This is a genomic window from Paenibacillus sp. MY03 (assembly GCF_002165585.1).
GTDB classification, from domain to species: domain Bacteria; phylum Bacillota; class Bacilli; order Paenibacillales; family Paenibacillaceae; genus Pristimantibacillus; species Pristimantibacillus agaridevorans.
The window spans coordinates 1-57,671 of the sequence record NZ_MXQD01000035.1; the positions used below are offsets into that span (position 1 = coordinate 1).

A 57,671-nucleotide genomic window follows, 5' to 3' on the forward strand; every position below is an offset into this window, starting at 1 on the left:
GGGGCTGGTAGTCCCAGCCCTTTACTCTACAGATTTTAGAAACCTTCAGAAATCGAAGAATAGCGACTTGTTTGTCCGTTAGATCGGACGGGAGACCGTATGCTTTAGGAGCTGCCATTCGCCCGTAAGGGTGAATGGCAGCCCAACTACGCGCCGAGCTCGGCGAGCTAATCGCGGAGATTGCGTCGCGAGACGCCGCTCTTCCGGGCCGCTGCGCTTACCCGGCGGCGAACCTCTTCGACGACCTTGTTGTTGAATACGCTCGGAATGATATATAGCCGGTTAAGCTCGTCTTCGCCGATGACGGAGGCAATCGCTTCCGCTGCAGCAAGCTTCATCTCTTCGTTGATGACCGTCGAGCGGCTGTCCAGCGCTCCGCGGAAGATGCCGGGAAAGCAAAGCACGTTGTTGATCTGGTTTGGATAATCCGATCTGCCCGTCGCGAATACGCCAACGATATCTTCGACTAGCTCCGGTCTGATCTCGGGCTCCGGATTGGCCATAGCAAAGACGATAGGCTCCGGCGCCATGCTCAAAATATGCTCCCTGCTCAAAAGCTTGCCTGCGGAGACGCCGATAAACACATCCGCTCCCTCAAGCGCTTCTGCGAGACCGCCTTTGCAGCGTTCGGCATTGGTGTTTTCCGCGTACCATTGCCATGTCGCGTTGTCATATTGCTCGTCCGCATTCAAAATGCCAGCCCGGTCAACCCCGACGACATGACGGGCGCCGCCGGCCAGGAGCATCTTTGTGCAGGCGGTGCCCGCCGCGCCGATGCCGCAGACAACGATCCTTGCTTCGGACAACGAGCGGCCTGTCAGCTTGAGCGCATTCAGCAGTCCCGCGTACAAGACAACGGCGGTGCCGTGCTGATCGTCGTGAAAGACCGGAATATCCAGCTCATCGCGCAGCCTCTGTTCAATCTCAAAGCAGCGCGGAGCGGAGATATCCTCCAGATTAATGCCGCCAAAAGCCGGGGCAAGCGCCTTGACCGCGGCGATGACAGCTTCCGTATCCTGCGTGTCAAGGCAGATGGGAAAGGCATCCACATCGGCGAACTGCTTGAACAGCATCGCCTTGCCTTCCATGACCGGCATAGCCGCGTAGGGACCGATATTGCCCAGCCCCAGAACGGCGCTCCCGTCGGAGACGACGGCTACCGTATTGCGCTTTATCGTTAGCGTATGCGCCTTGGCAGGCTCCTGCCGGATCGCTTCGCACACGCGGGCAACATCCGGCGTATAGACGCGGGACAGATCGTCGCGGTTCTGAATCGGCGTCTTGGGCTGTATCGTTATTTTGCCGCCCAGATGAAGCAGGAACGTACGGTCGGAGACATGGAGCAAGCGTACTCCTTTTACATGCTGAAGAGCCTCCGTCAGCCGTTCGGATGCGCCTTGCTCCGTTATTTTTACGGTGAGGTCGCGCACGCTTTTGTTCCTGTCGGTATGTATGACGTCGATTGCGACGATGTCGCCGTTGACTTGCTCGATCGCGGTAGCGGCTTTGCCGAACTGCGCGACGTCCGTATCGATTTCCAGTCTTAGTATAATGGTTTTCCCGTCAGTCATTGGCGTGTGCATGTTCCATCAACTCCTCGTCGAATTGGTCTCTTGCATCTTAATCTGCCCTTGCTTATGGAAAAATAATGCCGTTACTGCATCTGTTGCAGAACGGCATTGGGACATTTTATAGCATCGTATTGTTCATCGCGCTTCTCGATCAGAAGCTTGCGGAAGCGGCTGGATTGCTCGCGGTCGTGGATCAGCTTGAACCATCTGTCGACGGTATCGTTGGAGTCCAGCATTTCGCCGAATCCGTTATTAATGAAATATTCGCAGTTTTCCTCTTCCTGTCCCGGGATCGGCTCGTAGAACAGCATCGGCAGCGCCTTGCTCATTCCTTCGGTGCATGTCATGCCTCCCGGCTTGGTGACCAGCAGATCGGCTGCGTCCATCAGCTTGCTCACTTCGCGGGTGAAGCCCGTAATCCGGATGTTGGGATGCTGGAACATAGGGTCCGCAAGCATTTTCTCCTTCATCTTCTCGTTGGAGCCGACGCAGAAAATAAGCTGTGTCGTTTCGCGCCACTTGGTCATATAGGAGAGGGCGTTGTCTTCGTAAAGAATTCCCCAGCCTCCGCCCATGATCAGTACGGTCGGCATGTCGCGCAGGTCGAATTCGCGTCTGACCTCCGCTCGGTCATGCTGCTTCCAAAAGCTCGGGTGCACGGGTATTCCCGTTACGTTGACACGCTCCGGCTCGACCCCTTTCTCGATCAACCTTTGCTTCACTTGGGAAGTGGATACGAGGTACTGGTTCACTTCCCTGTTGACCCAGGAGCCGTGGGCATCGTAATCCGTAATGAGCGTATATAGCGGCATGTCGAGCCCTAAGCGCTTAAGTCTAGCTACGACAGTGTTCGGCACGGGATGGGTGCATATAATCAAGTCGGGCTTCAACTGTGCGATGACTTGCGAGGTCTGCGTATAAAACATGCGATGCAGAGCAAGCTGAGCGAAGCGGTTCGTCGGCTTCTTGTAATTGCTGCGATACATGAGCCCAACCATCTTGGGCTGGCTGCTTACCGTCTTGCGATAGGCGGAAACGATCCATGGCCCTATGACGGGATTTAAAAATTTCCCTAATTCGATTACCCTGGCGGAGATGCTAGGGCATAGCTGTTTTAGCCCAACAGCGAGCGCGTATGCTGCTTGCGTATGGCCTGACCCAAAGCCTTCCGAAAGCAGAAGCACTCTCTTCTTGCGCATATCCTCACCCACTTTTCTATTTCCATATTACTTCTGGTGTCAGGTTAATACAAGCATGTATATAAAGCTTGTTTAAAAATACAAGTTATTTTACCATACAAGGTGAAAGGAGTGGGGAGAACATGATGATGAACAAAGAAGCAAAGGAATATCGGATTGGAGATATCATAAAGGCGGAGGTTAGATCCGGGCGTTACGCGGCCGAGCTGTTGGAGTTGGACGGACCGCGAGCGCTGGTTAAGGTACTGGCGGTATTGGAGCATCCCGATCAGGGAGATCTGCACCAGCCGTTTAATCCCGACGTCGCCATGTTTCACGAGCGCCGCGCTCTAAGTTATACGGAGAAAACAAAGGTCCTGCTTCGCGATCTCGAGCCGTTCTCCGGCGAGGTGCCGGATTATACCGAATCGTTGAAAGCGGCGGTAGCGCAGTCGATCCAAAGCCTTGACCGTCTTAATCGCTGGACGGCCAAGGCGCTGGAATCGATCCGGCAGCTCGAAAAGGATTACAAGCTTTAATGATTGTTCAAAAGTCCGCTTCCCATTACGAAGTATGCCAAGTAGAGTATTCGACGTCGAATATTGAATTCAACCGAACCTTCCGGTGCTCACGTAGCTTCCACTACGCTCCGCTCCTCAGTTTCTAGTTTCATTCAATCTTCTTGGTACTGAAAAGCGAACTTTTGAACTTTTATTTTCAATTATTAATAAATGCGATTTTCTGTTCGTGGCGGTATTCGACCTGGAAGCCGAGTCCTTCGGACAGCGCGGCGAGCGGGAGATACGTTTTCTTCTCGCCCGGGAATTGCTGCAGATAGGCGGGTTCGGCATTTAGCGGAACGGTTTCCCCGTTTACGCGGATTGTCGCGGCGCCGACCGTAATATCGACTGTGCGTCCATCCAGCGATACGGTTGCGGTCGCTGTAGCGGCGTCCCACTTGAGCTCGGCTCCCATGGCGTCCGTAATGTCGCGGACCGCAAGATAGGTCCGTCCTTTTTGGATAACCGGAGCGTATTTCGAGACGATTTCCTCGCCGTTTACGACGACCGATATCGGGACGCCGGCAGCGCGGGGGAGCACCGTCTTGTATTCGCCCCACAGCTGCTCGGAATAAGCCTTGCCGAGCGCGGCATAACCAGCCGCTTTGGGATGGATGTCGCCATCGCTAATTGACGTCAGTGTAAGAATGCTTTTTTCGATCACTGCCGCGGCATCGCTTATTTTAATGGAAAGCCCCTTGTTCCCGTGAGCTTTGACCACTTCGCCTAACCGCGCGTTCAGAGTGGATTGTCCGTCCTTCAGGAACAAAGCTGCGGACTTTGCCACCTTGGGGTAAGTCGTTTCTCCATTCGGCAGCTTAAGAACGGGGAGGGGCAAATATTGGTTCGCGATAACGACCTCTGCTTTCGGCTGCAGCTCGCCGATCATGCCGAGGATGTCATCCAGTAGTGTCGTGTAATTATTGATGAGCGCATCCAGCTTGTCCTGCAACGCGGTTTTGTCTCCTGCCGAAAGCGCATCGACGTTCGTCGTTAAGCCAAGCTCGTTAACAAAACCAAGAAAATCGTTCCCGCCAATCGAGATCAGCACCGTCTCGGCATCCCGAATATCCCCGGCAAGCGTGTCGGTCATTTCGGCTAACATCTGTTTGACCCTAGGGTCCTTGTCGCTCAAACCCGCCTGCACATCCGCTTCCGTTACTTTCTCTCCCGCGATAGCGGCTTCCAGCCAATTGGCCAATCCCTCCGTCCTCAGACCCAAAACGCCGTAATTGACATACTCGGCCCGCAAGCCTTGAAACAGCGCCTGTTCGAAAACATGCTCGGCAAAGCCGTAAGGCACGGACTGCTCCGTGAAGCCCGCCTGGTATCCTGCGGCGATGGAATCCCCGAGCACGACGATGTCGTACGAAGCTGCGCTTCCTGCCGATGCCGGAGCGGCGAACGCCGAACCCGCCTGCACCAGCAAGGCTGCCGATGCCGCGCCAAGCGCGGTCATTTTGAGCTTGTTCCTGAATTTACTATACAATCTGTCCACGTCCTTTTGATAAAATGGAATTCGACGAAAGCCGTCCTGACTGAGCTTGTTCAAAAGGTCTGAAAACCTGACTTTTTTTGAACTTGCACTAACTGATAACTTCTTTGTACTAATAGAATTATTAAATTGCTTCCCATTTGCCCTGATGTTAAAATCATAGAATAATCGCTTAGTAACGGTATATGGCAACCGGATGGAAAGGAGCAGGCGGTTGAGCCTCGTCCCCTACCATTCTATGATAATCCAAGCCAAAAATGAAGCTAATAAGTGATCGAACCGCGTTTTTTCTCTCCATTATACGCTTATCCAAAAATCTTCTGATAGAGAGGTTGCAGACTACAATGAAAGAAAGTACTTTGGGATTGCCGCCTAAGCAAGGATTATATGACCCGCAATTCGAGAAAGACGCATGCGGAATGGGCTTCGTAGCCAGCATCAAAGGGGTCAAATCGCATAGGGTCATTCGCCAGGCGCTGCATCTGCTCGAGAACATGGAGCATCGCGGAGGTCAGGGAAGCGAACCGAACACGGGGGACGGAGCGGGCATCCTGCTTCAAATCCCGCATGCATTCTTCTCCGCCGAGCTTGAGAAGCAGGGCGTCGCGCTTCCTGCGGAAGGCGAATATGCCGTCGGCATGATCTTTATGCCGCATGACGAGACGGAACGCGCCGCTATCGAGAGAGAAGTGGAAGGCATTATCGCCGAGGAAGGCCAGACGTTGATCGGATGGCGCACGGTTCCTACAAATGACGAAAAGCTGGGCGAATCCGCGCTGGCCGTCAAGCCGTTTGTCCGTCAACTGTTCATCGGCAAAAATGCTTCTCTCTCCGAGACGCTTGCTTTCGAGCGCAAGCTCTACGTGATCCGTAAGCGGGCTGAGCTCGCGATCCGTTATGCGGGCAAGGACGGGGGCAACATGTTCTATTTCTCCAGCCTCTCTTCCAAGAAGATCGTATACAAAGGGATGTTGACAACGGAGCAGGTCCGTTCGTTCTACAAAGAATTAAATGACGAATCGGTTGTTTCCGCCATGGCTTTAGTGCATTCCCGTTTTAGTACGAATACATTTCCGAGCTGGGAGCGGGCGCATCCGTTCCATTACCTCATCCACAACGGCGAGATCAATACGCTTCGCGGCAACGTCAACTGGATGCATGCCCGCCAAACGCTGTTCGCGAGCGAGCTGTTCGGCGACGATCTGGAGAAGATCAAACCAATCATCAACCCGGACGGATCCGACACGGCCATGTTCGACAATACGCTGGAATTTCTGCATCTGTCCGGCCGCTCGCTGCCGCATGTCGCGATGATGATGGTGCCGGAGCCTTGGTCCGGCAACGACAGCATGGACCCTGACCGCAAGGCGTTCTACGAATACCACAGCACGCTTATGGAGCCCTGGGACGGGCCGGCGGCGATGGGTTTCACGGATGGCACGCAAATCGGCGCCGTACTCGACCGCAACGGTCTTCGTCCTGCGCGTTATTACGTAACGAAGGACGACCATATCATTTTGGGCTCCGAAGCCGGAGTCGTCGAAATTCCGGCGGAGGATATCCTTTACAAGGATCGCTTGCGCCCGGGCCGGATGCTGCTTGTCGACACGGAGCAAGGCCGAATTATTTCCGACGAAGAAGTCAAGGCATCCATCGTGGCGGAGCATCCCTATCGCGAATGGCTGGATGAGCATCTTGTGGGCTTGGACGATCTGCCGGAAGCGCCCGAGGTTCCGGAACCGAGCCATGATACGGTCCAGCAACGTCAACAGGCATTCGGCTATACGTTCGAGGATATTCGCAAAGTGCTGGAGCCGATGGCGGGCAGCGGCCAGGAGCCGATCGCTTCCATGGGTTATGACGCTCCGCTGGCTGTACTGTCGGAACGTCCGCAGCGCCTGTATAACTACTTCAAGCAGCTGTTCGCGCAAGTCACGAACCCGCCGATCGACGCCATCCGCGAAGAGATCATCACTTCGACGAGCACGACGATCGGACCGGAGCGCAACCTGCTGAATCCGGAGCCGGAGAGCTGCCGTCATATCAAGCTGGACACTCCGATTTTGTCCAACGAGCAATTCGCCAAGCTGCGCCATGTGCGCCGCCCTGGCTTCAAGTCGATCACGCTTCCGATCTTCTTTACCGCCAGCGAGGGAGAAGTGGGCCTTCGTTCCGCGATGAATACGTTGTGCGAAGCGGCGGATCGCGTCATCGACAAAGGCCATAATGTCCTTATTTTGTCCGACCGCGGCGTCGACAAGGAGAATGCGGCTATCCCGGCGCTGCTTGCCGTATCGGGGTTGCATCATCACTTGATCCGCCAAGGCACCCGTACGAAGGTTGCGATTTTGCTGGAATCCGGCGAGCCTCGCGAAGTGCATCACTTCGCTCTGCTGCTGGGCTACGGCGTTAATGTCGTGAACCCGTATCTGGCGTTCGAATCGCTGGACGATATGATCCGTCAAGGCATGTTGAGAAGCGTATCGCATGAGAAAGCGGTAAAGAACTTCATTAAAGCCGCGACCAAAGGCGTTGTTAAAGTATTGTCCAAGATGGGCATCTCGACGATCCAGTCGTACCGCGGCGCCCAGATCTTCGAAGCGCTTGGCCTGCGCGAGGACGTCATTAACGAGTACTTCACCTGGACGCCTTCCCGCATCGGAGGCATCGGCCTCGATGTCATCGCGGAAGAGACGCTCAAACATCATAACCGCGCGTTCGCGGAACAGGAAGGCTCCGAGAAGGAACTGGATTCCGGCGGCGACTATCAATGGCGCAAGGACGGCGAGGATCATCTCTTTACGCCTCAGACGATCCACACGCTGCAGATGGCATCCCGCGCGAACGACTACAAGCTCTACAAGAAGTTCTCGGCGCTTGTCCAAGGCGAGAACAAAAAACATCTGACGCTTCGCTCGCTTCTGGAATTCAGGAAGGACGGCAAGCCCGTGCCGCTTGAGGAAGTCGAATCCGTAGAGTCCATCGTTAAACGGTTCAAGACGGGCGCGATGTCGTTCGGTTCCATCAGCAAAGAAGCGCACGAGAGTCTCGCCATCGCGATGAACCGTCTGGGCGGCAAGTCCAATACGGGCGAAGGCGGCGAAGATCCCGCACGTTTCGTAAAGGACGCCAACGGCGATTCCCGTCGCAGCGCCATCAAGCAGGTCGCTTCCGGTCGTTTCGGCGTAACGAGCAACTATCTGGTTAACGCGGACGAGATTCAGATCAAGATGGCGCAAGGCGCGAAGCCTGGCGAAGGCGGGCAGCTGCCCGGCCTTAAGGTATATCCTTGGGTAGCCGAGGTTCGCGGCTCTACGCCAGGCGTAGGCCTCATCTCGCCACCGCCGCATCACGATATCTACTCCATCGAGGATCTCGCCGAGCTGATCCACGACCTTAAGAACGCGAATCCGCGTGCCCGCATCAACGTCAAGCTCGTATCCGAAGTCGGAGTCGGTACGATTGCGGCAGGAGTTGCCAAGGGCCGCGCGGACGTAATCATGGTCAGCGGTTATGATGGAGGCACGGGCGCTTCGCCAATGGGTTCCATCCGGCATGCTGGTCTTCCGTGGGAACTTGGCCTCGCCGAGACGCATCAGACGCTTATGCTGAACAAGCTGCGCGACCGCGTCGTCATCGAGACCGACGGCAAGATGATGAACGGGCGCGACGTTGCGATTGCCGTGCTGTTGGGCGCCGAGGAATACGGCTTCTCCACAGCTCCGCTTATCGTATTGGGCTGCATCATGATGCGCGTCTGTCAACTGGATACTTGTCCGGTAGGCGTGGCGACACAAAATCCGGAGCTTCGCGCGAAGTTCATGGGCGATCCGTCCCATGTCGTCAATTATCTGCGTTTCATCGCGGAGGAACTGCGCGAGATCATGGCCGAGCTTGGCTTCCGCACCATCCAGGAGATGGTCGGCCGCGTAGACCGCCTGGAGACGAAGCAACTGCTTGAACACTACAAGGCGAAGGGTCTTGACTTGTCGGGCATCCTGTACGAAGCGGATATCCCGGAAGGGGCGTTCCGTTACAATGTTCAGGAACAGAACCACGGTCTCGAGCTGTCGCTTGATATGCAGAAGCTCGTTCCGAACGCTGCGCCGGCGCTGGAGAACGGCGAGCTTGTACGCGGCACGTTCCCGATTCTTAATACGAACCGTGTCGTTGGTACGATTTTGGGCTCCGAGGTCACAAGGCGTTACGGAGCGAAGGGATTGCCGGAAGATACGATCTGGTACCACTTCGTTGGTACGGCCGGACAGAGCTTCGGCGCATTCGTTCCGAAAGGCATTACGCTTTCGGTTGAAGGCGACACGAACGACTACTTTGGCAAAGGTCTCTCTGGAGGGAAGATCATTGTGGCTCCATCGCCGAAAGCGACATTTGCGGCAGAAGATAACGTCGTAACGGGCAATACCGCATTGTATGGCTCGACGGGTGGTCAAGCGTATATCCGCGGCATTGCAGGCGAACGCTTCGCGGTACGGAACAGCGGAGCTGACGTTGTTGTCGAAGGCGTGGGCGACCACGGCTGCGAATATATGACGGGCGGTCGAGTCGTCATTTTAGGCGGCACGGGCCGCAACTTCGGCGCCGGCATGTCTGGCGGCGTAGCCTATGTGTATGACGACAAAAGCGAATTTTTTAGCAACTGCAACGTTGAGATGGTGCTGCTGGAGCGTGTGGAGGAAAATCAGGATGTCGCGGAACTTCGCGGCTTGATCGAGAACCATGTACGCTACACTAGCAGCGCAATCGGCGAGAAGGTGCTGGGAGATTGGGAAGCTTCCCTCGAGAAGTTCGTTAAGGTTATTCCGAAAGACTACAAACGTATGCTTCAGCAAATTCAAAAAGCCGAAGATTCCGGTCTTCAAGGCGGAGAAGCTCTCATGGCAGCCTTCGAAGCGAACAAACGAGAGCTTGCTCGTACCGGCGGCAAATAAGAGAATGGAGCTCGCGGCGGGTATTTACCTGACCGCGAGTTTTTTTGTACCCGCTTGGATAAAGGGGGGCGCTACCAAACGTTTTCTGCTTCGTATATACTGGAATGGTTGGAACAAGCTAACTATTGAAACAAGATTGCGATGAAGAGGAGGACGAATAACGGTGATGGAAACCATTGTCCAGATGCGGGGCGTAACGAAGCGCATTGGAACACGTACGATTATCGACAACTTGACGCTGGACCTGCCGCGCGGCGAAGTATTCGGCTTCCTGGGGCCGAACGGCGCAGGTAAAACAACAACGATCCGCATGATGGTGGGGCTAATGTCGCTTACGTCTGGCGAAATTCTGATCGACGGCAAAAGCATCGAGAAGGAATTCGAGGGAGCCATTAAACATGTAGGAGCGATCGTAGAAAACCCGGAGATGTACAAATATTTGACGGGGTATCAGAACCTGGTCCATTATGCCAGGATGATGCCGGGCGTAACGGAGCACCGGGTCAGGGAAGTAGTGGCGCTGGTTGGCCTCGAAGCTCGCATTCACGACAAGGTGAAGACGTATTCGCTTGGCATGCGGCAGCGTTTGGGCGTTGCGCAAGCGATGCTGCACAGGCCTAAGCTGCTAATATTGGATGAACCGACGAACGGTCTTGATCCTGCCGGCATAAGAGAGCTTCGCGATTATTTGCGCAAGCTAGCCAAGGACGAAGGCATCGCCGTGTTTGTATCGAGCCACTTGCTGTCCGAGATGGAGCTCATGTGCGACCGGGTCGCCATTATTCAAAACGGCAGGCTGATCGATGTACGTTCGCTTCAGGATGGGGAGCAAGCGCTTAGCGCGCGCCGCGTATTGTTCCAGGTAGACCGGCCGGCTGAAGCCGTTCAGGCGCTTCAGACAGCGGGACAGAGTGCCGAATTGGCGGAGAAGGCTCAAGAAGCGGATTCCGGTGTCGTCATCATCTATGGAGACAGGGACGGCATTGCTACCGCTAACGCCGCATTGGTTCAAGCGGGTATTCGGGTCTACGGCATTCGAGAGGACGTGAAGTCGCTCGAGGATCAATTCTTGGAAGTGACTGGAGGCGAAAAAATTGGGTGATTTCGGCGGATTGATTCGCAATGAAAACATGAAAATTTATTTGCGCGTACGAACCTACGTTATGTTCGGCATCCTGATCGGCTTAACGATCATTATATCCGCCCTGTGGTTGGCCTTCGGCGAGCGGTCGTCAACATCGATGTGGGAAGTCGCGTTCATGGAGTCCTCCATTCTGTTCTTCCTGGTCACGATCTTTACGGTTGTAGTTGCAGCGGGGGCAGTGGCCGAGGAATTTACATCCGGCACCATCAAACTTCTGCTTATCAGGCCATGGTCGCGCTCCAAAATATTGTTATCGAAATACATAGCGGTCATGTTGTTCGCGGTCACGCTTGCTATCGTGTTATTCGGCAGCACATTGCTTGTCAATTGGGTCATGTTCGGTATTGGCAACGATTCGGCGAATGCCGGTGGAGGCATTCTGCCGATGGGAAGCGATGACTCGCCATTCGTGTACTTGCTGAAGTATTACGGACTTACGTTAATTACTTCGATCGTGACGGTGACGTTGTCCTTTATGTTGTCGACCATATTCCGCAGCAGCGGTCTTGCCATCGGCATGGCATTGTTCCTTCTGCTCGTCGTCAATAACTTTATGCAATTGTTGGCGTTGCTGGACTATAAGTGGGTCGACTACATCCTCTTTATCCACTTGAATCTTACGCAATATTTGGGTGATTTCTCTATGAGGGAAGGGATGACGTTAGGATTCTCCCTTGCGGTACTAGCCGTGTACTATATCATTTTTATCGCGTTGACCTGGTACGTGTTTAACAAGCGGGACGTGGCCGCGTAAAAAACATTAATCCGGGAACCAATGAAAAAGCCGTCCTCAACGAGTTCGCTTCATCGAACCCGCCGAGAGACGGCTTTTAGTATCCCGCTATGAATTAGCCCGCTTGGCGGGACTTGGCGTGCGATTCGCTGTTTTTGGGCTCATCTTTTTTGGCATTGGCTGCTTCGGAGGATTCTGACGCGCCCGAGCGTGGTTTGGATTCGGCTGGCTGCTCCATTCGGCACTGTCCGCTCAGTTGGCCGCCCTCCTGAATAATTAACGCATGTGCCGCAACGCTTCCGCTCAGTTGGCCGGTGCCCGTAATGATCAGGCGGCCTTTGGTCACGATATCGCCGTAGAGCTTTCCCGCAAGCGTAATATCTCTAGCTTCAATATTGGAGCGAACGATTCCGCACTCCCCGATGATGATATCGCCCTTGCATTCGATATCACCACGATATTCGCCCTCGATTCTGAGATTGGCTTCGCTGATCAACTTGCCTTCGACGATCGTTCCTTGTCCGATTAACGTATCCGTAGCGACGACACGCTTGTTCTCCTTAAACATAAGTATTACCTCCTCGGCATTCGTCATTGATGGAAGCTGCCTGAATCCGCTGCTCACGGTTACGTACGGGAGGCTAGGTACTTGAGCGGATTCACTGGCTCGCTTCGCTGCATAATCTGAAAATGCAGGTGAGGCCCCGTACTTCTGCCGCTTGAGCCAAGCTGTCCGATTTTCTCCCCTCGCACGACTGTATCGCCCTCACGCGCGTCAATGGCCAGAAGATGCATATAAGCGGTCTGGAGATGACCCAGATGATCGATGATAATGTAGTTGCCGTATTGCGAGTCGTATCCCGTCTCCGATACGGTCCCTTCCGCAGCGCTAAAGACGGTATCGCCGGATTTGCCGTCAATGTCGATCCCGGCATGGAAAGTCGCATGGCCGGTAAACGGATCGCGGCGGTATCCGAAGCCGGACGTCAATTGCTTGGAACGGGTGGGCCAGGAAGATGGATAGGCATCTACTGTCATGCGTCTATTCTGAGCCTGCTTCAAAGTATGCGCCATGGACTCTTCCATGGCGTCGACCATGCGGCTTAGAGCTTTGAGGTCGATGGAGGTGTTCTTGGCAAGGTGAACGATTCCGTCTAAATTTCCTATGACGGGATATCTGATGGGCGATCGCGCAACTTTGTCTGAAAGTGAAGAATAAGCGGAAAACGAAGGGAGGAATGAGGCGGCATCCTTCCCCGACGCGCTTGTTTTACTGCTGCCAGAGGCTGTAGGAGAAGCTGTGTTCGGCACAGAGCCGCCGTATTTCTCCATGAAAAGCTTCAGCTTCTCTTCGAGCTCGCCCAGCTCTTGCATCTTTATTTTCATATCTTCTGTTTGTCGCGACAATTTCAAAATCTCTTGCTGCAAGGTGACGATCGCTTCATCCTTCCCGGCGATGACGGCATCCATTCCGGCAATCGTTTGAGTGAATGCGGCAGACTGATCAGATAGCTCGGACTCCAATTGTCTCAGCTCGTACGCCGCCTTCAACTGCAAGCCCGCGACCGTACCTGCCACGGCAAGGGCTGCGGCCATTGGCGCTGCTACGACTGATCGTTTGGATACCTTGAACTGTCTTACCGTCTTGTCCGGGCCGCGCATCACAACAAAAGACCATGCTGGCTTCCGCGTTCTTGTCACTGGTTTACTCCTTCCGGCCGTCGTAATCATTTTGCAGAACGTTCTATGACTATTTATTCCCGGAAGCTATAAAACATGCCTGCAAAGTTATCCTCTCTCACATAAATCTCGCTTCCGGAGGCACACTAAACGTTACGGCAGAGCGAGAGAAAGAGGGGAGCCGCGTGTATGTTTGGCTTATGCTGGCCATTGCAGCACTCATCATCTACATTGCCCAGATCGGCGCGATAACATGGCTGGAACATCGAAGACAGAGTCATCTTGCGGCATGGATTTTTTTATGTTTGGTTTGTCCATACTTAGGTTTTGCAGCTTATTGGCTGCTTGGCCGAAGGTTGAAGAGAGTCAAACCCTTAACGGCATTGAAGTCGGAGTGTCACGCTGCTTCTAAAATTGGAAAAAGCGCCGGCATGAATCGATTTCATTCGTTTATGGAGCAGCATCTTCCTTATCCGGCGACAAATCGCAATCGGGCTACAGTGCTTCAGGATGGCGAAACGACATTTCAAACCATACTTAATGCAATAGAGCATGCCTGCAGCTCCATCCATCTGGATTATTACACGGTCAGGTGTGACGGGATCGGCAGCAGATTTCTGGAAGCTTTAACGAGCAAGGCACGAGAAGGCGTTGATGTGAAGTTGTTGTATGACGGAATCGGGAGTCTGCATCTCTCTGAACATTTTCTGCAGAAACTCCATAGTTCCGGCGCACAGTCGGCTTGTTTCTCTCCGCCCCGCGAGTTTTTGCTGAAGAAACGGTTGAATTTTCGCAATCACCGCAAAATCGTAGTTATCGACAATTCCGTCGGCTTTATGGGCGGCATTAATATCGGCGATGAATATTTGGGTTTGGATCCCCGGCTTGGGTTTTGGCGAGACACGCATCTCAAGCTTGAGGGAGAATGCGTCCGTCAATTGCAGACCATATTTCAAGAGAATTGGTTAAGGGCGACGGGGGAAAACATAAGGGTGGATGCAGGAAGCACGTCAAGGGATGAAGTTCCTGCTCCGGAGGCCGAATGGAATGACAGGATCGTATTGGTGCCTGGCAAGCCCGGTATTCACGATGCCGTTATTTCGGAAGCTCTGTTTGCGGCGATGTCGGAAGCAAAGGAAACGATTTACGCGGTTACGCCATATTTCATTCCGGATCCGTCCATTGCAGCAAGCTTGAGAATCGCCGCTAGAAGCGGAGTAGACGTCAAAATGATTATTCCCGGAATCAGCGATTCCAAGCTCGTATTGCTGGCTACGCTCTCGTACGTCCAGGACATGCTTGATGCCGGTGTTCGGGTGTACAGATACGGCAAAGGCTTTATTCATGCCAAAGTTTTGATTATTGACGGGCGGCTCGCGTCCATCGGCTCAGCGAACCTGGATATGCGCAGCTTGTACACCAATTACGAGCTGCTGGCTTTAATCGAAGGGGCGGATCCCGTAGGTCGATTGACGAAAGATTTCATGACTGATCTGAGTGACAGCGTTGCTGTCGATGCTGGAGAGTTCTCGCGTCGGCCAGCCAAACAGAAAACGGCGGAATCGCTGCTGCATCTGTTGTCGCCGCTTCTGTGAGTAGTGAGTATGATTGTTGCCGCGGTATGAATTTCGTGCCGTTCGGGCATATTTCTGTCAAGGCGTCTCGCCACCATGTCACCATGTTAAGGAGGAAGCTGCGATGGATGAGGACAAGCAAATATCAGGTATCGATGGCGGAGCGGTCGAGCCGAATAATGAAGGACGCGAGGTCTACGATATGGACATTGACCGGATGGTAAATGAAGGGCTTGGCGGCGGAAACGTAACTATTCACAATGGCAAAATTGACGAATCGACGACCGATACGATGACATCGGAATGGGAAGGGGTTAATTAAAACGTGGATGCGACGCGCGCGAAACAAATATACCAATCGAAGGATACGATTGGCGTAAAGCTGGAAGGCGACTCCGTTTGGATCGAGAACGTGGATGAAGCAAACGGGATGGCGACGGTAACCGTTGGCAATAATCCGGTTAATACAGTGACCGTGTCGGTAGATCGACTGCAGGAAAGCAGGTAAAGCCGGGGAGAAGCCCGCTGCGGAGCAACGAGCTCCGCGGCGGGCTGCCTGTTTATCCCCCGTACGCTTCGCGGAATGCTTCGCACAGCTTTTCGCGATCGACTTCCCATAGTGCCGCTATTTCCTCGCTGACATTATTCGCCCACCAGTCCGCTTGAGCCTTGCGATTGTTTTTATGATCGACGATCCAAAGCAGGTTCTGCGCCACTTGACGAAAGTACAGCATCTCGGCTTTTTCCATCTTCTCCTTGGACACGTATAACTTCAATCGCTTTGCCGTGCGGTACAGCTCATTGCTGCATGACCTGCGAATTTTGCGCGCGGACGGCAAGCCGGCTGCGTGCTTTTGCTCGTGGGGTTTCATATGGAACCGACTCCTCTCCCTCCAAAATATGCGGGCATTCGTCCAGTGGTCACCGCTATGACGCGGACCGCCCTGCCCGTATTCCTCCCTTTTTAACCGAACATATCCGAATGGACAGGACCATAGGATAGGGTTAGAGTGGAAGGCTTCTCTTGCGATATGATAGAATAACAGAGGCGGCTTCCCGGTTAGAAGAGGAGGAACCGCGATATTCGAAGTGGAGGGTGAAGATGGAAAGCTGGATAACCGATTTTATGGAGCAATACGGGTATATGGGCATATTGCTCATGATAGCGGTCGAGAACCTGTTCCCGCCGATTCCGTCGGAAATCATTTTGACCTTTGGCGGATTTATGACGACGTACACGAATCTAACGCCAATAGGCGTCATCCTCTTTGCGACGCTGGGTTCGCTGATCGGGGCCATTATTTTGTATTTAATCGGAAGGCTGCTTGGCGTTGAACGGCTGGAGCGAATTATCGACCGCTGGGGACGCGTGCTGCGCGTAAAGAAAGAAGATGTGCGCAAAGCCGATGCCTGGTTCGACAAGTATGGCTATTGGGCCGTGCTGCTGTGCAGGATGGTGCCTCTTATTCGAAGCCTGATCTCATTGCCGGCCGGCATGTCTGGTATGAAACTGGTTCCATTTCTGTTCTTTACGACGGTCGGCACGTTGATCTGGAACACGATTCTTGTCTCAGTCGGTACGGCGGTTGGAGGAAACTGGCATGAAATCGTAGAATTTATGGACGTATATTCCTATATCGTGTATGCGATTATTGCGCTGGCGGTGCTTGTTGTTCTCTTCCTTTACATTCGCAGGGCCAGGAAATTTTAGTAATAGTATGCGTTCAAAAAGTTCGGTTTTCAGCACCGAGAATATGGAATGAAAGTAGAAACTGAGGAGCGGAGCGTAGTGGAAGCTACGTGAGCACCGGAAGTTTCGCTTGCGTTCCATATTCGATGTCGAGTACGCTTCTTGGCATACTTCGTGATCAAAAGCGGATTTTTTGAACAACCTCTAAATGAAGGAGCGGATTACATATGAGTAAAAGTGTGGCAGACAAGCTGGGCAAGGGGATTAGCCCACAGCAATTCGTGGATGGGATGACCAAAAACAAGGAGACGTTTATTGGCTGGATGGAGCAGTTCAGCTGGCCCTCCGACGAGGACCGGGAGCTGTTCGAATCCATGAACAACCGCGACGATCTGCGTTGTCTCATTCTGATGGCCGACTGGTGCGGGGATGTTGTTCGCAACGTGCCGGCCGTATTCGGCGCGCTGGAAGTAACGGGCATCCCGACCGAAGTGCTCATCATGGAAGAAAATCTGGATACGATGGATCAATTCCTGACTATGGGCGGGCGCTCCATTCCTATCGTGATCTTTGCGGACACTGGCGGCGCCGTACTTGGGCAATGGGGTCCAAGGCCAACTCGGATTCAGGAGCCGATGGTGGCGTTTAAACGCGACAACACGGATCGGGAAGCTGCCGACTACCAGGACAATCTGGCGATTGCAAGAGCGGAGATCATGAAACGTTACGGTGATGGGCCTGGCTACCAGGCGGAAGTCATCAAGGAGCTTCGCGAGCTTCTGGAGAGCTTCTAGAGCGATGGGAACCGAGTTTAAAGTCGAGACGTTTTCGCTTGGACCCATCCAGACGAATTGTTATCTGATAACGGTAACCGAGGGCGAGCAGGAAAGAGGCATCATTGTCGATCCCGGCATGAATCCCAAGCGGCTGCTTGATCGCATTGCAAATACGAACATCGAAGCGATTCTGCTGACGCATGCCCACTTCGATCATATGGGCGGGGTTGATGAGGTTCGCAAAGCCGCCGGATGTCCGGTTTACATCCATGATCTCGAAGCAGATTGGTTGACGGACCCGCGCAAGAACGGATCGATGCGTTGGCAGGACGTTACGCCGCCATTATCGACGGATCCGGCCGAATTTGCGCTGGATGAAGGACAGACGTTAGCGATGATCGGCCACAAGTTTCAAGTGATGCATACGCCGGGTCATTCGCCAGGCAGCGTAAGCTTCTTATGCGGAAACCATCTGTTCTCCGGAGATGTGCTGTTTAAGCTGTCGGTTGGCCGTACGGACCTGCCCGGCGGGCGTGAGGCCGATCTGTACGATTCCATACGGACGAAGCTGTACAAGCTTAATCCGGAAGTCATTGTTTATCCAGGGCATGGCGGGCGTACGACGATCGGGTTCGAGAAGGCGAATAATCCTTATACAGGGTAACGATAACAAGGACGGTGCGTGCGATAGTGGCAGAATGGTCGAAAGGTACATCAGGAGTGGATGTAGAAGAAGCTGGAGCAAAAATCAAGCTTACGGACGAGCAAAAGGAAGCAGAGAACGGGAGAATTATAGCAGCGATATCCGCGGCGGCTGCTTTGCCGGTCAGCAAGGTGAAAGCGGCGGTAAGTCTTCTGGACGAAGGCAACACGATTCCGTTTATCGCGCGTTACAGGAAAGAGATGACGGGCGAGCTGGACGAGAACGAGCTGCGAACGATCGAAGAGAAGCTGCAGTACATGCGGAATCTGGAGGAGCGCAAGCGTGAAGTTATTCGTCTCATCGACGAGCAAGGGAAGCTCACGGGCGCGCTTAAGTCGTCTATCGAGGCGGCTGCGAAGCTGCAGGAAGTGGAGGACTTATACCGACCTTACAGGCAGAAGCGCAAGACCAGAGCCAGCGTCGCGAAGGAACGCGGACTGGAGCCTCTGGCGGATTGGCTGTGGTCACAGCCGCGGCAAGGAGATCCGCTTACGGAAGCTGTGCGGTACGTGAACGCGGACAAAGGCGTATCTACGCCCGAAGAGGCGCTGCAAGGAGCCATGGACATCGTTGCGGAAAATATAGCCGACGATGCCTGGATCCGTTCCTGGATCCGCAAGTTTACCTTCGATCAATCGCTTCTTCGATCCGAGGTAAAGAAGGCCGATGAGGAGTCCGTTTACGAGATGTATTACGACTATCAAGAGCCGGTCAAAAAGCTGCCTCCGCATCGGGTGCTTGCCATTAATCGCGGCGAGCGGGAGGAAGTGCTTCGTATATCGCTGGATACGCCGGTGGACCGCATACATGAGCAGATGAAGCGCAAGCTGCTGCGCGGCGGCACGGCTCCCGCAATATCGGCGGTTCTCAATAGCGTGATCGAGGACGCCTACAAGCGTCTTATTGCACCGTCGATCGAACGCGAAGTCCGCGGCGAATTGACGGAGACGGCGGAGGAACACGCCATTACGATCTTCTCCGCGAATTTGAGAAATCTGCTGCTTCAGCCGCCAGTTCGCGGCCATATCGTTCTCGGAGTGGATCCGGCGTTCCGTACGGGCTGCAAACTTGCCGTTGTCGACGATACCGGCAAACTGCTGGAGGTAGCGGTGTCATATCCGACGCCGCCGAACAACAAGGTAGCGGAAGCGGAGAAGCTGATTAACGGACTCATCGATAAATATAAGGTGGAGCTTATTGTCATCGGCAATGGTACGGCTTCGCGCGAGACGGAACAGTTCATCGCCTCGTTGATCGGCAAACGGAAGGGCGGGGGCGGACCTGATCTGCGCTACATTATCGTGAGCGAGGCGGGGGCGAGCGTCTACTCGGCATCCAAGCTGGCAGCCGAAGAGTTCCCTTCTTTGGACGTCGCGGAACGCAGCGCCGTATCCATTGCGCGCAGACTGCAGGATCCGCTAGCGGAGCTGGTAAAGATCGAGCCCAAGGCGATCGGCGTTGGGCAATACCAGCACGACGTCAGCCAGAAGCGGCTCGACGAATCGCTTGGCGGCGTCGTAGAATCGGCGGTTAACCATGTCGGCGTCGATGTCAATACGGCGTCTGCGTCGCTGCTGTCGTACGTAGCCGGCGTCAATGGCACCATCGCCAAAAATATCGTGAAGTACCGCGAAGAGATCGGCCGTTTCTCGAAGCGGACGCAGCTTCAAAAGGTGCCGCGGCTTGGGGCGAAGTCCTACGAGCAGTGCATCGGCTTTTTGCGCATCCCTGACGCGTCTAATCCGCTGGATCAGACCCCGATCCATCCGGAGTCGTATGCCGTCGTGGACGGGCTGTTCGCCGAGCTTGGACTGGACTTGAAGCTCATTGGCAGCGAAGAGGTCAGAAATGCCCTTCAGAACGTCGACGTTGCTTCGCTGGCTGTTAAGCTCGGCGTAGGCGCTCCGACGCTGAGAGACATCGTGGAGAGCCTTCTGCGGCCCGGTCGCGATCCCCGGGAGGAGCTGCCGCCGCCGATCTTCCATACGGATGTGCTGCAGATCGAGGACTTGAGCGCGGGTATGGAGTTGCAGGGAACGGTCCGCAACGTTATCGATTTCGGCGCATTTGTGGACATTGGCATCAAGAACGATGGACTCGTCCATATTTCGCAGCTCAGCAACAAATTCGTAAAACATCCAATGGATGTCGTCTCGGTAGGCGATACCGTTACGGTGTGGGTGCTGAGTGTCGACCTCAAAAAGGGCAGAGTCAGCCTGACGATGAGAAAGCCGGATTAACCTTCCGCGTTGTGGCGGTGCAGGGAGCAACTCCCAGGCACCGCCATTTTCTTTGAATCTCATCAGCTCATAATAAATAATCAAGTAACCAAAAGTTAGTTGATTGACAATTGTTCGTCTGGTATTTATACTGTACATTATGTGATTACAGTTACGATAACGAGGAGGACAAAACATGACTCAATTGATCGATTCTCAAGTAAAAGTCCAGACGTCGATAACAGGACATAATAATATTCCGTTTTTCCAGGTGGTAGGGGAGCGCCGCTCCGTGCGCAAATATGACAACAGCGTTCGCATTGCGGACGAGGAGCTGCTGGAGATGCTGACGATCGCGGCGAAGGCGCCGTCCTCGGCGAACATGCAGCCTTGGCGGTTCATGGTCATCACGGACGAAGAGCTGAAAGCTAAGCTGGTTCCGATCGCGTTTAACCAAAGCCAGGTTGCCGAAGCTTCGGCCGTTATCATTGTCATGGCCGATCTGGAGATGTACACGCTGGCCGACGACATCTATGGAGCTTCCGTTAAGGCAGGTTATATGTCGGAAGAAGTGAAAACAAATATGGTCGCGAACTATACAAAGATGTATTCGTCGCTGCCTGCCGACCGTCTGCGCGAGTTGGTCGCGTTCGATACGGGGCTTGTTGCCATGCAGCTTATGCTGACAGCGCGCGCCAAAGGCTACGACACGGTGCCGATGGGCGGCTACAACCGCGACGGCGTAAAGGAACTGCTCGGCATATCGGATCGTTACCTGCCGACGCTGATGCTTCCGATCGGCAAAGCGGCGTCGCCGGGCCACCCGTCCACGCGTCTGCCGATCGAGAACATCGTGTACTTTAACGGCGGCAAGATGGACTAATCACTTTTTAACTGCTCCACGACGAATAAACCCGGCCGCCCAATAAGGGAGAGCCGGGTTTTCTCGAATTATGGACGACAGGCAGATTCATTGGATAACGGTACCGCTGCCATGTTCTTTATGTCCTTGTTTGGTTCGGTAGAAATACCAGCAATCGTTCAGCAGCTTGATCTGCCTGCGGTCCTTCTGTTGAAATGCGCGCATCAGTTGGTTGCACAGCCACTGTGGCATGCGCATCGCCCTCCTCCCGGTATCGCCTGTTGTTCTATAAACATATGGCAATAGGCGAATATCCGTGCAGGTCCAACCGATATCGAGTCAGGTTAGCCAAGCTGCTCTTCTTCGTACTCCTCGTACCATTGCTCCAACTGAGCTTGCAGCGCGCGTATTTCGGTCAGAAGCGAAATCAGCGGGTAGGACTTCTCCTGTACTCCGGCAAACTCCTTTTCCAGACTATTAAGATAGTCCAGTCCGGATACGATCTTGATGGAAGAATCATGCAGCTCCACATTATCGCATTCCGCTACCGCATAAGGCAGGACGGGCACCTGGTCGGCCGTCAGCTTGTCGATCTCCTTATGCAGGCGCAAATTCAGCGCGCTAAGCTGATAAGCATGCGAAGCCGGCATCTCGACAAAGCTGATGTTCTCTTCCTGTTTCATTAACACATATCTCATGATAGCCATAAGTTCCGTGATCTCCCCTCGGTCAGTTGCCGTTCGCACGGCGTTCCTACTTGACAGTGTAGCCTATAGCCGCGTTAAAATTCAAGTAGTCAAGGAGGTTGTATCATGGATAACAATACGTTGCAGCAATGGGTAGAGCGCGTCTCGCTGGAGAGCTTCGGCAGGCCGTTCCGGCACAAGGTGACGTTTAATGGACGGCTTAAGGCAACGGGAGGACGTTACTTCACCCATACCCATCATATTGAGATCAGTCCGCATCAACTTGCCGCGTACGGGGAGGAAGAGACGGAGCGCATCATCAAGCACGAGCTTTGTCATTACCATCTGCACCTGATGAAGCGTGGTTACCGGCATCGCGACCATGACTTCCGCACGCTGCTCGCCCATGTCGGCGGCTCCAGGTACTGTCAGGCTTTGCCGGAGCGGAAAAAGATAGGGCCGGCCGCGTTTAAGTACAAGCTGATCTGCGGCGGCTGCGGAATGGAATACATGCGCAAAAGAAAGCTGGATCCCGACCGTTACGCCTGCGGAAAATGCCGGGGAAAATTAAAATTGATAGCGCTTGACAAGTCCAGGACGCCATGATAAATTATTACTTGTCACTGTTAATTTTTGATGTTCCCTGATAGCTCAGTCGGTAGAGCACTCGACTGTTAATCGAGTTGTCACAGGTTCGAGTCCTGTTCGGGGAGCCAGTTCATGGAGAAGTACCCAAGTGGCTCAAGGGGACCCTCTGCTAAGGGGTTAGACTGCGTAAGTGGTGCGAGGGTTCGAATCCCTCCTTCTCCGCCACATTCTTTTTGCCGAAGGACTCATCGCATGGCATCGAGAGGCCGAGACGTAATCGGTCTTTTTATTTTGTTCAAGTCCTTGCGGATTGAGAAATTAAGAAATTAAATCTTGCAAATGAGCAGACAAGGTGATACAATAAATCTTGTCGCAAAAAAGCGAATGTATGCGGTAATGCAGCATGTGGCCCGTTGGTCAAGGGGTTAAGACACCTCCCTTTCACGGAGGTAACAGGGGTTCGAATCCCCTACGGGTCACCATCAACCTTTTACGAAGGCGCTCTTGCGTGGAGTCGTTTCCGTTCATGAGAGCCATTAGCTCAGTTGGTAGAGCACCTGACTTTTAATCAGGGTGTCGTAGGTTCGAGTCCTACATGGCTCACCAGTTTCTTCATCCCTCGGAGAACGCTGGCATGTCAGGGTCGGTTATCAATTATAATATGCGGTAGTGGTGGAATGGCAGACACGCTATCTTGAGGGGGTAGTGGGTGTATACCCGTGGAGGTTCGAGTCCTCTCTACCGCATCCAACAAGAAGTCCTTGCGAAGCAAGGACTTCTTTCTTTTTGTTTTTGATGCATAGGAAATTATGCGACTCCAGAACTTGTGAACAAAAGGTTGAAAAATCTAACAGACACCAGCTATGGAACGCGTCAATATGCTATAATCTCTACTATGAACATTCGTGTACTGAGCATACTAATATTAATAATCACGTTGACAGTGGGATCATTGTTGACGGTCTATAACTGGTTTCAAGACCCGGAAGCCATGCCGGTGGCCGAGAAAGGAGCACTAGACGCTTCTCATTGGGATTTTACCGAGAGAGGCGTTATTTTGCTGTGCGGAGAATGGGAGTTCTATCAAGGAATGCTGTTGACGCCTGCGGACTTTAACGAACGGCCGGAGGAGCTGGGCAAGCAGCGAAAATATATGGCGGTGCCCGGGGACTGGAAAGGCATCATGTCCAGCGGAGGCAGGGATGGCGCGGGATACGGCACGTACAGGCTGGTCGTTAAGATCGGCAGGGATGACGTGTTCAGCCTGCGCGGCAAAAAAATCAGGTTGTCCAATCATGTCTACTTCGGCGGCGACGACTCCGGAGGCAGCGGCCAGCCCTCCGATCAAGCAGCTACATACATGCCAAGCAATATGCCGGTCTTCGCGACGGCGGCTTCGAAATCGGGCTATATGGATATTCTGATCCAGGTCGCGAGCTACAATAATTTGCGTGGCGGACTTGTGCAGCCGCCGGAATTCGGTCTGACGGAAGATGTCATCGCGCGCAGGGACAACTCTCGTTTAGTCGATATTTTGCTCATATCCGCGATGCTGGTGTTCGGGCTTTATTATGCGGGAATGGCCAAGCGATGGCGCAAGGAACCGTATATTATGCATTTCAGCATTTTTTGCCTGGCGATCGGCTTGTTTACTTTGATCGATAACGAAATCGTTCTCGGCTCATTCTGGCCGGATTTCCCGTTCGCATGGCTGCAGAAGCTGCTCATCATGCTTCCTTTTATATCGTTCCTCTCGTTCTCCATGTACGCCTACCGGTATCTGGGGATTCGAGAATCCAGATGGTTCCGCGGACTCCGAATATTCGGCGTGAGTTACATCTGCCTGCAGGCGGTGTTGCCAAACTCCTTCGTCTCCATGCTGTTCTATATCAACATCGTGCTGCAGGCCATCATATTCTGCGTAGTGGCGGGCGAGCTGCTGCTTGGAAGGCGGGAGAACCGCAAAGGCTTGATCTATATCGTGCTAGGCGGATCCTACTTCGTTCTTGCCTGGATTATCGGGCAAATCAGATATCAATTCGCGCTGGACAATCCTTTCTCCATGCTCATAGCGCCGCTGCTGCTCGTATTTTCCCAGTCGTTTCTGATGAGCGACCGCTTCCAGCAGGCTTTCCAGAAGAGCGAAGGCCAAACGAAACGTCTCATGGCGCAAAATCGGCAAAAGGACGAGTTCCTGGCAAAAACGTCGCGCGAGCTGCATACGCCGCTAAATGGCATTATTCACCTGTCCCAATCGCTGCTGGAGGACAAAAAAAATCCGCTGCTCGATCCCCATAGGGAAAATATTCAGCTGCTGCATGCGGTCGGACGCCGATTATCAACGCTTGTAGACGATATGATGGATTTTAATCGGATCAAATACGGAGAGACCCATCTCAAGCTTGCGCCTGTCGACGTAGCAATGATGGTTCGTTTCGTGCTGAATTCACTGGCAATCGTCCCCATCAACGATCGGGTGGAAATCCGCGATGAGCTGCCCAATATGCTGCCATTCGTAATGGCTGACGAAAACAGGCTTCGCCAAATATTATATACGCTGATCGAAAATGGGCTCAAATATACGGCCGAGGGTTATGTCGTCATCAGGGCCGTCGCGCAAGAGGACGTTATCGTCATCTCGATCGAGGATACGGGCTCCGGCATGCCGAAAGCTTATATCGACCGCTTGTTCGGCACGAAGCTGTCGCAGGAGGAGCGGGAGCTGTACGAAACGGACGGCTTCGGACTTGGCATCCGCCTTGTCAAGCAGCTGGTCGAGCTGCATGGCAGCGAACTGCAGGCCATCTCCGCCCCCGGAGAGGGCACCGTATTCTCCTTTACGCTTAATGTCGCGGCTCCGGAGATGGAATTGCAGCAGCTCTACGAGTCGGAAAGCGCGGCTGCGGAAGAAGAGTTGTTTTTTATGCCGCTTGGCAAAGAGGAGTTGGAATCGCCGTTTACCATCCTTATCGTCGATGATGACGGCGCGAGCCTCAAAATGATGATCGACGTCGTCCAATCGCTCGGTTACGCGCATGTCGCGATGCGGAGCAGCGAGGAAGCCGTGAAATGGCTGAGCGGCTCCAAACGCTCGGATCTTGCCGTCGTTGATCTGCTCATGCCTGTCGTGTCGGGACTGGATCTGTGCTCCGCGATTCGGAGCAGATATAGTCTCGCCGAGCTCCCGGTGCTTATGATGACGTCGCTCGGACATCGGGAAGACATCATCGCGGCGCTTCGCGAAGGCGCCAACGATATTATTCATAAGCCGTTCGAGCCCTCCGTGCTGAAGGCGAGAATTCAATCCTTGCTCGCCATGAAGAAATCCTCGGAGCAAGCGGTGAAGCGTGAGATGGACTTCTTGCAAGCCCAGATTACGCCACATTTTCTGTACAATAGCATGAACGCTTTGGTAGGATTAAGTTATAAGGATACGGACAAGCTGCGCGAAACCATTCATCACTTAACGACCTATCTTCGAGCCAAATTTACATTCGTTTTCAAAAAGAAGCTGATCCCGCTGGAGCATGAGCTGGAGCTGGTAAGAGCTTATCTGGAGATCGAACAGCTGCGTTTCGGCAGCAGGCTGGAGGTTCAATACGAATTGCAGGGGCATAAAAATGTATGGCTTCCGCCCTTGTCGCTTCAACCCATTGTAGAGAATGCCGTAAGACATGGAATCGGGCCCAAGCCCGAAGGAGGAACGATTCGTATCAGCTCGGCGACTTCGGGCGAAGGCGTGCGGATAACGGTTGCGGATAATGGAGTCGGCATCGAAAAGGACGACTTGGAGCGGCTGCGGGCAGGCTCGCTCGGCGGCGTAGGCGTTGCCAGCGTAAATTACAGAATGAAAACAATCTTCGGTCAACCCATCGTGATGAGAAGCGAGCTGGGGATCGGTACGGAGATGGAGCTACTCATACCGGAGGGATTCGATGCTGAAAGCGATGCTGATTGATGACGAGCAGATCGCGATTGATGTTATGGAAATATTGCTTGAACAAGAGGGCGGCGTAACGGTCTCGGGCAAGTTTTTAAATGTGCTGGAGGCGCTCGAATACGTGCAGGATCAAGGGCCTGATATTATTTTTCTGGATATCGAGATGCCGGGGCTTAGCGGGTTGAGCGCCGCCTCCGCCATCGCCGAACGTTGCCCGACTGCCCAAATCATATTCGTTACGGCTCATCAGGAGTATGCGATAGACGCATTCGAGACGGGGGCGTTCGGATATTTGCTAAAGCCGGTGTCCGCCGTCCGATTGTCGCAGACGCTGGAGAGATTTAAGAAAAAATTTGGCTCTGAGAGCCAGTACCCGGATCATGCGGAGGAGTCCGGATCCGAAGAGGGAGGCACCGGGCTGGATGAAGCCGGGGGCTCTTCGCTTGTTCTTAAGGTGATGGGCAGCATGGAGCTGTACGGCCCGCTCGGACAGTTGATTACCTGGAGGACGCGCAAAACAAAGGAATTGTTTGCCTATCTATGGCATGCGGGCGGAGAACCGGTATACCGGCTTCGACTCATGGATGATTTGTGGCCGGAGGTGCCGGTGGAGCGCGCTCAAACGCTGCTTCATACGACGATCTATAATTTGCGAAGGATTCTCAAGCAAATCGGATTCGAGGATTGCGTCCGCTTCGGAGACGAAAGATATTGGCTTCTGACGGATGACCGGATCGGCAGCGATTACGCGGAGCTGATGGCGATATTCAACCGCATTCAATTCATTACGTTGGAGCAGGGAGAGAAAATTCTTTCGTTGTATCGAGGCGACTACCTGGATACGGAATATTACGGGTGGGCGATCGCAAGACGCCAGAAGATGCGGGATGAGGCTGCACATTGTCTAAGAGCACTTGCCGAGATGGCGGATGAGCCGCTTCGCGGACTGTTCCTGCGCAAGCTGGAGGAGCTGGAGCAGGTTCAAGAGTAAAAAACGCTGGAGCTGGCAGACAGTAGCTTTAGGATGGCCCTTTAAGCTTGCGCGACAACTGGAACTTGCGTGGTTTTGAGACGTAGAAGAAGAAAGTACGAACCATTTTCGACATTTTTGCTTGATACAAGAGGAATTAGCACCATCGATAACGAATACATTAGCTCTGAAGAGGGGGGACCGGAGATGGATTGGTGGTTAATCTGGTTAATCGCTGCGGGTGCTCTGATCGTGATTGAGATGTTGACATTAACGTTCTATCTGCTGTGGCTTGGCATCGGAACGCTTGCTGCCGCCGTAGTAGCTATCGCAGCTCCTGAGGCGATATTGCTGCAGGTTATTGTCGGAAGCGTAGTTGCATTGGTGTTAACCGTGTTCACGAAGCCGCTGACCCGGCGTTTTCACAACGGCAAGGGCTTTAAGGACGCGGTGGACGATTTAGTCGGCTTGCAGGGGACCGTTGTCGAGGATATCCATCCTGATGCGCCGGGCATCGTAAAGGTTGGCAGCGAGACATGGAGCGCGAAGTCGGAAGAAGAAATCGGCAAGGGCGAGACGGTTATCGTGGTCCATAGGGGAAGCGCTTTTCTGCAAGTAAACAAATGGGGAGGTTAGTGAATCATTATGGAATGGATAATAACCTTAATTGTAATCGTATTGGCCGTCGTATTTATTGCATTATCCGTTAAAATCATACCGCAGCAAAGAGTTGGCGTCGTGGAGCGTCTCGGTAAATTCAGCAGATTGCTTACGCCGGGCATCAATATTCTAATCCCGATCATCGACCACGTGCGCACGTATCACGATCTTCGCATTCAACAGGCGAACGTGCCGCCGCAGACCGTTATTACAAAAGATAACGTACAGGTTAAGATCGATACGATTATCTTCTACCAGGTAACCGGACCGGAACAAGCGACTTACGGCATCTCTGATTATGTTTATGGCGTAAGAAACATCAGCACGGCGACGATGCGTCAGATCATCGGCAAGATGGAGCTCGACGAGACTTTGTCCGGTCGGGAAAAAATTTCGACGGATATCCGCGTCGCGCTGGACGAAGCGACCGAGAAGTGGGGCGTGCGGATCGAACGCGTAGAAGTAATCGACATTCAGCCGCCTGCCGATATTCAGGATGCGATGGACAAACAGATGAAGGCGGAGCGCAGCAAGCGCGCCATGGTTTTGGAAGCCGAAGCGGCCAAGCAGGATATGATTTTGCGCGCGGAAGGCGACAAGCAAAGTAAAATTCTGAAGGCGGAGGGCGAGAAGGAAGCCCGCATCCGCCAAGCGGAAGGCCAACGTCAAGCGCAAGAGCTGGAAGCGATGGGCGAAGCGAAAGCGATTCAATCCATTGCCGAAGCCGAGAAAAGCCGGATCGAGATGATTCGTTCGGCAGGCCTGGACGAACAGGTCTTGACGTATCGATCACTTGAAGCGCTTGGCGAAATCGCCAAAGGCCCTGCTAACAAAGTATTCATCCCGACAAGAGCCGTCGAGACGCTGGGCAGCATCGGCGCAATCGGTGAGATGCTCAAGGAGACCAAGAAGCAATAATCAAGCTGTACCGACTGCAGCCGTTTCGATAGGCCGGAGCAATATACGGCTTGGAGAAGCGGCTTCTTGACGTTCGACAGAGAGTTGTATCGGTCAAACCTTAAAATAAGCTTAAAAAACTGTGACCATTCGAGGTTTGAGCCGTACTAGTTTGTATGACTTTAAGATACGAGGGGAGAAAAGTGAATGAACTTCATGAATCAGGAACCCGGCGGCGGTGCTGCTGGACCGACGCCGGTTCCCAATCCGAATCGAAAGCCGCCGGAGATAAAGCCGGGAACCGTAAGAAATATTGTAATCGGCATCGTGGCGGTTATCGTATTGTTTTATCTGGGATCAACATCTTTTTATACGGTGCAGGAGCAAGAGCGGGCTGCCGTGCTGACATTTGGCAAATATACGCACGAGACGGGGTCCGGACTGCACTTTAAGTGGCCGAGTCCGATCCAGGAGGTGCGCATTGTGCCGGCCGAGCTGACTCAGCGTATTACGATCGGCTACCGCGAGAAAGGCAACACGGTTACACCGGTCGAAGACGAAGCCATGATGATTACCGGAGACGAGAACATCGTGTCCGCCGACGCCGTAGTCACTTGGAAGATTCACAATATCCGCAATTATTTGCATAATATTAGCGATCCCGAGCAGTTCCTTCGCAATTCCGCAAGCGCATCGATCCGATCGGTCATCGGCTCGCAGAAGCTGGATTACGCGATCACCGACGGCAAAACGGCGATTCAGGATCTTGTACGCGAGAAGCTGATCGAATTACAAAATAAATACGAGACGGGCATCCAGATTATCGACTTGAAATTCCAGGATATCGAACCTCCCGGCGGCGAAGTGGAAGAGGCGTTCCGGGCCGTAACCAACGCCAGAGAGGAAAAAAACACGAAAATAAACGTTGCGATGAAATATGAGAATGAACGGATTCCGAAAGCTCGCGGCGAGGCGCAAGCGTTGATCGAGCAGGCGGAAGCGGAGAAAAAATCCCGCGTTCTTAACGCGGAAGGCGACGTGGCCAAATTCAACGCGATTTTCAGCGAATATGTTGGCAATCCTAGCGTTACGCAAAACCGTCTCATTTTGGAAACGCTGGAGAAAATATTGCCAAACGCGCAAATTTTCATTACAAACGGCGACGGCGACACGGTTAATTACTTGCCGCTGAACGAGCTGCTTCGCAAGGAGGCTACAGGGGATGAAAACTAAACATTGGAGTATAATCGCGGCGGTCATCCTGCTGCTTATCGTCGGAGCGGGCTCCATGTTTATCGTCAAAGAAGGCGAATACAAGGTGGTGCTCCGATTTGGCGAAGCGATCCGAACGGTGAAGTCTCCTGGACTTAACTTCAAGCTCCCGTTCATCGAGAATACGACCGTGCTGCCCAAATACCAGATGACAATGGAAAGCAGCCCGGGCCAAATATTGACGAAGGACAAAAAGCCGATTATCGTCGATAACTATACGATTTGGCGTATCGTGGATCCGGAGAAGTTTATCAAGACTGTTCATAATGTCAGCGGCGGAACGCAGCGCATCGACGAGGCGGTCTACAACTCCGTCAGACGGAAGCTGTCCGAAGTGAATTACGATGCCATCATTAGCGAGAACACCGAAAGAGGCAATATTAATGATGAAATCACAAACGATGTGATTACGACATTGCAGCGCGACGATTATGGCATCCAGATCGTTGACGTACGCATCAAACGGACGGATTTGCCCGAAGGAAACAAACAAAGCGTATATAACCGCATGATTTCGGACCGCGAATCCATGGCGGCCAGATACTTGTCGGAGGGCGACGAGGAGTCGCGCAAAATGACGTCCAAGGCGGATCGTACCGCGAACGAGCTATTGGCGCAGGCTGAGGCGGATGCCAAAAAAATCGTTGCGGAAGGCGAAAAAGAAGCAGCGGTTATCTACAACAAAGCGTATGGCAAGGATCCGCAATTCTACAATTTGTACAGAACGCTGGAGAGCTACATCGTGACCATGAAGAACCAGCCGGTTATTATGATGCCGATCGATTCGCCTTATGCGAAGATCCTGCTGGGACAATAAGAGCAACATTAGCGAAAAAAGTTAAATCCGTATAGTTCATCGTACAGTCCAACATAGATTCACCTCATACAGTAATAATGAGGTGAATCTATTGTCTGTTAAGAGATATGCTAGTCGTAGAATCAGGGGCAAACTTAAAGTATGCCGATATCTGGAGAACGATAGCGCGACCCGGCGCATGGTACCCGATACGGAATCGTATAGTCTTGCGAATATGCGCAAACTGGCCAAACGCTATAACTCCTTGTATATCAAGCCGGATGTAGGTTCGCTTGGAATCGGGATATCTAAGCTCTCGCGGCAGAACGGCGGTTACCTGCTAAAGGAAACGTCGAGCAAGTCGCAGAGGTCGGGAAGCTTAGGGACGCTGGAAGCCGCTTACCGCCATCTAAAGGCAAAAGGGCGCGGCAAGCTGATCGTCCAGCAGGCAATCAAGCTGGATAAAGTGGATGGCAAGCCGTACGATATACGTGCGATGGTGCAGCGGAAGCCGGGAGGCGCATGGACATGTACCGGCTTTATCGTGAAAGTGGGCGGCAAAGGCATGATCGTCACCAACTATTATCAAGGCGGCGCTGTCTGGAAGCTTCGGAAGCTTCACAGGAGGCTTGGGCTGAATGCGCAAGAGAGCAACTATCGGGAAGAGCAATTGCGCTCCGAGGCGATCACGATCGCAAAGACGTTAAGCGCGAGACAATCCGGCATGCGGGAGATGGGCATCGATTTCGCAAGAGATCGCGGCGGAAAGTTGTGGATACTGGAGGTCAACTCCAATCATCCGCAGTTCCACCCTTTTAAGGCGATCGACCGAAAGGCCTACGATCGAATAAAGGAATATGCCGCATCATACGGCAGATATGACGCCAAGTGAATATAAGCTGACAACCGCGGACCTGGAGGTTCGCGGTTTTTATATTGCCAGGAAAATAAGAGTTGATAAACTAACGTCATTAGTTTATCATTAAACTAATATCATTAGTTTTATTGGAGGGCAACCCTATGAGAATAACTAAAGGAAACGGATTCGTACAGCTGACTTACTTGCCTAACCTGTTCCCAGTGAATTGTTATCTGGTAGAGGAAGACGACGGATTTACACTAGTGGACGCAGCATTGCCGAACAATGCGAAGGCTATTCTTCATGCGGCGGATCAACTGGGTAAACCAATCAAACGTATTGTGCTCACTCATGCGCATGATGATCATGTCGGCGCGCTGGATGCGATCAAAGCGAGCGATGGAAACATCGACGTATATATATCAAAGAGGGATTCGCGTCTTCTGGCCGGAGACAGGTCGCTTGCGGCCGACGAACCTCAAACGCCAATCCGGGGCGGCGTTCCGAAGGCCGTAAAGACTAGACCCGATGTGCTGCTGCAAGACGGCGACAAGATCGGGTCTCTGCTTGCAATAGCAGCAGGTGGACATACGCCGGGCTCCATGGCCTTTCTCGACGAACGAACGGGATTGCTTATCGCGGGAGACGCATTCCATACACGAGGAGGGGTAACGGTCACAAGCCGCATGCGATGGTCCTTCCCGTTTCCCGCTTTGGCAACTTGGAATGCCGAGGCTAGTCTTGCTTCCGCCAAGCGGCTTGCGGATTGTAAGCCCGCCATTCTGGCGGCAGGACACGGCAATCTCATAGAACAGCCTGTGGATGCGATGCTCGCGGCAATTGCCGATGCCGAGCAAGCCTGGATACGGAAGGGGAAGGGAGCATAATATGACGCCGAGAAAAGGACTGCAGCTCGAGACGATCCTGAACACGGCTGCTGCCATAGCTGACACAAAAGGTTTGGAGCAGGTTACGCTGGCTTCGGTGGCGGCAGAACTGGGCGTTCGATCGCCTTCGCTCTACAATCATGTCAATGGATTGCCGGAGCTGAAGGAATTGCTTGCGACGAGAGGGCTGAAGTTGCTAAACGATAGGTTCGCCGCAGCGGAAAAGGGAGCACCGAAGGGGGAGCGTTTGCTCGCTTATGCAGATGCTTATCTTGCTTTCGCCGAAGAATGTCCGGGATTGTACGAATTGACGTTGAAGTCGCCTGCGGGAGGTACGGACTTGCAGCAGGAATTGGCGAGCAGCCTTGTCGCAAAAATGATCGAGGCGATGCAAACTTTGGGCATCCGCGGAGAAGAAGCGATTCATGCGGTTAGGGGGTTCCGCAGCCTTCTGCACGGCGCAAGTATCGGACAGAAGGGCGGATTCGGGATGCCGGTAGATGTAAAAGCCAGCATCCATTTCGTATTAAACAGCTATATAAGAGGTTTAGTAGTTGCAGTGGACGAGAGCAGCCGCACCGATTAGACCTGCATCCTGCCGGAGCTTGGCCGGTACGATGACGGTCTCTCTGCCGCTGGGATTTAAGGCATGGGCGGCAACGTATGAACGCACGGCGGAAAATAGAGGTTCGCCTACTTGAGAGACGCCTCCTCCGATAACGATCTTGGAAGGATCAAGCAGGTTGATTAGCGACACGCAGCCCATACCGATATAAGTGTATACTTTCTCGATCAACGGAGATATAACCGGATCGCCTTGCGCCGCGAGGTCAAAGGCTTCTTTGGAAGTAATCTCTTTGCCAAGCAGCTCGCTGGCTTGCTTCGCAATGGCGGTGCCGGAAGCCAGCAGCTCCCAAAAACCGGAAGCTTGGTCCTTGGCGATTGGTCCTTGCGGATGTACGATCAAAAATCCGGCATCCCCGGCATTGCCCGTCGAACCCGTAATCAGCTTCCCGTGCAAGTAGATGCCAGCCCCAATGCCCGTGCTGATCGTAATAAAGATGAAGTGGTCGGCGTCTTGAGCGGCGCCGACCCACTTCTCGGCGAGCGTTGCGGCGGTCGCGTCGTTCTCCATGCGGATGGGGAGGGGCAGCAGCTCGGCTAGCCGTTCGACGACGGGATAATCCCACCAGCTCTTTAGATTGGGCGGGCAGGTCAGACGGCCTGTCTTCGTATTAAGCGGTCCAGGGGCGCCGACTCCTATCCCTTTCAACTGATTAAGGGCTAAACCCTGTTCATTGGCAAGCTTATTTACGACGTCTGCCACCTGGCCCAGCATCTCTCCCGGCTCCAGGGAGAGATCGGTTTTCAGCGAACTTTTGGCGATAACTTCCCCGTTCTGGGCTATGAGCCCGATTGCGATCTTGGTGCCTCCGATGTCAATTCCTACGGCAATGTTGTTCATGTTCAATTCCCCCAACTAAGATTGCGAATACAAAAATTCGAAAAGTTCGAGCTCAAACTCTATAATCACCAGTCTATCATATCGGGAGGAACGGGGAAATCATTGGCGCGAAAAAGCGATGCCCGGACGTGCAAAGTTCTTCTGTACAAAGAATCGGTAGTGTAGTAAGATCGGGTCGAATGAGACATTATGAGTAGAGGATCCTTTGCCCGCGCAGAGGGTCCTCCGTCCGTTCCGACAACTATGCGAAGAAGGTATCGATCAGATATGGCACGGATCCAGAGGAAAGAGTATCAGACGATTAGGCTCGGCATGCCCATGACGGCAAGGGTGTGGCGAAATCTGCGCGTCGACGTGGGCGCAACCGTGTTATTCAGCATGTTCAACGTTGTCATGAATCAATTCTACATTGCATTTGCACTTCAACAGGGAGCGGATAAATTGCAGGTTGGACTGCTTGCGGCTGCCCCTGCCGTCGGACTCATTTTCTCTCCGTTATGGGCCAGTTGGATCGAAAAAGCGGATAATCCCAAGCCGTTCATCATTATTCCCAACGCCGTCGGGCGCATGCTGCTGCTATTGCCCGCATTCCTTCCCGAACCGGGCATATATGTAGCAGCGGCCATGATGTTCCAACTGTTGATGGGCATTCAGGCGCCGGCTTACGCATCGCTGGTGTCCCGGATGTACCCTAATGAAATTCGGGGACGGCTGATGGGTTATGTACGTGTTTCCATGGGAGTGCTGATGATTCCTCTTGCTTATTTGGTAGGCAGTTGGGCGGAAGCGCATGGACCAACCGGTCCGCTCATAGCCGCCTCTCTTATGGGCGTCCTGTCGATCGGATTGTTTAATACGCTTAAATTATCGAAAAAGCGCATTTCGATCGTTTCAGGCGGGGGGCAAGAGGGAGATGAGTTTGCGCAAAAAGCGGATAATCGGAGGAAACGGCCAAGCTTTGACTTCAAGGAGCAGTGGAAGCTTGTCAGGCACAACCGAACGCTAGGCGTCTTCCTGCTGGCAACCACGTTCGCCGGGTTCGGGAACATGTTCGCCATTCCGCTGTATCAGATCATTCAGGTGAACGTGCTGGAGCTGTCCAATATCCAGATCGGATATGCAAGGGTTGCCTATTATACGGCGCTGCTGCTTACATTCTTGATTGCGGGCATGATGATCGACAGATTTCCCATTAAGTATACCCTGATGGTTGGCATCAGCGCTTATGCAATCGTTCCGATGTTATATGGAATATGGGGAACTTATTCCGTAGTATTGGCAGGCAACGCCATACAAGGCATTGGAGACGCCATTTGGGATATTGGCATTCTTGCCTTTGTCTTTCGCCTGGCGCCGGGACGGGAGGCGATGGTATTCGGCATCCATTTGATGTCGTTCGGAATCAGGGGAACGATTGGACCTTTGCTAGGCACGAGCCTCACGTCCGACATATCCATGAGCGCCTTGCTCATTGCGGCTTCGATCTGCGGCTGGATCGGAACATGGTTGTTTATGTGGGGCAACCGGGGCAAGACGCATAGTCTCTGATCTAGATGATAACAAGAAAGAGACGAAACGGGCAACGGAGGCCTGTTTCGTCTCTTTCTTGTGGGGCATGTAAACGCCGACGGACATCAGTACAACGATATCGTAAGCGTATCCCGCTCGTACAAGGAATGCAGCGTTGCTTCGCTGCCGATAATTTCGACGCTTATCAGCGAGCTGATACATTTTTTAAGCGCGTTTTTTCCGGTGGTCAGCTTCCTGTTAAGTACAGTAGACAATTTGTCGATTGCTTGCCTATTCGTATCGGTTAAGTAAACGGGTATGGTTTTATTCTGAAATAACAGCATGGTTTTCATTATGGACAACCTCCATCCTATGACGGATATATTAGCCATTAGCGCAAAAAGTCGAAATGGCTATCGTTTTTCCTAGTGTAAAGGACAATTCTTAAATGTTTATTAAAAAAAAGTGATGAAATGGTTACAATCTTCTCATAATTCGGTAAATGACGTAATCAATGTGTTTACAGTATAACGTAATCATTACATTTTGCAATAGGATGGAGAAAAAACATGCATATGTTCTCGCCCGGCAGCCATCATACATGGATACGAAGCGAGCCAGAAGACAAAATCGCATAAAAATAAGCTAATATGCCAACTGTTTTTTGTTCCATAAGATGTATATAATGATAGAGGTTGTACAAGCACAAAGTTAAGAGATGACAAATCCATATAAAAGGAGAGCGGTATGATGAAACGGATGGGCATTGGCTTGCAAATGTACACGCTTCGTGACGTAACGGCCACAGATTTCGAGGGAACGCTCCGCAAGGTTGCTGCAATGGGATATGAAGGCGTAGAATTCGCCGGCTACGGCGGGATTGAGGCGGAGTCTTTGCGTGATCTGCTGCAAGAGCTGAAGCTTACGGCAATCGGAAGCCACATCAGTTTGCAGGCGCTGGATACGAATCTGGAGAATGAAATCGCTTTCCTGAAAACGATTGGCGCGAATTACGCAATCTGCCCATGGTTGCCGCTCGAGGAGCGCGACTCGGAGTCTTGGCGGGGCCATCTCGTGAAATTCGAGCAGTTCGGCAAACGATTCCGCGAGGAAGGAATTACGTTCGCTTATCATAACCACGATTTCGAATTCGAAGTGGAGATCGACGGCGAGATCGTATTCGACGCCCTTTATGCGCGTATTGCCCCCGAGCACCTGCAAGTAGAGATGGACATTGGCTGGGTGCAATATTCCGGCAAGGATCCGCTTGCTTATATTAAGAAGTATACCGACCGTCTGCCGCTTCTTCATCTAAAGGACTTCCGTGCGGGCGAGAAGGGTAAAGGCATCGACACCGTGGAGCTGGGGCGGGGCGATTTGCCGCTTGTGCCGATTATCGGCGCAGCATCAGAAGCCAACGTCGAATGGCTCATCGTCGAGCAAGACACTTGCGCGAATCCGCCGTTGGAATCCGTTGCGGAAAGCATGGAGTGGCTGAAAAATAATTATCTGAACCAATTCTAATTAGAAAGTTATTATTAGATCGTGTTCAAAAAGTCCGATTTTCAGTACCGAGAAGGTTGGATGAAGAGTAGGGACTGAGGAGCGGAGCGTAGTGGAAGCTACGTGAGCACCGGAAGTGCCGGCTGAATTCAAGATTCGATGTCGATATACTTCCCGAGTTACTTCGTAATCAAAATTGGACTTTTTGAACCACCACTTATAGAAAGCAGGGGAAATCATTGTCTAAAGTTCGAGTAGCCGTCATTGGCTGTGGTTCCATCTCCAAATATCGTCATATTCCCGAATATGCTGCACACGCCGACGTAGAGCTTGTCGCTTTCGTCGATCCCATTATCGAACGTGCAGAAGAGTACGTAGCCAAACATGGCGGCAAGGCTTTCTCCGATTATGAGACGATGCTGGCTGAAGTAAAGCCGGACGCTGTCAGCGTATGTACGCCTAACGCGTTCCACGCGCCGATGTCGATCGCGGCTGCCAACGCCGGAGCTCACGTGCTTGTAGAAAAGCCGATGGCTGCAACGGACGCCGAAGCGGAAGCGATGATTCAAGCGGCTAAAAGCAATGGCGTCAATCTGATGGTTGGCCACAACCAACGGTTCATGCCTCCGCATGTGAAGGCTAAACAAATTCTTGAATCCGGCATTCTGGGCAAAGTGCTGACGTTCCGTACTTCGTTCGGCCATCCGGGTCCTGACGCTTGGAGCATTGATGGCGCGAGCAGCTGGTTCTTCCGCAAGGATGAAGCGATCATGGGCGCCATGGGCGATCTCGGCGTACACAAATCCGACTTGATCCGTTGGCTGCTAAATGACGAAGTGGCGGAAATCGCGGCTCTCGTAGGCACGCTCGACAAGAAGGGGACGGCAGTCGACGACAACGCTTCGTGTGTGCTTCGTATGGAGAGCGGCGTGATCGGCACGCTCGTAGCAAGCTGGACGTATTACAGAGGCGAAGACAACAGCACGATCCTCTGGTGCGAGAACGGCGTTATGAAAATCGGTACGCATCCGGACGATCAAGTTATCGTTGAGCTGCGCAACGGTTCAGTCGAGAAACATAAAGTAGGCGCTATCTCTACGAACGACAAACAAGAGTCAAGCGGTGTTGTAGATGCGTTCCTGACGAGCATTCTGACGAAATCGACGCCTGCTGTTTCCGGAGAAGACGGACGCAAATCGCTTAAGGTAATCCTGTGCGCGTTCGAATCCCAAGCAACGGGTCAATTCATTAAAGTAAACAACTAGTTTTCGGTATAGCTGAAGATCTCCGCATGTCCTCCGTGGCATGTTTCGGAGGTCTTCTTTTTTTATGTTTAAAGCACAAATACGAGATTTGTTGCGCAATGAGTAGATTCTAATAAAGCAGGCGGGACAATGGATTGCTCCCTTTTTTGTGTCGAATGGCAATTATTGTGTCATGAAGTGGTTATCCCCTCATGCTAAGATAAGGGACGTCGGAAGGATATCCGAACAATTCTAGCAGAATTAGGAGGAATTGATTTATGAGAAAGCAATCCATTCGGATCGGGGTAGCAAGCCTGTTGGCGGCTACGATGATCGGTACAGGTTTTGCCGTGCCGAAGGCGGACGCTGCAGCCGGAGATAACGGTTTCAAGATGCAATTGAACTACATCAATTACACACTAATTAACGATATAGCGTCCAAATATGGCATCGACCTTAACAAAATCAACTTTTCGTACAATGGGATCGTCATTAAGTGGCCAGGTGATGTAACGAAGCCGACTCCGGCTCCAACGGCTAATCCGACTACCGCGCCAAAGCCGACCGTAACGCCGGCTCCTACAGCGAAGCCGACTCCTGCTCCGACCGTTGCTCCTACGAAAGCGCCGACGAAGACGCCTGCACCTACGGTGAAGCCGACTCCAGCGCCGACAACCGGCACAGGAATGGGAGAGTTTCAAACGCAGGTTGTCACATTAGTCAACCAAGAGCGTGCGAAGGTTGGTCTTAAAGCATTACAGACTGACGCTTTGTTGAACAAAGTAGCAACGGAGAAGGCAAGAGACATGGACGTAAATAACTACTTCAGCCATACTTCGCCGACTTACGGCTCGCCATTCGACATGATGAGATCCTTTGGCGTCACTTACAGATCAGCGGGCGAGAACATTGCTTCCGGTCAGCCAACTCCGGCACGGGTTATGCAGGATTGGATGAACAGCCCTGGTCATAGAGCTAATATCCTGAATGCGAGCTTTACGAAGATTGGCGTGGGATACGTAAATGGTGAATGGGTGCAAATGTTTACTGGCTAGTCTTTAAGTTTCGTATTTCGTGATGTGATTCCATGCGGCTTGAGGGAGAGACTGGCCATTGATAGCGGCCTCTCTCCGTCGGCGGCAAATCATTTTTTGGAGGTACAACGTTTTGAACAAATGGATGTTGACTACTTTGACTACTGTTGCATTAACTTGTGCTACAACCCTATTCGCAGGCAACGCGCAAGCTGCGGAACAAACACATAAGATTGAACCCAATGATACATTTTGGCAAATTTCGTTACAATACAAAGTGCCTCTTAAGAAACTAATGAGTGCAAACGATACTATGGTTGCGGATCAACTGCAAATCGGATCCGAGATGGTCATTCCCGGTCAGGACGTTGTTGCCTTAAGCAAAGAGGCCGCTCCCGTACCTGCTCAAAAGGAAGCAGCGCCTGCTGCGATGACGGTAACAGCGCCCGGCGGCACGAAGCATATCTACAAAAAAGAACTGCAGGTAAAAGCGACGGCTTATACGGCGGCGGCATCGGAAAATGGCAAATGGGGAGCAGTGGATTACTTCGGCAATAATCTCAAGGTTGGCACAATTGCCGTTGACCCTAAAATGATTCCGCTTGGAACGAAATTATTCGTAAAAGGGTACAGCTACAATGGCTTGCCAGCAGGCGGCATGATCGCTACCGCAACGGATATAGGGGGTTCCATCAAGGGCAACCGTATCGATATCTTTGTTCCCGGAACGACTCAGCAAGCCAAAAAGTTCGGATTCCAAGATGTAACGGTATATATCCTGCAATAATGAATGAGCGCTCCTTTGACGGAGCGCTTTTGTTCTTTACGGGAAATCCGGAATTAACGATACGCCCGCTTGCCTAAAAGCTCGGGCAACGTCACCATTTCATACCCTTTGCCTTGCAGGGATTCGATCAGAACAGGCAGTGCATGGATTGTTCCATCCAAGCTTTGTCCTTCTCCCCCGCCTGCATGCTGTAAAATAATCGAACCGGGCTGCAACGTTTTGCGGATATTTGCAAGCACCCTTGCGCTGGAAGGATTCCTTCTCCAATCCTCGGAATCGACATCCCAGTTCACGATCGTATAACCGGAGCCTTTACTCCAACGAATCTGCTGCGGGAGCAGCTCGCCGTAAGGCGGGCGGATCAAGAGCGGCGTTACGCCGGCGATCCGTTTAATGACGCCATCCGTCTGCCAGATTTGATGCTGGACTTTGCTCAGCGGCAGCTTGGAGAAGACGGGATGATTGTAGGAGTGATTGCCGATGATATGGCCTTCGCTAATAATTCTACGGACCAAATCCGGATGTTTGGATGCCCTCTCTCCTACAACAAAGAAGGTGGCGCAAATCCGATAGCGGGACAACACATCCAAAATCTGAGGCGTGACCCGTGGATCCGGCGCATCGTCGAACGTCAGCGCTACACGTTTGAGGTTGCGTGGACCGTTTAACAAAAAGGCATTCGGGTACTGCTTATGCAAGGAGACCCATGACATATCCACTTTCTGGGCTGCAGGCCGTCTACGTTGCCTTTGTTTTTGCTTCTGTCCCCGCTTCTGCTGCGGTCTGTTCTTTTGCTTCGCTTTTACTGCAGCGTTTTGTTTGCTTTGTTGTTGTGGCGCAGCTTCGGCAGCTGACCTGGAAGGTACGGCTGAAAATAGGAGCGCGGTGATTGTTGCGGCTGCGACAGCGAGTTTCCCATATTTGATAATCAATCAGGTTCATCCGTTCTTCTGTAATGTTTGCAGCTTGTTGGCATGGTGTATGGGGTAGGTTCCCCGCAGCTCGGTTCCTTCATACGTCTCGCAAGCGATTATCTGGCAAAAGAAAAAGCACCCGGTCTGGGTGCTGAGTAGGATAAGCAAGCCGTATTATTTCATCTTGAATACTTGAATCGTGCGCTGCAGCTGCGTCGCCATGGACAACATGCGTTCGGTCTCTTGTACGACGGCTTGAACGGATGCGATCTGCTCGTTCATGGAGGCGGATACTTGTTCTGTGCCGGCAGCGGACTGCTGAGTAATCGCCGAGATGTTCTGGATCGCTCCGGAGATTTGGCGAGCGCTCTCCAGCATGGCATCGCTCTCTTGCGAGAACGCGTAAATTTGATTCGTAATAAATTGAATGCTTTGCTCGATCTCCTGGAATATCTGTTCGGACTGGCGAATGTGCTCGCTCTGCAGCTTAACGACATCTTCGTTAACCTTCATATTATTGATGGCGAGTCGAATGCCTTCATCAATGCTCTTTACGAGCGTGAATACCTGCTTCGTCGAAGACGTCGATTCCTCGGCCAGCTTGCGAACCTCTTGAGCTACAACAGCAAAGCCGCGGCCATGCTCGCCTGCCCGTGCCGCTTCGATGGAAGCGTTTAGGGACAGCAGATTGGTTTGTTCGGCGATATCGGAGATCGTAGTCGTAATGGCGGATATGCCTTGCGCCTTGCGAGCAAGTTCTTCAATCGTAGCGGATACTTGCGCAGTGGCGTCAATGTTGCGCTGCATGCCTTCCGCTTGAATCTCCAATGCTTCCCTGCCTCGTCCCACGATGGCGATCGTTTGATCGGAGCGCGCATTCATTTCTTTGGTGGAATGGGCGTAGGCTCCAACCTTTTCCTCGATCTCGTTAATGGAATTGCTCATATCCGAGACGTCCTCGGAAATTTCGTTCGCTCCTGTAGCGAGCTCCCCTGCAGAAGCGGCAACTTGTTCCATGGCGGTCTGAATGCTGTTGTTTTTATCGAATATGCCACGACTTGTTTCGGCTACGTGACGAATGATGTTGGAAGTCTCTGTTAGAATATCGCGAAGCTTGTCAACCATGCTGTTAAAGGAGTGACCCAGTTCTCCAGCTCCGGAGTTGGCTGACATATCGATCTTTTGGGTGAAATCTCCCTTTGCAATCCGATAAGCCGCGCCGGAGATCTCGTCGTAAGATCCCGTAATGGCCTTGTCCACGAATACAATGGTAGGATATGCGGCAATTGCAAGCACGATTGAAATCAGGATCATTGCAAGCAGCGGGCCGCTTGCGAGCGCTGTCGTAAGAATCGCAATAATGGCAAATAGCGCTAAATTGAAATACGTCGTTATTACTAGTTTATTGCGCACCGAAAGCGAGTAGTACCATTGGATCATTATGTAAGCGCTCCTTTTATTAGAATAACCACATTATAACATTGGACCCGAATTTGGTCTATAATTGTCGACCTAATAAATGAAATGCAATTATGATACTTTATACTCAGCTATGTAGGACATTCAGCGCAATTGAAATTTCGGAAATTACCAAGTATTTTTTCGGTGATGAAAATAATGGACAATGTTACCATTAATGACAATTCGATGTTTTATTTCGTCAGATGGTGTCGAAGCAGCAGGTGAGAATGTCGAAACACTAAAGGAGGTTATCGAGTATGGAAATGGTATCTTTGGCAAGACAAGTAGACTTCGTATTCAGGCAGTTGGAGGGTGAGCTGACGAATGCGGCAGCCGGTACCGTGCAGATTTGCATTCGCAATAATGCAGTGGGAAAGTTCGGGATGAAACATCATCCTATCGAAAGCAGGGACGGCAAGCTTGAAGGCAAGGACAGGGGGTTAACGCAGGAGCAGGTACAAGCATTCCGTCAGCTGGCAATCGAAGCATTGAAATACAGGAGGGATTGGACGCATGGCGAAATTTTATATGATTTTGCAGTGAAACCCAGCAGCAATACGTGGTCGGCAAGCGTCTTGTACGAATCTAATTACAATATGGCTGCATGGAACAGCCGCTACACCCCTCAAAGATTGGCTTGACGGTATCTTTTGGAGGGAATCCGAGTAGGACGGCTGGCCTAACATCAATGAACCCTGCGGGCGGAAGTAATCGCAAGGTTGCGATGCGGAACCAGCCGTCGATGAAGCAATGTTCCCTTAGGATCCGAATTCCAGATCGGGATACACATATGGAGAAGCAGGAGCCGGAATCCGTTCGATTTTGGTCAATTCAACCGTAAGTATCTCGTTCTCCATATAATTCGAGATAGCTAGCTTTCCCGTGCCCTTGACCCAGTCGTCTTCGGCGTACTCGTTAGCTTTAGGCCATGTCGTCATCAGACCGTAAGGAAGCGCGTCGGCCGAGCAGCAATTCATGGCGAACCGGCTGATCGCCATTCGATCTTCTCCCATTTCTTCCTCGCGATAGATGAAGCCGCTTATTTCGATTTCTTTGCCCATAAACGCGTCGCGATACAAATCAAGCGCGGTCAACGTTTCGATGAATCGGCTCTCCGGGACCACGATGAGGGGCCGTTCGTACAGCTGCTTGGCGAGCCTGGCGTGATCGACCGTATATTCGTCATAGGGGAACAGCTCGTTCAGGGTATTGTCGTTATTATTGCCCGAGCTGCCTTTTGTTGACAACGAAACGGGATCCGAGCTTGTCTCTGTCGCAGACCGCGAAATCATTTCGTTGCCCGTGAAGCTCATTCCCTTCTTCGCGGCCAGTGCGCTGCCCAAAGTACCGGTAGGGGTCAGGAAGCCCAAAGCCAAAGGAAGGATAAAGAGACTGTAAACGAAGATGTTTTTTGTCCTCGACGAAGAATGTTGATGATTGCAATCGCAATCCGCGGCTTGCGATTTTCTGCGCGCTTTGAGCGCAGCGTACAGCTGGTAGATGGCGGCCGCATATAATCCTATTGCTGACAACTTCACGAGCAGCTCCATTTTCGGAGCGATAAACAGCGTCATGTCGCCCGTGCGGAACAAATAGACGATTAACATGGCGAAGCCGGCAAGAAGCAGGAATCGGATAAGATGCTGGGTCGTCGTCATAGAATCACCTCGGCTATGAGAGTTGCGGCTACGGTCAGTACAGCGGTAAGCGCTATAAGCAAGGCGACAATCCGGAGCTTGAAAGTGGACATCAGCATTAGCGTATTTTTGAAATCGACCATGGGACCGAATACCAGGAAGGCAAGAAGCGGTCCCGGCTGGAAGATGCCGTTGAACGAAGCAGCGATAAAGGCGTCGGATGTAGAGCAAATGGAAAGAATAAATGCAAAAGCCATCATGAACGGATAAGCAAACATGGGCTCGCCCGCGAAGCCGACCAATACGTCTCTGCCTACGACCGTCTGAATCACGGCTGTTAGCAACGCGCCGATAAGCAGGTACTGTCCCATCTCAAAAAATTCTTCGGAAGCATGCGACATCGTCGAGGAAATTTTGCTTCTGATCCGCCCCTTCTTAACGTAAATAGTGTTATGTGGATGGGGATTAGGCTGAACATGATCATGTGCATGAACGTTAACATCATGATGAAAGTGGGAGACGCCTTTAGCGGCATGTCTGCCATCTGTCCGCAATGGGCTTTGTTTCATAAACCTGGACAGCAGTAGACCAATCAAAACAGCGATGACAAACGCCGCGATCATGCGGGCGTATGCGATCTCCGGGCTTGTACGAAACGCCATGAAGGTAGACGAGAACACAATGGGGTTTACGATGGGTCCTGCAAGCAGATATACGATTCCTATATAAGCCGGCATCCCCTTGCGAATCAATCGTCTGACGACAGGGATCATCCCGCATTCGCATAAGGGAAAGAAAATACCCAACAGTCCTCCGACCAGGACGCCGGCAACGGGGGTGCGAGGCATCATACGGCGAATCATCTCATCCGTAACGAATACTTGTAGCAGCGCGGAGAACAAGATACCGAGCAAGATGAACGGGAATGCTTCCAAAATAATGCTGATAAATAAAATTTTGAAGGATTGAAAATTGGCAGGATTCAATATGACGTCCCATGCAACGGCCGGCAGCTCGCGATTCGTCGCAATTAGGAAAATCATGATCAAACAGCCGATTGCCAAAGCAGGCGTGCCTATCCGGAATAATGTGGTTCGCATATGTACATCCTTCCTCTTCGCGATTAATTAGTAATGATTACGATATGGAATGATACTCATACTATAACCTATGCGAAAAAGTCTGTCGATAGGACAACCATTTGGAAGTAAAAATGGAGAAGGCTTATTCCCCGTTACGGGCCTTCTCCGCCTTGCGTCGAAGCTTTGCTTTTACGATAAAGCCTGCCCCTATGCTAAAGAGCGACAGCATGCCGAACAACAGGACGAACCAACCGTTATAACTGATGGATATCGCCGTCGCGCTCATGAACAAAATGGACAATACGGCAAAAAACATGGACAATGTTTTGGACATAATAGAAACTCTCCTTGACGCTTTGAAACAGCGTAAAATATTTTTTAAGCTTGCAGCATAGTTTGCGGAGATGTGCACATAATAAGTTTGCAAGCTTGCAACACACCAACAAGTGCAGAGGACGAAAGGAGAATACCTGATGTCACGTAGCAACCAACTTATTGTCCCACAAGCATCGCAAGCACTGGAGCAATTAAAACTTGAGGCAGCACAGGAATTGGGCGTTCAAATTCCGGCAGATGGCTATTATGGTAATGTAACCAGCCGCGATGCAGGTTCGCTTGGCGGTTATATCACAAAGAAGCTTGTCCAAATCGCCGAGCAACAATTGTCCGGTGGAAACCGTTAAGCGATTATTATACACAAGCGATCGTCAGAGACCCAAGGGGAACCTTGGGTTTTTTTATTTGTGGGAAGTTATGCGATTTCCAAACTTGTGGAAAGTAAGCAAGTTCCATGTGCAGATAAAAACGGTTGAAAAATCGAACGGATCTCAGCGGCACTTTTTGCTCTTTGATACATATCTGGCTCGAGTAGCCCCAATGAAACATAAAAATCCATTCGTTCACGTTACTCGCCTGTTCTTGCCCCCGGCTTAGCACAATAAAGCGGATTTTTCTACTATAATGGACCGTTTGCCCCCGACTGAGCACAATAAAGCTGATTTTTCCGCTATAATAATCCGTTTCCGATGACGCTATTTGGTGCAATTCCGCCCTATGCGGTTTTGACGGAAGTAAGGTCGTCTGTGTCCGTTACAATTTGAACAGGCCCCATTTTTGCGAAATAGCGACTGTGGTGTGGATTACGATCAGCCTTTACTTAACTAAGCTGCCGTCCACAATGAATCGACAGCCTCTGTTTGTCCGTTAGATTTTCTAAAACCTAAAAAAACGAAAATAGCGTCATTTATGTCCGATAGCCGGAAGTGACTTGGAAAGCCCCTAAATAAAAGCCCCTTACCATTGTGGGGGAAGGGGCATGCTTAAGTCAATCACCCGTCTTCGCTCTTGCCGAAGACATAAGACGTAAGTCGTTAATACATTAATACGTATCCATGCGCAGCCGCTTCATCAATCGCTCGTCGCTCAGCCAGCCCACATAAGAGCCTACTGTCTCGTATTGCTTGTTCATAAGAAGTACGGCGACGAAAGGATATTGCTTGCGGTGACGGTACCTGACATCGCACCATCGGACTTCATATCCCCAGGAGTGCTCCTTGACATCGGCGCAAGCAAAGCTTGTAAAGTAAAGGAAAGAACGGATGGCCGCATCGTTCTTGGACTTCTCGACTGCAGGATGGCTGGAGCACCGTACCTTGTCGACCCAACTAAGCTTGCTCCCCCTTAAATTGCCGACGTAGAACGTGCCGTCCTCGCTATGCTTGACGATATTCCAGATTGACATCGAGATGGTCGGAATAGCGAAATACGAATCGTTGGGCCGATGGCTTGCATCAAGCGTTCGAAGTCTGCGGACCGTTGCTTTAGCAGCTAACGTCCGCCAGACGTAATAACCGGCAAGGAACAGGTACATGACCGGAAACAGAATAGCGGGATTTACGAGACCCGTTGCCCACAGTAAAATGGCTATCAGGTGGGCAGAAAAAATGAGAGGGTCAAAAATATGGATAATGTTCCAGGAAATCCATTTCTCATTGAATGGACGCATGGCTTGGGTGCCGTATGCATTAAACAAATCGGTGAATACATGAAGAACGACCGACAGCAGTACCCATCCTCCGACGTGCAGCCAAGGCAGGCTCCCTCTGTAGAGCAGCTGAAGAATCAGGATGATCGCTGCCGACCATATCAGAATGGCCGGAATGGAGTGCGAAAGTCCCCGATGGTTGCGAATGTAGCATGCGTTCCCCTTGAGTCTGAGCAGATTGTCGAGATCGGGAGCTTGGGACCCCGCGACCGTGCCGAGCAGCACGGCAGTGTGAACGACTGGACTTGCGGCGACAACGGGATCTACCGCGGCGAGACCGGCCAAGCCGATACCCATTACCAAATGTGTTCCTGTATCCATTGGCGGTATGCCAACCTCCTTCATGATGTGCGATTAAGCATAGTATCGCCCGAAGTGGGACAACTTTATCACAATCGAAAGGAGACTTGCGCCAGATGTTTATTACTTTCGCGGAATATCGGATCAGCCCTGAATTTCAGGAGCAATATGAGGCGGCAACGAAATTATTATTAAAGGAGACGGAGGGCGTCGAGCTGTACGAGGGGACGGATCAGCCGGGCTTGTTCGTCGAAATCTGGAGAGCAGCAGATGTTGCACAGGCGGAGCGAATCAAAAAAGAACGCTGCAGCGAGCGTTCTTCTTGGGCTGTATTGACACCGATGATACTTGGGGGTTCAGCCAAACTTCATGTATGGACGTTCCAGCCTGCTCATTCGCCTTCCTGAGACATCGCGCAACGCCGTCCAGGGGTGACGAACCATGCGAATGACAGTTGGTATAGAGCGCTGGATAGATAAGGGTTATTGTCCGTTCATGCCGGTTGCGTCCGTCAGAGGAGTGCTGGGAGTTACAACAGAACCATGGAACGGGTACTCGTAGTTGATTGGACCGTCGAACGTGACGTAATCCAGGTTAAGCATGAGAAGCAGGTAACGCATACCTGTTGAAGGATCGCTGATAATAATATGATCGCGGCCGGCAGCTTCAATAATGCCTTTAAATATCTTGGCATTCCATTCGGAATTGTTCTCGTAAGTCATGTAGAACGTCGCGAGCTTGCCGCGATTCAAGCGAAGAATGTTTTCGACATAGGATTCTTCCACAGCCGGCAGCGTAACCATGTTGCCGCCGCCCGGCGCAATAAACGATCCGCTGGGAACGGAGCTGGGAGGCATCATGGCGCTGGTTGGCATCATCGTTCCCTGGGACATGCCGTAAGGCGTTTGTTGTATACCACGGTTTACGTATCCGTAACCATATCCGTATGGCTGATAACCATATGGTGCTGACGTCAAGCCGATGCTGGCGTCAGAGGTGCTCACTTGTTGCTTGTATCCGAACGTACTCATTTCTAATCGTCCTCGCTTTCATGCGTGTTCATGCTGATCGGGATTTTTTCTGGATCGCATCGAAGTCTCCCGGGCTCTGGTACACCATATCGGGTATTGACCGGATATTCTTAAAGTCCAGGCAGTTGGGATCGACATCTCCTTTCGTCCTTGGAGTAGGCGTTACACTACATGGTTAATGTATGGAAGGATGGGCGGATTGGTGACAAAATCGGATTTGGGTGGAATTGTCATCCAAGTGTCGAATTCATGAATAAAGATGGCGAACATTGTCACCGCCCATATTTTTCGGTATGATTAGAAACGATGCATTAATGATAGAGAGACGCTGCAGGCGTCTTGTCGTAAAACTCGGGAGGCTAGCTTCTGTGCTTAAGGATTTGATTGCTTTAACGAAACCTCGGCTTCTCCGGTTAAATATGTTCGCTGCGATTGGCGGATTCTGGGTAGCTTCCAAATGGGATCTCGACATCCTGCTCATGTTATGGATGTTGGTCGGCTCGACGCTGACAATGGCTTCGGCGACGGTCGTAAACAATTATTGGGATCGCGAGCTGGATCAAAAGATGGAGCGCACGCGCAATCGTACGTTACCCATGGGCCGAATGTCGCCAACGGCCGTACTTTCTTACGGCATTATACTTGGCATCGCGGGGCTCGCCACTCTATTCGCATTGGATGTATTAACCGGTCTGCTGGGATTGCTGGGCTGGTTTGTATATATTGTCATCTATACAATGTGGCTAAAGCGAAGCTCAACGTGGAGCACATCGATCGGCGGAGTCTCCGGAGCAATGCCCCCCGTTATCGGGTATTGCGCGGTAACAAATGAATTGGATGCAGGGGCGTGGCTTCTGTTCGCCCTGTTGTTCTTGTGGCAGCCGGCTCATTTCTGGTCGCTTGCGATTCGTAGGGTCGAAGAATATCGGGAAGCGGGATTCCCGCTGCTTCCAGTAGTCAAAGGCATCAAGAGGACGAAGCTTCAGATGATTCCTTACGTGCTGCTTCTGCTTCCAACTGTTGTATTGTTATACACGTATGGATACGCCGGCATTTATTTCTTGATTATTTCCGCGGCGCTGAGCGTCGTATGGCTTGTACATACCATCAGCGGACTGATGACAAAGGATACGGAGAAGTGGGCTAAGATCAATTTCTTGATCTCGGTCAATTATTTGATGATCGTCTTTGTGGCGATGATTGCGAATACGGTGAAGTAACTTAAGGACAGGCAAAGCCTCATGGAAGGTGGACTGGAAGTGGCATTTTTACGCAAACATGCGTTCAAGATCGCCGTACTGGCATTATGCGCGGTGATGGGCATCTATTTATTATTTACTTATGTTTGGAAGCCGGAAGCGCCGTTGCCCGTAATAAAGCAAGCTCCGGCTTTCGAGATAAACGATATCGACGGCAATCCCGTATCGCTCGCATCGACGAGCGGGAAAGTGCGGCTCGTGTACTATTACTTCGCGAATTGCCCGGATGTGTGTCCGCCTACGACATTCCTGCTGGCGGAAGCTCAGGAGAAACTTCGTGAGCAAGGCAAACTCGGAACGGATGTCGAGCTCATCTCCATCACGTTCGATCCGGAGAGGGACACGCCGGAAGCCATTCGCAAGTTCGCCGAACGAACCTCGGCCGAGGTGGGCGACGGCTGGCACTTCTTGAGGGGCGATGGAGATGAAACAATCAAGCTGGCCAGCGAGATGAAGATATCGGTTATGAAGGATCCAGGTGGCGAAACGTTCTCGCATATGAACCTCATCGCTCTAATCGACCAAAATGACCAAATCCGTCAACTGATTAAAGGCAGCGACGAGAATCTGACCGCAAATGATATCGTAGACCAGGTCGACAGACTGCTTAAGTAATTGAAGTTGACTGGAATATCAATAAGGAACTTCCATATCAGAATTTGTCCCAGTTCGGGGCGGGATTGGACGCTGGATACAGGATGTATGCGTCTAGTCCCGCCTTTTCCAGTTGTTCGATCAAATATTCCTCGGGCGTATTCTCAACGCCGTAATAGCCGCGCCGAGTATAGATGTGTTCGGCATCGGGGAACAGATCGCTTAAAATGCCGCGTATGCGCCGGCCGGACGAATCGTTGTCCGTAAAGACGAAGATATGTCGGTCGCCGGCATCTTTGCGCAGCTTCTCCAGCTGAGAGGTGCCGGGCGTCCCGTATGTACACAGAATCGGCACGCGCTCATCGAGCACGCGGCGCAGCTTGCTTCTGTCGTTTTTGCCCTCAACCACGATGGCTATGTACGGATCCATAGTTAATCTCCTTTCAAACGAACAATTTGAACACGAAATATCAGCTCCAGTTTACCACATAAGAGTTCGTAATTTATTCTAAGTTGCTGTTTCCTAGATGCCGCTTCAAAGATACAAGGCCGCCCGCGACGCAAATATTATGCGCTGCGGCGGCCTTTTCGCGTGAACACTCCGTTAGATGCGGATTACCAGAATCCGGCACATACGATGATTACGAGCAAGATAAACAAGACTAGAATAGTGCCTACGTTGTTGTTACCGTAGCCCCCGAAACCTCTGCCTGCGCCTGTCATTATGGAGTCACCCCTCTACGCTAGCGTTAACATCGGACGGCTTGTTGAGTGAGCCGGAGCCTCTGGTCGATTGCCGCCTGATACTCCCATCCTATGAGCGTAGGAGACGAATGCCCTGTGCGATTACCCAGTCTTGGAAAAATGGGTGTTCGGCACAATTACGCGAAATCTGTAGAACGGCAGCAGCGCCAGTGCCAGCATGAGTGCTATAAAGGCGATGTAATACGGCGATACCTGATCGCGAAGTTGCCCTGCAAGCATAGGGCCGAGAAAGGCTCCGACTGAGAAGGCGATGGAAAGCACCGAGAAAGTTCTTCCATATTTCGTACCGCCGCTCAATTCGATCAACAGCGTAGACAATGCCGGCAAAATAACGCCCTTTGCCATTCCGACGAACAGCAGCATGACCGCTAACGGAAGCGGCACGTCTGCAGCCATGCCAAAATAAATAAGCGCCAGGCTTAAAGCGCCCCATAACGTTCGTTGAAAGGCGGACAGACGATTAAGAAACAGCATGCTGAGCGTAATAAGCGCTCCAATGCTGACAACGGAGAACAACAGACCGGTCGTCATCATTGCCTCGCGGCTCTTAGCGAGCAGCGGCAGCTCGAAAGAGAGGATGCCCTGAGCGCAGCTAAAGGCAACCGGAAGCAAATAGATGAGCCAAGGAATCGGCAAGGATTGCACGGGTGATGCAGCAGTACCGATAGAATTTGCTTCCGGAGGCGGCACCCTGTTTAGCTTGCCGTTAATCTCCTTAATGAACACGAGCGCGCAGATCGCCGTGCCGATCAGCACCCAACCCAAAATCGTGAAGGCGGTGGAGAACCCGATCTTGGCGACGAGGTATGCTCCCGCTGCGGGCGAGACGACGGAGGCGAGCGTGTGGACAAGTCCGTTGCCTGCCATCAGCTTGCCTTGCTCTGTAATATCATTGGTCAGTCTCGCCAGCAAGGAGAGGCAGGCGGGAGAGAGGAACGCAAGTACAAAGCCGCTGACGGAACGCAGCAATAGCAGCTGCCACGGATCCGTCACGTAGGCCTGGAACAGAAGGATGACGCCGGCTCCAAGCAGGCTGAAGACGATGAACAACCGGCTGCCGTAACGGTCCACGCCGTAGCTGGCTAATACATTGCCCGGCAAATGCGTGATGGAATACATGCCCATCATGAGACCGATAAATGACGGGGCAGCTCCGATCGAGATGGCAAACGGCGTCAGGATTGGATATTGGGCATGCAAGTCGAAGAAAGCGACGAACAGAAACAGATACAGCCACAAAGCGGTTTTCAAAGGCGGCTCCTCCTTGCTATCACTTTAACTACTTGTACGCCCTGCCCGGACAAGATATGTCTCCCGTTTCGGGTAATGCCGTTTACGCCCCCCTCCTCCGTAGGCTATAATATTTGGTAGCGCATATGTGATAGAGATATAATAAGGAGGGTTCCTATGAATTTTTTGGATTTTTCGTCGTATGATACCGAGACATGGACGACTTTTTTTCAAGAAAATTGGCTTGTGCTCGTTATCGCTCTAGTCGTTCTTCTCATTGTCATTCGCGTCGTAAAGACAATGGTGAAGTGGGCGCTGGCCGCCGTCATCATTATCGGGGTCGTGCTGTACAGCGGCTATTCGCTGGATGATGTTAAAGAGATAGGCACGAAAGTGGTGGACACGGTCAAGCAAGAAGCTGTATCGTTGATGATCGGCGAAGCGGAGAATGCGGAGTACAAAACAAACGCGGACGGCACGTTTACGATTAAGACGACGAATGTGGAGCTGACGGGCAAAGCCGGAGATAACGAAGTAAAGGTATCCGTCAAAGGAACGCCTTCCATTACACTTCAAGTGGACGAGACGATTCGAACATTTATCGAGCAAGCGAAACAAAAAGGTTAACATGCAGGCTGGCAGGTCTGCATGAAGGGAGTGGGCATTCATGCAAGACGATCCGCAAAAGCGGGAGATCGACAATCGGCGAAACTTCTCGTTCCGCCTGAACTTCTTTTTTTTCATTACGTTCGCCTTATTCAGTCTGCTGATCGTCAGGCTGGCGGTGCTGCAATTCGTCGAAGGACCGACGCTCAGCGCGGAAGGTCTGCGAAAGAGTACGCGCAATGACGCTATTGCGCCGATCCGCGGCAATATCTACGATTCGACAGGATATCCCATCGCATATTCCACGTCGACCCAATCGCTATATTACAGCATTCAGCCCGGCAAAGGTTTCGATGTCAAAGCAGAGGAAACGGCCAAGCAGCTGGAGGCCATCTTTAAAGAACTCGGCGATCCCGAGAAAGCTATGACGGTCGACGACATTATCTGGCAGATGGACCTCGGCTTCACCAGGAACATCATCTCCACGCCGCGCCGGATCAAGTCTGGCCTGAGCAAGGAAGAAGTCGCCTACTTTATGGAGAACCGAACCACCTTTACGGGCGTCGATATTATGGAGGAGAGCGTCCGCAATTACGATACGAGCTCGATTGCGGTGCAACTGGTCGGATATTTAAAGAAATATAAAGGTGTGCGGGTCAATAACGAGTTCTATACCAAGAAGATGGAAGAGAAGGATCCTCAGCTCAAGTATCTGGAGGAAGAAGAGGTCGGACTCGACGGCTTGGAGTTTATGTACCAGGACGTGCTTCGCGGCAAAAACGGCTTGAAATCGTATCCCGTCAACAACCAGGAGCAGATTATCGGCCCCATGCAAATAACCAATCCCGAGAAGGGCTCCGATCTGTTCCTGACCATCAACAAAAACGTACAGCTTCATACCGAGAAGTCGATTATGTCGCATCTGGAGAAAATCCGGACGTCGCCCAACAAGTACGAACGGGCCCCATACGCCCAAACGGGTTTCGCTGTAGCGATGGAGGTCGATACGGGCAAGGTTGTCGCGATGGCGAGCATGCCCGATTACGACCCCAACATCTGGGCCGGCGGTCGGATAAGCCCGGAGGATTACGAGAACTTCGGCAACGTGCTTCCTAACGGCACCATCCGGACGGTGTATGGTCCTTATGAAACAAAGGCGGAGCGCGACCAGCATCCTTCTTCGATTCTGCCGCCAGGCTCGACGTTGAAGCCGCTATCGGTGCTCATCGGTCTTAATGAAGGTTTGTTCACTCCATCGACAGTGTTCAACGATAACGGATTGTTCACGTACGGCAAGAAGGGATATGAAACGTATATCCGAAATTCCCAGAACAAATCCTACGGCCCTATCGACGGGTCCCGCGCCATCGCCCACTCCTCCAACCCGTTCATGGCGGCCATGGTGGGAGACAAATTATTTAGACGAGGTTCGGTAAACGGGAAGTCCAGCGTAGAGATTTGGGACGACTACATGAAGCAATTCGGCTTGGGCGTTTCGACGGAAAGCGGATTGCCTAACGAAATTCGCGGCGTAATCGAGTATTTCCATGAGGCGGAGGTGGGCAGCCCCCAATCCGCTCTGATTCAAGCTTCGTTTGGGCAGCAGGGGCGTTATACGGCGCTTCAGCTTGTTCAATATACGGCTATGCTTGCGAACCGGGGAAATCGGATGAAGCCGCAATTCGTGAACGAAATCAAGGATTCCGACGGCAATCTGGTTGAGGGGTATACGCCTGTCGTACTTAATTCGATCGATATTCCGGAGGCTTATTGGAAGGAAATCGAGACGGGCATGGAAAAGGTTAGCGTACAAGGTTTCGAAGACTTCGGTCACGAATTCCGGCGGAAGACGGGAACATCCGAGCAGGATGTTTCCAAGCGCCGCGCGGAGAACGCGGTGTTTATCGCGTACGCGCCTGCCGACAATCCGAAGCTGGCGGTAGCCGTCGTTATACCTGACGGGGGCTTTGGCGGCTACGGCGCGGCTCCAATCGCACGCCAAATCTTCGACGCTTATGACGCGGAGTTTGGCCTCGCGGGCACGCCTAACAAGGCTTTGGCTGCGAAGTTGTTCGGCGCGGCTGCCGGCGGCAATGCCGCGACTGGCACGGACGGAGAAGAAACAAATGTCGCGGGCACGGACCAGCCTGCGGGCAACGAACAGTAATATCGGGGATACGAGAGACGGCTGCAAACGGTATAACGATGCCGATTTGCAGCCGTCTTTTCTGTTCTTTATTATCGCGCTGATGTCCCTTTTAAAATAAATGTTGCACTATGGAAACATTTTTGTGTATTATAAAAAAAGAGGCGCTAAATAAAATCTTGTTACTTAGGGAAAGAAGATTGTCCCGGGTAAATAAAACGATAAAAGTGGAGGAATTGGAATGAAGAACACGGGCAAAACAAATTCCGCGATGAGAAGGTTTATAATGACGCTGTTGTTCTTGACGGTGTCGGCTATTGGAATTGCTGCTTGCGGAAGCGAAGGAAACACGACGACGGGCGGAGACGGCAAAATTGTTGTTACCGCAACGACAGGCATGATAGCGGATATTGCGGCTGAAGTAGGCGGCGATCGTGTCTCCGTAACGGGGCTGATGGGTCCGGGAATCGACCCCCATCTGTACAAGGCTTCGCAAGGCGACGTTAAGAAGCTGGATGGAGCCGACATCATCTTTTATAACGGACTCCACCTGGAGGGAAAGATGGGCGAAATTTTCGAGAAGCTGGAAAACAGCAAGCCGGTCGTAGCCGTATCGAAGTACATCGACGAGTCCTTGCTTCATGGCGACTCCAGCGTTGCCGGCGGCGGGACGTATGATCCGCATATTTGGTTTGACGTCAAGCTGTGGATGTCGGCTGTAGAGGTGGTCAGAGATACGTTTAAGGAGAAGGATGCTGCAGGCGCCGATTATTACGAGTCTCAGGCAGCGGCCTATCTCGCGGAGCTGGAAGAGCTTGACGCATACGCGCATCAGCAGATTGCACAAATTCCGGAGAAAAGCCGTATACTGGTAACCGCCCATGACGCTTTCGGCTACTTCGGTGAAGCATACGGATTGCAGGTGAAGGGACTGCAAGGCATGAACACGATGTCGGAATACGGCTCCAAGGATGTAAGCAAGCTGCGGGATTTCCTGGTGGAGAACGAAATCAATGCTGTATTTATCGAATCCAGCGTCTCCTCCAAGTCGATCGAATCCGTGATCGAAGGCGCGAAGGAGCTGGGACACGAGGTGAAGATCGGCGGCCAGCTGTATTCTGACGCCATGGGTGATCCCGGCACCGTGGAAGGTACTTATATCGGAATGGTTAGACATAACGTAGATACGATTGTCAGCGCATTGAAGTAGCTTGAAGGCGAGGCGCTGGCGACAGACGAAAGGAACGAGTGAGATGAGCATATCTAATGCGATTCCAGGAGCATCCGCAGCGGCGACGCAGGGCGCCTCGCCGCTTGCGATAAACGGGCTGAGCGTAGCCTATCAGAAGAAGCCGGTGCTGCGGGGCGTCACCTTCGAGGTGAACGAAGGCGAGTTGATCGGCGTTATCGGACCCAACGGCGCGGGCAAATCGACCATGATCAAGGCGGCCCTGGGGCTCATTCCTGCGATCGGTGGAGAAGTGCTTGTATATGGCAAAAGCCTGAAGAGCCAGCGCAAGCTGATCGGTTACGTGCCGCAGCGCGAATCGGTCGATTGGGATTTCCCTACCAATGCCCTGGATGTCGTTTTAATGGGCACATATGGCAGGTTGGGATGGTATCGCCGCCCCGGCGCGAAGGAGAAGGCGTTCGCGCTCGATTGCCTGAGCAAGGTCGGCATGGCTGATTTCGCCGATCGCCAGATCAGCCAGCTGTCCGGCGGTCAGCAGCAGCGTGTCTTCCTGGCCCGGGCGCTGGTGCAGGACGCCAAGCTTTACTTTATGGATGAACCGTTCGCAGGAGTCGACGCAGCGACGGAGAAGGCGATTATTACCTTGTTGCAGGAATTGAAGCGGCAAGGCAAGACGGTTATTGTGGTCCATCACGACTTGGCGACCGTGAAACAATATTTTGACTCCGTGCTGTTGCTCAACGTGGAGCTGCAAGCATTCGGACCGACCGAAACGACATTTACGCAGGAACAGCTCCAGCACACTTACGGAGGGCGACTCTCGTTCCTCGATCCCGGATCGCTTGCCGTCTCTGGCGCAGGCGGCGGGGGTGGGCGGCCATGAGCAATTTCTTTACGATGCTGGCCGATCCCAACATGCGTTGGATCTTCTTCGGCTGCATGCTGCTTGGATTAAGCTCTGGCGTGATCGGCAGCTTCACGTATTTGCGGAAACAAAGTCTGGTCGGCGATACGCTTGCCCATGCGGCGCTTCCAGGCATCTGCATCGCCTTCATGCTGACCGGCGTCAAGTCTATCGGCATCTTCCTGATCGGTGCAACCCTCGCCGGCATCGTGGCGACGTTTGGCATCGGCTACATTACCCGTCACTCCCGGTTGAAGCAGGATGCCGCTCTCGGT

57 protein-coding genes, 5 tRNA genes and 1 pseudogene (1 of these 63 running past the window's edge) are annotated in these 57,671 nt (G+C 52.2%); 42 read left to right on the forward strand and 21 right to left on the reverse strand.

Translation table 11 applies throughout. The features are described 5' to 3' along the window. Positions 1-167: 167 nt before the first annotated feature. Both B1748_RS24010 and B1748_RS24015 read right to left on the reverse strand, forming a co-directional pair. Positions 168-1,583: an NAD-dependent malic enzyme gene (locus B1748_RS24010; RefSeq protein WP_087570489.1), complete on the reverse strand. Its 1,416-nt coding sequence runs from the start codon at positions 1,581-1,583 to the stop codon at positions 168-170. Positions 1,584-1,654: 71 nt separating this feature from the next. Continuing rightward, positions 1,655-2,770 (reverse strand): MGDG synthase family glycosyltransferase, encoded by a 1,116-nt coding sequence (locus B1748_RS24015; RefSeq protein ID WP_087570490.1) that lies wholly within the window; start codon positions 2,768-2,770, stop codon positions 1,655-1,657. A gap of 122 nt (positions 2,771-2,892) precedes the next feature. Here B1748_RS24015 and kapB point away from each other — a divergent pair, with 122 nt between their 5' ends. Further along, a complete protein-coding gene (gene kapB, locus B1748_RS24020; RefSeq protein WP_256975896.1) occupies positions 2,893-3,288 on the forward strand; it encodes a kinase-associated lipoprotein B in 396 nt (131 codons plus the stop codon). A gap of 178 nt (positions 3,289-3,466) precedes the next feature. Here kapB and B1748_RS24025 read toward each other — a convergent pair whose 3' ends face one another. Beyond that, a complete protein-coding gene (locus B1748_RS24025; protein ID WP_143810374.1) occupies positions 3,467-4,798 on the reverse strand; it encodes an SGNH/GDSL hydrolase family protein in 1,332 nt (443 codons plus the stop codon). A gap of 350 nt (positions 4,799-5,148) precedes the next feature. On the opposite strand from B1748_RS24025, the gene gltB reads away from it, so the two are divergent. The 3 genes from gltB to B1748_RS24040 all read left to right on the forward strand — a co-directional run bounded on the left by gltB (position 5,149) and on the right by B1748_RS24040 (position 11,651). Then, on the forward strand, positions 5,149-9,753 hold the full coding sequence (gltB, locus tag B1748_RS24030; RefSeq protein WP_087570492.1) for a glutamate synthase large subunit: 4,605 nt from the start codon (positions 5,149-5,151) through the stop codon (positions 9,751-9,753). A 166-nt stretch (positions 9,754-9,919) separates the two neighbouring features. Then, a complete protein-coding gene (locus B1748_RS24035; protein WP_087570493.1) occupies positions 9,920-10,855 on the forward strand; it encodes an ABC transporter ATP-binding protein in 936 nt (311 codons plus the stop codon). Continuing rightward, positions 10,848-11,651 carry an ABC transporter permease gene (locus B1748_RS24040; protein WP_087570494.1) on the forward strand — a complete coding sequence of 268 codons (804 nt, stop codon included), beginning with the start codon at positions 10,848-10,850 and terminating at the stop codon, positions 11,649-11,651. The genes B1748_RS24035 and B1748_RS24040 overlap by 8 nt, the downstream gene beginning before the upstream one ends. 94 nt (positions 11,652-11,745) lie before the next feature. Here B1748_RS24040 and B1748_RS24045 read toward each other — a convergent pair whose 3' ends face one another. Both B1748_RS24045 and B1748_RS24050 read right to left on the reverse strand, forming a co-directional pair. Next, a complete protein-coding gene (locus B1748_RS24045; RefSeq protein WP_087570495.1) occupies positions 11,746-12,198 on the reverse strand; it encodes a bactofilin family protein in 453 nt (150 codons plus the stop codon). 59 nt (positions 12,199-12,257) lie between these two features. Further along, a complete protein-coding gene (locus tag B1748_RS24050; protein ID WP_179215796.1) occupies positions 12,258-13,331 on the reverse strand; it encodes a peptidoglycan DD-metalloendopeptidase family protein in 1,074 nt (357 codons plus the stop codon). Between the two features lie 164 nt (positions 13,332-13,495). On the opposite strand from B1748_RS24050, the gene cls reads away from it, so the two are divergent. The 3 genes from cls (at position 13,496) to B1748_RS24065 (ending at position 15,392) form a co-directional block, all read left to right on the forward strand. Then, the gene (gene cls / locus B1748_RS24055; protein WP_087570497.1) at positions 13,496-14,905 is read left to right on the forward strand and encodes a cardiolipin synthase; all 1,410 of its coding nucleotides are present in this window, start codon (positions 13,496-13,498) and stop codon (positions 14,903-14,905) included. A 103-nt stretch (positions 14,906-15,008) separates the two neighbouring features. Then, positions 15,009-15,206: a hypothetical protein gene (locus tag B1748_RS24060; RefSeq protein WP_087570498.1), complete on the forward strand. Its 198-nt coding sequence runs from the start codon at positions 15,009-15,011 to the stop codon at positions 15,204-15,206. A 3-nt stretch (positions 15,207-15,209) separates the two neighbouring features. Beyond that, positions 15,210-15,392, forward strand: coding sequence for an H-type small acid-soluble spore protein (locus B1748_RS24065; protein ID WP_087570499.1), 183 nt, complete (start codon positions 15,210-15,212; stop codon positions 15,390-15,392). Positions 15,393-15,444: 52 nt separating this feature from the next. Here B1748_RS24065 and B1748_RS24070 read toward each other — a convergent pair whose 3' ends face one another. Further along, positions 15,445-15,756 (reverse strand): dehydrogenase, encoded by a 312-nt coding sequence (locus B1748_RS24070; protein ID WP_087570500.1) that lies wholly within the window; start codon positions 15,754-15,756, stop codon positions 15,445-15,447. Between the two features lie 230 nt (positions 15,757-15,986). On the opposite strand from B1748_RS24070, the gene B1748_RS24075 reads away from it, so the two are divergent. The 5 genes from B1748_RS24075 (at position 15,987) to B1748_RS24095 (ending at position 21,155) form a co-directional block, all read left to right on the forward strand. After that, on the forward strand, positions 15,987-16,595 hold the full coding sequence (locus B1748_RS24075) for a DedA family protein (protein ID WP_087570501.1): 609 nt from the start codon (positions 15,987-15,989) through the stop codon (positions 16,593-16,595). Between the two features lie 206 nt (positions 16,596-16,801). Further along, the gene (locus B1748_RS24080) at positions 16,802-17,368 is read left to right on the forward strand and encodes a thioredoxin family protein (RefSeq protein WP_087570502.1); all 567 of its coding nucleotides are present in this window, start codon (positions 16,802-16,804) and stop codon (positions 17,366-17,368) included. A gap of 4 nt (positions 17,369-17,372) precedes the next feature. Beyond that, entirely contained in the window at positions 17,373-18,014 is a 642-nt protein-coding gene (locus B1748_RS24085; RefSeq protein WP_087570503.1) for an MBL fold metallo-hydrolase, read from the forward strand. A 56-nt stretch (positions 18,015-18,070) separates the two neighbouring features. Beyond that, entirely contained in the window at positions 18,071-20,293 is a 2,223-nt protein-coding gene (locus B1748_RS24090) for a Tex family protein (RefSeq protein WP_087570504.1), read from the forward strand. A 175-nt stretch (positions 20,294-20,468) separates the two neighbouring features. Continuing rightward, a complete protein-coding gene (locus B1748_RS24095) occupies positions 20,469-21,155 on the forward strand; it encodes a nitroreductase family protein (protein ID WP_087570505.1) in 687 nt (228 codons plus the stop codon). 87 nt (positions 21,156-21,242) lie between these two features. Here the strand turns inward: B1748_RS24095 and cmpA are convergent, their stop codons facing one another. Beyond that, complete coding sequence (cmpA, locus tag B1748_RS24100; RefSeq protein WP_087570506.1) at positions 21,243-21,386, reverse strand: cortex morphogenetic protein CmpA; 144 nt, start codon at positions 21,384-21,386, stop codon at positions 21,243-21,245. 92 nt (positions 21,387-21,478) lie between these two features. Next, entirely contained in the window at positions 21,479-21,841 is a 363-nt protein-coding gene (locus B1748_RS24105) for a hydrolase/acyltransferase (protein ID WP_087570507.1), read from the reverse strand. 105 nt (positions 21,842-21,946) lie between these two features. Between B1748_RS24105 and B1748_RS24110 the strand changes: the two genes are divergently transcribed. The 15 genes from B1748_RS24110 (at position 21,947) to B1748_RS24180 (ending at position 33,275) form a co-directional block, all read left to right on the forward strand. Then, positions 21,947-22,426 carry a SprT family protein gene (locus B1748_RS24110; RefSeq protein WP_087570508.1) on the forward strand — a complete coding sequence of 160 codons (480 nt, stop codon included), beginning with the start codon at positions 21,947-21,949 and terminating at the stop codon, positions 22,424-22,426. Positions 22,427-22,460: 34 nt separating this feature from the next. Further along, positions 22,461-22,536: transfer RNA gene (locus B1748_RS24115), tRNA-Asn, on the forward strand. A 6-nt stretch (positions 22,537-22,542) separates the two neighbouring features. Further along, positions 22,543-22,633: transfer RNA gene (locus tag B1748_RS24120), tRNA-Ser, on the forward strand. A gap of 182 nt (positions 22,634-22,815) precedes the next feature. Beyond that, positions 22,816-22,890: transfer RNA gene (locus tag B1748_RS24125), tRNA-Glu, on the forward strand. A 48-nt stretch (positions 22,891-22,938) separates the two neighbouring features. Continuing rightward, positions 22,939-23,014: transfer RNA gene (locus B1748_RS24130), tRNA-Lys, on the forward strand. A 57-nt stretch (positions 23,015-23,071) separates the two neighbouring features. After that, a tRNA-Leu gene (locus tag B1748_RS24135) sits at positions 23,072-23,154 on the forward strand. Positions 23,155-23,363: 209 nt separating this feature from the next. Then, positions 23,364-26,366 carry an ATP-binding protein gene (locus B1748_RS24140; RefSeq protein ID WP_179215797.1) on the forward strand — a complete coding sequence of 1,001 codons (3,003 nt, stop codon included), beginning with the start codon at positions 23,364-23,366 and terminating at the stop codon, positions 26,364-26,366. Then, entirely contained in the window at positions 26,344-27,339 is a 996-nt protein-coding gene (locus B1748_RS24145) for a response regulator (RefSeq protein WP_087570510.1), read from the forward strand. Before B1748_RS24140 ends, B1748_RS24145 begins: the two co-directional genes overlap by 23 nt. Positions 27,340-27,525: 186 nt before the next feature. Then, positions 27,526-27,954, forward strand: coding sequence for an NfeD family protein (locus B1748_RS24150; RefSeq protein WP_087570511.1), 429 nt, complete (start codon positions 27,526-27,528; stop codon positions 27,952-27,954). A 9-nt stretch (positions 27,955-27,963) separates the two neighbouring features. Next, entirely contained in the window at positions 27,964-28,896 is a 933-nt protein-coding gene (locus B1748_RS24155) for an SPFH domain-containing protein (RefSeq protein WP_087570512.1), read from the forward strand. Between the two features lie 186 nt (positions 28,897-29,082). After that, positions 29,083-30,108, forward strand: a complete 1,026-nt coding sequence (hflK, locus tag B1748_RS24160; RefSeq protein ID WP_246608744.1) for an FtsH protease activity modulator HflK — start codon at positions 29,083-29,085, stop codon at positions 30,106-30,108. Continuing rightward, positions 30,098-30,964, forward strand: coding sequence for a protease modulator HflC (hflC, locus tag B1748_RS24165; protein WP_087570513.1), 867 nt, complete (start codon positions 30,098-30,100; stop codon positions 30,962-30,964). The genes hflK and hflC overlap by 11 nt, the downstream gene beginning before the upstream one ends. 91 nt (positions 30,965-31,055) lie before the next feature. Then, positions 31,056-31,835 carry a YheC/YheD family protein gene (locus B1748_RS24170; protein WP_087570514.1) on the forward strand — a complete coding sequence of 260 codons (780 nt, stop codon included), beginning with the start codon at positions 31,056-31,058 and terminating at the stop codon, positions 31,833-31,835. 128 nt (positions 31,836-31,963) lie between these two features. Then, the gene (locus B1748_RS24175; protein ID WP_087570515.1) at positions 31,964-32,689 is read left to right on the forward strand and encodes an MBL fold metallo-hydrolase; all 726 of its coding nucleotides are present in this window, start codon (positions 31,964-31,966) and stop codon (positions 32,687-32,689) included. 1 nt (position 32,690) lies between these two features. Further along, complete coding sequence (locus tag B1748_RS24180; RefSeq protein ID WP_179215798.1) at positions 32,691-33,275, forward strand: TetR/AcrR family transcriptional regulator; 585 nt, start codon at positions 32,691-32,693, stop codon at positions 33,273-33,275. Here B1748_RS24180 and B1748_RS24185 read toward each other — a convergent pair. Then, complete coding sequence (locus B1748_RS24185; RefSeq protein ID WP_087570517.1) at positions 33,237-34,154, reverse strand: ROK family protein; 918 nt, start codon at positions 34,152-34,154, stop codon at positions 33,237-33,239. The genes B1748_RS24180 and B1748_RS24185 overlap by 39 nt on opposite strands. A 267-nt stretch (positions 34,155-34,421) precedes the next feature. Here B1748_RS24185 and B1748_RS24190 point away from each other — a divergent pair, with 267 nt between their 5' ends. Next, positions 34,422-35,702, forward strand: coding sequence for an MFS transporter (locus B1748_RS24190; protein ID WP_087570518.1), 1,281 nt, complete (start codon positions 34,422-34,424; stop codon positions 35,700-35,702). 86 nt (positions 35,703-35,788) lie between these two features. On the opposite strand, the gene B1748_RS24195 is transcribed toward B1748_RS24190, so the two are convergent. Further along, positions 35,789-36,016, reverse strand: coding sequence for a 3-dehydroquinate dehydratase (locus B1748_RS24195; protein WP_087570519.1), 228 nt, complete (start codon positions 36,014-36,016; stop codon positions 35,789-35,791). 397 nt (positions 36,017-36,413) lie between these two features. Between B1748_RS24195 and B1748_RS24200 the strand changes: the two genes are divergently transcribed. From B1748_RS24200 to B1748_RS24215, 4 genes are all read left to right on the forward strand, one after another. Next, a complete protein-coding gene (locus tag B1748_RS24200; RefSeq protein WP_087570520.1) occupies positions 36,414-37,187 on the forward strand; it encodes a sugar phosphate isomerase/epimerase family protein in 774 nt (257 codons plus the stop codon). Positions 37,188-37,405: 218 nt separating this feature from the next. Next, positions 37,406-38,431 carry a Gfo/Idh/MocA family protein gene (locus B1748_RS24205; RefSeq protein WP_087570521.1) on the forward strand — a complete coding sequence of 342 codons (1,026 nt, stop codon included), beginning with the start codon at positions 37,406-37,408 and terminating at the stop codon, positions 38,429-38,431. Positions 38,432-38,688: 257 nt separating this feature from the next. Beyond that, positions 38,689-39,465, forward strand: coding sequence for a CAP domain-containing protein (locus B1748_RS24210; protein WP_087570522.1), 777 nt, complete (start codon positions 38,689-38,691; stop codon positions 39,463-39,465). A 112-nt stretch (positions 39,466-39,577) separates the two neighbouring features. Beyond that, on the forward strand, positions 39,578-40,231 hold the full coding sequence (locus tag B1748_RS24215) for a 3D domain-containing protein (protein ID WP_256975897.1): 654 nt from the start codon (positions 39,578-39,580) through the stop codon (positions 40,229-40,231). A gap of 53 nt (positions 40,232-40,284) precedes the next feature. Here B1748_RS24215 and B1748_RS24220 read toward each other — a convergent pair whose 3' ends face one another. Together B1748_RS24220 and B1748_RS24225 are read right to left on the reverse strand one after the other, a co-directional pair. Beyond that, positions 40,285-40,944 (reverse strand): polysaccharide deacetylase family protein, encoded by a 660-nt coding sequence (locus B1748_RS24220; RefSeq protein WP_087570587.1) that lies wholly within the window; start codon positions 40,942-40,944, stop codon positions 40,285-40,287. Positions 40,945-41,319: 375 nt separating this feature from the next. Continuing rightward, positions 41,320-42,582, reverse strand: a complete 1,263-nt coding sequence (locus tag B1748_RS24225; protein ID WP_246608851.1) for a methyl-accepting chemotaxis protein — start codon at positions 42,580-42,582, stop codon at positions 41,320-41,322. Positions 42,583-42,863: 281 nt separating this feature from the next. Between B1748_RS24225 and B1748_RS24230 the strand changes: the two genes are divergently transcribed. Next, positions 42,864-43,247, forward strand: a complete 384-nt coding sequence (locus B1748_RS24230; RefSeq protein WP_087570524.1) for an O-methyltransferase — start codon at positions 42,864-42,866, stop codon at positions 43,245-43,247. 117 nt (positions 43,248-43,364) lie between these two features. Here the strand turns inward: B1748_RS24230 and B1748_RS24235 are convergent, their stop codons facing one another. From B1748_RS24235 to B1748_RS24245, 3 genes are all read right to left on the reverse strand, one after another. After that, entirely contained in the window at positions 43,365-44,264 is a 900-nt protein-coding gene (locus B1748_RS24235; RefSeq protein WP_087570525.1) for a TIGR03943 family putative permease subunit, read from the reverse strand. Next, the gene (locus tag B1748_RS24240; protein WP_087570526.1) at positions 44,261-45,343 is read right to left on the reverse strand and encodes a permease; all 1,083 of its coding nucleotides are present in this window, start codon (positions 45,341-45,343) and stop codon (positions 44,261-44,263) included. The genes B1748_RS24235 and B1748_RS24240 overlap by 4 nt, the downstream gene beginning before the upstream one ends. A gap of 124 nt (positions 45,344-45,467) precedes the next feature. After that, entirely contained in the window at positions 45,468-45,659 is a 192-nt protein-coding gene (locus tag B1748_RS24245; protein WP_087570527.1) for a DUF5325 family protein, read from the reverse strand. A 139-nt stretch (positions 45,660-45,798) separates the two neighbouring features. Here B1748_RS24245 and B1748_RS24250 point away from each other — a divergent pair, with 139 nt between their 5' ends. Further along, a complete protein-coding gene (locus B1748_RS24250) occupies positions 45,799-46,008 on the forward strand; it encodes an alpha/beta-type small acid-soluble spore protein (protein WP_087570528.1) in 210 nt (69 codons plus the stop codon). A gap of 695 nt (positions 46,009-46,703) precedes the next feature. Here the strand turns inward: B1748_RS24250 and B1748_RS24255 are convergent. Next, positions 46,704-47,690, reverse strand: coding sequence for a metal-dependent hydrolase (locus B1748_RS24255; protein ID WP_087570529.1), 987 nt, complete (start codon positions 47,688-47,690; stop codon positions 46,704-46,706). Between the two features lie 95 nt (positions 47,691-47,785). Here B1748_RS24255 and B1748_RS24260 point away from each other — a divergent pair, with 95 nt between their 5' ends. Next, a complete protein-coding gene (locus tag B1748_RS24260; RefSeq protein WP_087570530.1) occupies positions 47,786-48,076 on the forward strand; it encodes a hypothetical protein in 291 nt (96 codons plus the stop codon). 75 nt (positions 48,077-48,151) lie between these two features. On the opposite strand, the gene gerQ is transcribed toward B1748_RS24260, so the two are convergent. Beyond that, positions 48,152-48,700, reverse strand: a complete 549-nt coding sequence (gene gerQ, locus B1748_RS24265; protein WP_108994548.1) for a spore coat protein GerQ — start codon at positions 48,698-48,700, stop codon at positions 48,152-48,154. Between the two features lie 46 nt (positions 48,701-48,746). Continuing rightward, positions 48,747-48,821, reverse strand: a pseudogene (locus B1748_RS37635) (cell wall hydrolase); the annotation flags it as partial. A gap of 193 nt (positions 48,822-49,014) precedes the next feature. Here B1748_RS37635 and cyoE point away from each other — a divergent pair. Continuing rightward, positions 49,015-49,920: a heme o synthase gene (gene cyoE, locus B1748_RS24270; RefSeq protein WP_087570589.1), complete on the forward strand. Its 906-nt coding sequence runs from the start codon at positions 49,015-49,017 to the stop codon at positions 49,918-49,920. A 39-nt stretch (positions 49,921-49,959) separates the two neighbouring features. Continuing rightward, entirely contained in the window at positions 49,960-50,574 is a 615-nt protein-coding gene (locus B1748_RS24275; protein WP_179215799.1) for an SCO family protein, read from the forward strand. A gap of 37 nt (positions 50,575-50,611) precedes the next feature. Here the strand turns inward: B1748_RS24275 and B1748_RS24280 are convergent, their stop codons facing one another. The 3 genes from B1748_RS24280 to B1748_RS24285 form a co-directional block, all read right to left on the reverse strand. Next, on the reverse strand, positions 50,612-50,983 hold the full coding sequence (locus B1748_RS24280) for a ribonuclease M5 (RefSeq protein WP_087570532.1): 372 nt from the start codon (positions 50,981-50,983) through the stop codon (positions 50,612-50,614). 185 nt (positions 50,984-51,168) lie between these two features. Further along, positions 51,169-51,276, reverse strand: coding sequence for a sporulation protein YjcZ (locus tag B1748_RS37640; RefSeq protein WP_143810376.1), 108 nt, complete (start codon positions 51,274-51,276; stop codon positions 51,169-51,171). A gap of 123 nt (positions 51,277-51,399) precedes the next feature. Beyond that, positions 51,400-52,569: an MFS transporter gene (locus tag B1748_RS24285; protein WP_087570533.1), complete on the reverse strand. Its 1,170-nt coding sequence runs from the start codon at positions 52,567-52,569 to the stop codon at positions 51,400-51,402. A gap of 156 nt (positions 52,570-52,725) precedes the next feature. On the opposite strand from B1748_RS24285, the gene B1748_RS24290 reads away from it, so the two are divergent. The 5 genes from B1748_RS24290 to B1748_RS24310 form a co-directional block, all read left to right on the forward strand. Further along, positions 52,726-53,175 (forward strand): hypothetical protein, encoded by a 450-nt coding sequence (locus tag B1748_RS24290; protein ID WP_087570534.1) that lies wholly within the window; start codon positions 52,726-52,728, stop codon positions 53,173-53,175. Positions 53,176-53,215: 40 nt separating this feature from the next. After that, positions 53,216-55,321, forward strand: a complete 2,106-nt coding sequence (locus B1748_RS24295) for a peptidoglycan D,D-transpeptidase FtsI family protein (protein ID WP_087570535.1) — start codon at positions 53,216-53,218, stop codon at positions 55,319-55,321. Positions 55,322-55,541: 220 nt separating this feature from the next. Next, positions 55,542-56,510, forward strand: coding sequence for a metal ABC transporter solute-binding protein, Zn/Mn family (locus B1748_RS24300; protein ID WP_087570536.1), 969 nt, complete (start codon positions 55,542-55,544; stop codon positions 56,508-56,510). A 43-nt stretch (positions 56,511-56,553) separates the two neighbouring features. Further along, entirely contained in the window at positions 56,554-57,375 is an 822-nt protein-coding gene (locus tag B1748_RS24305; protein WP_087570537.1) for a metal ABC transporter ATP-binding protein, read from the forward strand. After that, positions 57,372-57,671: the beginning of a metal ABC transporter permease gene (locus B1748_RS24310; protein WP_087570538.1), read on the forward strand. 651 nt of this gene lie beyond the right edge of the window; the window shows 300 of its 951 coding nt (coding positions 1-300); its start codon is at positions 57,372-57,374; its stop codon lies beyond the right edge, outside the window. Before B1748_RS24305 ends, B1748_RS24310 begins: the two co-directional genes overlap by 4 nt.

Coding starts and splice junctions, on each gene's coding strand:
- B1748_RS24045 (WP_087570495.1), bottom strand. CDS start 12,198: ATGTTTAAGGAGAACAAGCGTGTCGTCGCTACGGATACGTTAATCGGA.
- B1748_RS24185 (WP_087570517.1), bottom strand. CDS start 34,154: ATGAACAACATTGCCGTAGGAATTGACATCGGAGGCACCAAGATCGCA.
- B1748_RS24305 (WP_087570537.1), top strand. CDS start 56,554: ATGAGCATATCTAATGCGATTCCAGGAGCATCCGCAGCGGCGACGCAG.
- cyoE (WP_087570589.1), top strand. CDS start 49,015: ATGATAGAGAGACGCTGCAGGCGTCTTGTCGTAAAACTCGGGAGGCTA.
- cmpA (WP_087570506.1), bottom strand. CDS start 21,386: ATGCCACAGTGGCTGTGCAACCAACTGATGCGCGCATTTCAACAGAAG.
- B1748_RS24220 (WP_087570587.1), bottom strand. CDS start 40,944: ATGTCATGGGTCTCCTTGCATAAGCAGTACCCGAATGCCTTTTTGTTA.
- B1748_RS24255 (WP_087570529.1), bottom strand. CDS start 47,690: ATGGATACAGGAACACATTTGGTAATGGGTATCGGCTTGGCCGGTCTC.
- B1748_RS24010 (WP_087570489.1), bottom strand. CDS start 1,583: ATGCACACGCCAATGACTGACGGGAAAACCATTATACTAAGACTGGAA.
- B1748_RS24180 (WP_179215798.1), top strand. CDS start 32,691: ATGACGCCGAGAAAAGGACTGCAGCTCGAGACGATCCTGAACACGGCT.
- B1748_RS24175 (WP_087570515.1), top strand. CDS start 31,964: ATGAGAATAACTAAAGGAAACGGATTCGTACAGCTGACTTACTTGCCT.
- hflK (WP_246608744.1), top strand. CDS start 29,083: ATGAACTTCATGAATCAGGAACCCGGCGGCGGTGCTGCTGGACCGACG.
- gerQ (WP_108994548.1), bottom strand. CDS start 48,700: ATGAGTACGTTCGGATACAAGCAACAAGTGAGCACCTCTGACGCCAGC.
- B1748_RS24080 (WP_087570502.1), top strand. CDS start 16,802: ATGAGTAAAAGTGTGGCAGACAAGCTGGGCAAGGGGATTAGCCCACAG.
- B1748_RS24245 (WP_087570527.1), bottom strand. CDS start 45,659: ATGTCCAAAACATTGTCCATGTTTTTTGCCGTATTGTCCATTTTGTTC.
- B1748_RS24105 (WP_087570507.1), bottom strand. CDS start 21,841: ATGGCTATCATGAGATATGTGTTAATGAAACAGGAAGAGAACATCAGC.
- B1748_RS24210 (WP_087570522.1), top strand. CDS start 38,689: ATGAGAAAGCAATCCATTCGGATCGGGGTAGCAAGCCTGTTGGCGGCT.
- B1748_RS24095 (WP_087570505.1), top strand. CDS start 20,469: ATGACTCAATTGATCGATTCTCAAGTAAAAGTCCAGACGTCGATAACA.
- B1748_RS24295 (WP_087570535.1), top strand. CDS start 53,216: ATGCAAGACGATCCGCAAAAGCGGGAGATCGACAATCGGCGAAACTTC.
- hflC (WP_087570513.1), top strand. CDS start 30,098: ATGAAAACTAAACATTGGAGTATAATCGCGGCGGTCATCCTGCTGCTT.
- B1748_RS24060 (WP_087570498.1), top strand. CDS start 15,009: ATGGATGAGGACAAGCAAATATCAGGTATCGATGGCGGAGCGGTCGAG.
- B1748_RS24290 (WP_087570534.1), top strand. CDS start 52,726: ATGAATTTTTTGGATTTTTCGTCGTATGATACCGAGACATGGACGACT.
- B1748_RS24155 (WP_087570512.1), top strand. CDS start 27,964: ATGGAATGGATAATAACCTTAATTGTAATCGTATTGGCCGTCGTATTT.
- B1748_RS24145 (WP_087570510.1), top strand. CDS start 26,344: ATGCTGAAAGCGATGCTGATTGATGACGAGCAGATCGCGATTGATGTT.
- B1748_RS24235 (WP_087570525.1), bottom strand. CDS start 44,264: ATGACGACGACCCAGCATCTTATCCGATTCCTGCTTCTTGCCGGCTTC.
- B1748_RS24260 (WP_087570530.1), top strand. CDS start 47,786: ATGTTTATTACTTTCGCGGAATATCGGATCAGCCCTGAATTTCAGGAG.
- B1748_RS24230 (WP_087570524.1), top strand. CDS start 42,864: ATGGAAATGGTATCTTTGGCAAGACAAGTAGACTTCGTATTCAGGCAG.
- B1748_RS24150 (WP_087570511.1), top strand. CDS start 27,526: ATGGATTGGTGGTTAATCTGGTTAATCGCTGCGGGTGCTCTGATCGTG.
- B1748_RS24250 (WP_087570528.1), top strand. CDS start 45,799: ATGTCACGTAGCAACCAACTTATTGTCCCACAAGCATCGCAAGCACTG.
- B1748_RS24200 (WP_087570520.1), top strand. CDS start 36,414: ATGAAACGGATGGGCATTGGCTTGCAAATGTACACGCTTCGTGACGTA.
- B1748_RS24110 (WP_087570508.1), top strand. CDS start 21,947: ATGGATAACAATACGTTGCAGCAATGGGTAGAGCGCGTCTCGCTGGAG.
- kapB (WP_256975896.1), top strand. CDS start 2,893: ATGATGATGAACAAAGAAGCAAAGGAATATCGGATTGGAGATATCATA.
- B1748_RS24280 (WP_087570532.1), bottom strand. CDS start 50,983: ATGGATCCGTACATAGCCATCGTGGTTGAGGGCAAAAACGACAGAAGC.
- B1748_RS24240 (WP_087570526.1), bottom strand. CDS start 45,343: ATGCGAACCACATTATTCCGGATAGGCACGCCTGCTTTGGCAATCGGC.
- B1748_RS24015 (WP_087570490.1), bottom strand. CDS start 2,770: ATGCGCAAGAAGAGAGTGCTTCTGCTTTCGGAAGGCTTTGGGTCAGGC.
- B1748_RS24300 (WP_087570536.1), top strand. CDS start 55,542: ATGAAGAACACGGGCAAAACAAATTCCGCGATGAGAAGGTTTATAATG.
- B1748_RS24190 (WP_087570518.1), top strand. CDS start 34,422: ATGGCACGGATCCAGAGGAAAGAGTATCAGACGATTAGGCTCGGCATG.
- B1748_RS37640 (WP_143810376.1), bottom strand. CDS start 51,276: ATGACAGGCGCAGGCAGAGGTTTCGGGGGCTACGGTAACAACAACGTA.
- gltB (WP_087570492.1), top strand. CDS start 5,149: ATGAAAGAAAGTACTTTGGGATTGCCGCCTAAGCAAGGATTATATGAC.
- B1748_RS24085 (WP_087570503.1), top strand. CDS start 17,373: ATGGGAACCGAGTTTAAAGTCGAGACGTTTTCGCTTGGACCCATCCAG.
- B1748_RS24035 (WP_087570493.1), top strand. CDS start 9,920: ATGGAAACCATTGTCCAGATGCGGGGCGTAACGAAGCGCATTGGAACA.
- B1748_RS24195 (WP_087570519.1), bottom strand. CDS start 36,016: ATGAAAACCATGCTGTTATTTCAGAATAAAACCATACCCGTTTACTTA.
- B1748_RS24070 (WP_087570500.1), bottom strand. CDS start 15,756: ATGAAACCCCACGAGCAAAAGCACGCAGCCGGCTTGCCGTCCGCGCGC.
- B1748_RS24075 (WP_087570501.1), top strand. CDS start 15,987: ATGGAAAGCTGGATAACCGATTTTATGGAGCAATACGGGTATATGGGC.